The organism is Actinomyces acetigenes (assembly GCF_031296635.1).
Lineage (GTDB): Bacteria > Actinomycetota > Actinomycetes > Actinomycetales > Actinomycetaceae > Actinomyces > Actinomyces acetigenes.
Window position 1 is genome coordinate 57,672 of record NZ_JASPFC010000009.1, and the last position, 49,458, is coordinate 107,129.

A 49,458-nucleotide genomic window follows, 5' to 3' on the forward strand; every position below is an offset into this window, starting at 1 on the left:
GCCAACATCGTCGCAGGCGCCGACCCTGCGAGCACCATGACAGGGGTCGGCAAGACCATCCAGGCGTCGATCAACGGTTCATAACCCGTCGCCTGCGCCGAGGCGGAACGCTTCTCCACACACCCGGTTATTCCTCATCCTGCTTTCCCACTTCTGGAAAGGACCCGCAGATAATGACGTCCGCATCCACCACCCCGAGGGAAAAGACCACGACCATCAGAGGTCTTGTCGGTCGCATTATGGTGCTCTCCCTCACGCTGGTCGCAGCGATCTACCTCGTCCCGCTTCTTATCGCCTACCGGATGTGGTTGTGGCTGGCAGTCGTCGTCATCGCCACGGGGGCCATGTTCCTGCTGTACTCGACCAGGCGATTCGTACCCGCCAAGTACCTCTTCCCCGGAACGTTCTTCCTCACCGTCTTCCTCATCATCCCCATCTTGCTGACCATTCAGACCTCCTTCACCAATTTCGGAGACGGGTATCGCGGAACCAAGGAGGAGGCCATCACCTCCATCACCAACAACTCCATGGTCCGCACGGAGGACTCCCCTACCTATGGCTTGTCGGTTGCGACCGACGGCGACGTCAACAAAGGGCCCTTCTCACTGTTCCTTGTCAATCCGCAGACCAAGGAGGTGCTGCGAGGAAGTGACGGGAAGAAGCTGGAGAAGGTCGATGCCAGCACCGTGACCGTTGACAACGGCGTGGTGACCAAGGCGGAGGGATACACGATCCTTTCCCCCAGGCAGATCAACACCGCCTACGAGGACATCAGCACCATGTCGGTTCCCTTCACGGACAAGACCACGGTCAAGGTTCAGGGCGTCAGGACCGCGTTCGAGGGAACCAAACGGATGGTCTACAACGAGTCCTCCGACACCATCACCAACACCGTCACCGGGGACGTCTACTCGATCAAGAAGGTGGGACTGTCTGAGCACTTCGTCAACGCCAAGGGCGAGCGCCTGGCCCAGTCCTGGAAACAGAACGTGGGACTGGCCAACTACTCGCGGCTCTTCACTGAGGGCAACCTGGCCTCCCAGTTCCTCAAGGCCTTCGCGTGGACCATCGTCTTCGCCCTGGGATCGGTGCTTCTCACCTTCGGCCTCGGCTTCTTCCTGGCGCTGACCCTCAATGATGATCGCATCAAGGGGAAGAAGCTCTACCGCTCCTTCCTCCTGCTGCCTTACGCCGTCCCCGGCTTCATCTCGCTGCTCGTGTGGTCGAACTTCTACAACCAGGACTTCGGCCTCATCAACCGGATGCTGCACCTCAGTATCCCGTGGCTGTCCGACCCGACCATGGCCAAGGTCGCCGTCCTGCTGACCAACACGTGGATGGGCTTCCCCTACATGTTCATCGTGTGCACCGGCGCTCTGCAGTCCATCTCTGGCGATGTCAAGGAGGCGGCAAAGATGGACGGCGCCAGTGGCATGCAGGCCACATGGCGCATCATCACCCCGCTGCTCCTGGTCGCCGTCGCCCCCCTGCTGGTAAGTACCTTCGCCTTCAACTTCAACAACTTCAATGCCATCCAGCTGCTGACCGAGGGTGGACCTTTCCCGGCTGGGGAGTACACGCGAGGCGGAACCGACATCCTCATCTCCATGGTCTATCGCATTGCCTTCGGCCGTGCCGGCTCGGACTTCGGATTCGCCTCGGCCGTCTCCGTGGTCCTGTTCGCCGTCACCGGTGTCCTGGCCGCCTTGCAGTTCCGAGCCACCAAGAAGCTCGAAGACGTCAACTGACCAGCCGACCTCGGAAAGAACATCATCACCATGAGCACCTCATCGCAGTCCGTGCCCCAGTCCGCATCCAAGGGTTCCGAGGAGAGCGCCGTCGTCGAGAATCACATGCCGTTCTCACGCTGGTTCCGGGAGATCGGCTGGAGACACGTCGTCGGCGTCATCGCCCTGGTCTTCGGCGCCTTCCCCGTCCTCTACGTCATCTCCGCCTCACTCAACCCCCTGGGCACGGTGGCATCCACCGGTCTGATCCCCACCAAGGTGAGTCTGGTCAACTACCAGAACCTGCTGTCCGGGGTACGGGGCCCATTCCTGCGCTGGTACCTCAACACGATCATCATCTGCACCGTGGTGGCCACCGCCCAGGTCTTCCTGTCCCTGCTGGGGGCCTACGCCTTCTCCCGGTTCCGCTTCGCAGGGCGCCGTGGAGGCCTGCTGGCCCTGCTCCTGATCATGATGTTCCCCGCGATCCTCTCCATGATCGCCATCTACACGATGATCTCCGACATCGGCCAGGTAGTCCCCTTCCTTGGCCTCAACACCCTGGCCGGCTACAGCCTGGCGCTCATGGGCGGGGCACTGGGGCAGGTGTGGCTCATCAAGGGAACCTTCGACACGATTCCCCGCGAGCTCGATGAGGCCGCCATCATCGATGGCTGCACGCACTGGCAGGTCTTCCGCATCATCCTTCTGCCCACGCTCAAGCCGATCATCGCCACCACCTTCCTGCTGGCCTTCGTGGGCGTCATCAGCGAGTTCCTCCTGGGCTCGATCATTCTGACCGACGATTCTCAGAAGACGCTCGCAGTGGGGCTCTACGGCATGCTAGCCGGCGACCGCTCCAACAACCTGGGCATCTTCGCCGCCGGGGCGGTCCTCACCATGGCCCCGGTGATCGCCCTGTTCCAGTACTTGCAGCGCTACATCGTCGGAGGATCGATCTCGGGCGCGGTCAAGGGCTGATCATGGTCGGGTGCCTTCGCACGTCCCCCACCCCCGTCGGCCGTCGATTAGGGACTGTCAGCGCCACATGCCCGTCACGGATTCCCACGAACGGCACATGACCTGCGATGATGGTCAGTCGAGGGACGCGACGATCCAGTGTCGGTGCACGCGAATCAGCCCCTCCATCCTGACCGTTCTTCGTAGGATTCACTCATGCCGCAGAGACTCACTCTCACCAACATCGCCGACCAGGCGGGTGTCTCCACAGCGACTGTCTCGCGTGTACTCAATGGAAAGTCCAACGTGGCGGACTCGACCCGCCGGCAGGTGCTCGCAGCGCTCGACATCCTGGGCTATGAGCGTCCCGAGTCGGTGCACCAGACCTCCCGCGGTCTCATGGGGCTGATCGTGCCCGAGCTGAGCAACCCGATCTTTCCGCTGTTCGCCCAGCAGATCGAGCAGCTCCTGGCGCCCTCCGGGCACACTCCCCTGCTGTGCACCCAGACCCCCGGCGGTATCAGCGAGGACGAGTACATCGAGATGCTCGTGGACCGCGGTGTCGCCGGCATCATCTTCGTCTCCGGCCGTCACGCGGACACCACCGGCGACGTCACCCGCTACCAGCGCCTACGTGAGCGCGGCGTGCCGCTGGTGACGGTCAACGGCAACGCGCCGACCATCAAGGCCCCGGGCTTCGCCACCGATGACCGACGGGCGACCCGGATGGCAGTCGATCACCTCATCGCCCTGGGGCACCAGCGCATCGGTCTGGCCATGGGGCCGATGCGCATGGTGCCGGCTCAGCGCAAGCGCTCCGGCTACGAGGATGCCATGAGCGAGGGCCTGCCCGAGGAGCCGCTGCGGATCGTGGAGACGCTCTACACCTACGAGGGCGGCGTCAGCGCAGCCCTTCACCTGCTGGAGCAGGGCTGCACCGGCATCGTGTGCTCCTCGGACGTCATGGCCCTGGGCGTGGTTCACGGGGTGCGCCAGACAGGCAGGTCAGTACCTCACGACGTCTCCGTCATCGGCTACGACGACTCACCGCTCATCCCCATGACCGACCCGCCGCTGAGCACGGTGCGCCAGCCCCGTGGAGTCCATCTGCCGGGCGGCTGTCTCCACGCTCCTCGCACAGCTCAACGGGCAGCGGCCGGCCGACACCGAGATGCTCTTCGCCCCCGACCTCATCGTGCGCGACTCGACCGCCGCGGCCCCCATCGACTGAGCCGCCCGCCGCTCGCAGCGGCGCCCTGGCGCGAAACGTCCGGTCAGCGCGACCACGTGCGGGCCAGCCGGGTGCCGAGGTCCGTCAGCCGTGACTCCAGCCGGTGAGAGTCAGTCGCATCCCAGGGCTCGGTGGCATGAGCCTCCTGCAGCCCGTAGGCGGTGGTGACGCCGGCAGCGGCCAGCTCACCGCGGCTGACGGCGCAGCGCCCGCACACCACAATGCACGGCAGCGCCTGCGAGGCGCTCTGCTGGCCGACGACGCCCACGACGCCGTCGGCCAGAACGTCGTAGAGCTCTCCCCAGGCCGCGACGACCAGGTCCTGACCGCGGACGGCGTCGCTCAGAGCGAGGATCTCCGCCATGGCTCGCGCACCGGGCCGCACCCACGCACCCAGGGCCCGCAGCACCAGGGCGCTGCCCCCGCCCGCCCCGGTTCCCCAGGAAGACGCGCTCAGGCGAGCGTTCCCGGCGGAGTTCGGCGCGTGCTCGGAGGCGGAGGGCCCGACGTCGTTGAGCGCGGAGACGACAGGCAGGGACCTTCGTGGGCCGACGGCACCGGGATCGAGGTCCTGGGCCGCGCTGACGACTTCCATCGCGCGGGAGCAGGCGCGGCGGTCCAGTTCCTGTGCCAGCTCAGGGCTGATGGAGGTGATGCTCGTCAGGGCCGCCCCGGCACCGTTCATGCCTCCCAGGGCGATGTCGTCGGCCAGAACGAGTCCGAGGCTGCGGCGCGACAGCAGGTCCTTGGCCACTCGCAGGCCCCCGAGCGCGTCCATGACTCCCAGGCCCCCGTCGTGAACGGCGGAGCGCGACAACCCCACCAGGAGCGTGTCCAAGGGCCCGGTACGGCTCAGGGCGGCTCCGATCACTCCTCCCAGGCCGGAGGTACTCCCCTCCAGCGCCTCCTGGGCCGCCTCATCGGGATCGGCAGGAAGCGTCAGGAGCCGAGCGGCGTCCAGGAACCAGGTGCTTGCCTCGCCGCGGCGCCGGTTACCGGATGGTGTCGGCTTGGGAAGCAGACGCACCAGGTCGACCTCTCTGACCTGTCCGAGCGGTCCCCGCCCCTGAATGACCTCCCGAGAGGCGACCTGCTCAGGGGCGATCACCTGAGCCGAGCCTGGTCCGCCGTCCGCCACGGGCAGCAGGGTCAGGGAGTCGTGGGGGCGCACCTCCCGCCAGCCACGCGCCAGGCAGGAGGCAACGTGGCCCGGGGCAAGACCTGGTCCCGAGCCCGCCAGAGGCACTCCAGCGGGCTCGGGCCACAGCCCACCAGGGGCGAGAAGAACCTTCATGTGCTCGGTCTCCGGTGGCGGGCTCGGCGAGCACCGGTCGTCATGAGCTGATGGCGCCGCCCAGGCGGGCCAGGAGGAGGGCCTCGGCGACCACGATGTGCTCGAGCTCGCCCACGTGCATGGACTCGTTCTCGCTGTGGGCCCGGGTGTCGGGGTCCTCGATCCCGGTGACGAGCACCTGGGCGTCGGGGAAGGTCTCCTTGAGGGTGGCGATGAAGGGGATGGAGCCGCCCTGTCCGATGTTGACGGCCTCGGTATCCCAGGCCGTGGACAGGGCCCAGTGGGCAGCCTCGGAGGCGGGGGTGACCTCGGAGCCGTCGAAGGCGGGCCCGGCTTCACGGCCGGTGACGGTCAGACGGCCCCCGAAGGGCACGTGCTTCTCCAGGTGGGTGACCAGGGCCTCCTGGGCCGCGGCCGGGTCCTGCCCGGGTGCGATGCGCAGCGAGAGCCGGGCCGTGCACGATGGCGTCAGGACGTTGCCGGCCAGGTCCAGGGGCGTGACGTCCATGCCGATGAGCGTCAGGGAGGGCTTGGTCCACAGCCGGGCGGTGAGGTCACCGGTGCCGGACAGCTCAACACCGTCAAGGACTCCGGCGTCGGCACGGAAGTCGGCCTCCGGGTAGTCGGGGAAGTCGGCGTCGGCCTGGGACCGGCTGACCAGCCCGGCCACGGCGACGTCACCGGCCTCGTCGTGGCAGGAGGCGATCAGACGGCACATGGCGGTGGCGGCGTCCAGCACGGGGCCGCCGTACTGACCGGAGTGAAGCGCGTGGTCAAGCATGTCGAGGCGGACGTCGACCTGGATGACGCCGCGCAGCGTGGTGGTCAGGGACGGGGTGCCGACCTTCCAGTTGGAGGAGTCGGCCACGACGATGACGTCGGAGGCCAGCCGGTCGCGGTGGGTGGTCAGGAAGTTCTCGAAGGAGGGGCTGCCCACCTCCTCCTCACCCTCGATGAAGACCGTCACGGCGCAGGGCAGCTCGCCGTCGGCCAGGGAGGCCAGGATGCGCAGGGCGTGGGCGTGGGTGATGACGCCGGCCTTGTCGTCAGCGGTTCCGCGTCCGAACATCCGTTCCCCGCGCCGCTCGGCGGTGAAGGGGTCGGCCTGGTCCCAGCCGGTCGGGTCGCCGACGGGTTGGACGTCGTGGTGGGAGTAGAGCAGGACGTGCGGGCTGCCGTCGGGGCCGGCCTTGTGGGCCAGGACGGCGGGCCGGCCGGGGGTCCCGTCAGGGGCGGGCACCGAGAGGATCTCGGCATCCAGACCGCTGTCGCGCAGGAGCGCGGCCACTGCCTCGGCGGAGCGCTGGACCTGGGACTGGTCGTGGCTGGAGGCGGAGACCGAGGGGATCGCGACCAGGTCCGTCAGGTCGGAGACGATGGTGGGCATGGAGGTGTGCACGGCGGTGCGCACGGCATCAACGGTGATCATGGTTTTCAGGGTATCGCGCCGCTGCCGCTAGTCTGTGCACCGTGAGCCTGTTCAAGAAGCGCAGCCAGACCCCTGAGCCGGAGCCCGTGGCCGAGCCCTCCCCCAAGCCCGGTGGCAAGGGACGCCCCACGCCCCGGCGTAAGGACCAGCAGGCCAAGAACCTGCACCCGGTGGTCCCCAAGGATCGTGCGGCCGCCAAGCGGGAGGCGCGAGCGGCCCGTGAAGCCGCCTGGAAGCGTCAGAACGAGGCCATGGTCACCGGTGAGGAGAAGTACCTCCCGTCCCGGGAGAAGGGGCCGGTCAAGCGCTACATCCGTGACTACGTCGACGCGCGCTTCTGTCTGGGCGAGTACTTCATGCCCCTCGTCTTCGTTCTGCTCATCATCTCCTTCGGGTTCACCCGTATCCTGCCCCACTACCCGCTTATCAGCTTCTACACAGTGCTGGCGATGAACGGCTACCTGCTGGCGGCGATCGCCGACGCAGTCTGGTGCTGGGCGCGCCTGCGCCGCCGCCTGACCGCGAAGTTCGGCCAGGAGCGGGTTAAGGACGAGGGGACGATCCTCTTCTACGTCATGTCGCGCTGCTTCATGCTGCGGCGCTGGCGCCGTCCCGCCACCCTGGTCAAGCGGGGCCAGTACCCCTCCTGATCCGTTCCGGTCCGCTTTGGGACGGCCCCGGTCGCCTGGGGCTCAGGCAGTCGTTCGAGCGGCGGAGCCGGTGGCCAGGGCCCGGTTGATGCGCCCCGGCCAGGCGGGACCGTTGTAGATGAAGGCCGTGTAGGCCTGAAGCAGGTCCGCTCCTGCGTCGAGCATGAGCTCGGCGTCCATGACGGAGGAGATGCCGCCGACGCCAATGATCGTGGGCTCCTGCCCCAGCCCGCGGCGCAGACGGCGCACGACCTCCAGAGCGCGGGGAAGAAGAGGGGCACCGGACAGGCCGCCCTCCCCCAGGTCGTGGTCGATGGTCGTGTTGGTGGCCACCACCCCGTCGAGCCCCATGTCCAGGACCAGTTGCGCAACGGCGTCGATGTCCTCGTCAGCCAAGTCGGGGGCGATCTTGACCAGGAGCGGGACGTGCCGCCTGGCGGCGTGGTCGGCGGCCTCGCGCACCGCCTCGAGGATCGGGCGCAGCGTCTCAACGCTCTGCAGGCTGCGCAGCCCGGGGGTGTTGGGGCTGGAGACGTTGACGACGAGGTAGTCGACCCACCGGGCCACTGCTGCGGCCGAGTAGCGGTAGTCGTCCACCGCCTCGTTAAGCGGGGTCACCTTGGTCTTGCCGATGTTCGCACCGACGACGATGGAGCGTCCTCGCGGGGTGCGGCGCAGGGCCCGCAGGCGCTTGGCGGCCTCATCCGCCCCGGAGTTGTTGAAGCCCATGCGGTTGCGTACGGCGCGCATCTGCGGGTAGCGCCACATGCGGGGCTTGTCGTTGCCGCCCTGGGGGTGGGCGGTGAACGTGCCGACCTCGATGAAGCCGAAGCCGAGCATGTCCAGGCCCTCAACGGCCTGCCCCTCCTTGTCCATCCCCGCTGCGAGTCCCAGGATGCCGGGCACGGGACGGGCGAAGGGACCGCCCTGGTTGGCCGAGGGAACGGGGAAGGCCGGCCGGCGCCCCCACATCTGGCGCACCACGTCTCTGACGAGGGGAACCTTGCCGGTGACCTCGATCGCGTCCAGGCACACGTCGTGGATCAGCTCGGGGTCGATACGGGTGAGCACGGTCTTGTACATCAGGTCGTAGAGCACGGCATCAGGCTACCCCGACCGGGTCTTCCAGGGCCCGTGCAGGCTCCCGCCATTATTCTCCTCGGTGTTCCCGCTTCGCACCGGTGACGGTGTCACGGTAGCGTGGGCGTCGTCCGAGCCTCATTGCAGGCGTGTTCTCAGAGGTGGCAAGTGTCCTTCAACCGCGATATCCAGCTCGACCCCAACCGGGTCCAGACCCGTTCCGGCGCAGGCCGGGGCGCCATGATCGGTGGCGGCTCGATCCTGACCGTCATCGCCGTCGTCCTCATCTCCCAGCTCACGGGAGTGGACCTGACCTCCATGCTGGGGACGCAGCAGCAGACTGGGACGACAACGTCGACGGCCTCATCGATCGACACCTCCGTGTGCACCAGCGGGGACAGCGCCAACAAGTACACCCAGTGCCGCATGGTGGCCACCGCCGAGTCCCTCGACGCGGTGTGGACCGAGCAGCTGCCCGCCCAGGCGGGGCTCAAGTACGCCAAGCCCGAGTTCGTCCTGTGGGACGGCACCCAGATCTCCTCGGCCTGCGGCAACGCATCCTCGGCGGTGGGTCCCTTCTACTGCTCAGGGGACCGGACGGTCTACCTGGACATGAGCTTCTTCTCCGAGATGGAGCGCTCCCTGGGGGCCACTGACACGCCCTTGGCGGAGGAGTACATCGTGGCCCATGAGTTCGGCCACCATATCCAGCACCTGACCGGGCAGATGGCCAAGGCCGACCGCTCAGGTAGCGGTGCGACCTCCGACTCGGTACGGCTGGAGCTCCAGGCGGACTGCTACGCGGGGATCTGGGTCAATCACGCCTCCTCCACCCCGGACCCGGACACCGGCAAGCCCTTCCTCAACCGCCCCAGTAGTGAGGAGATCAAGGGTGCGCTGGGTGCGGCCGAGGCCGTGGGCGACGACCACATCCAGGAGCGGGCCAGGGGGCACGTCGACTCCGACACGTGGACCCACGGTTCCTCCGAGCAGCGCGTGCGCTGGTTCACCACCGGAATGAACTCCGGCTCGATGCAGGCCTGCAACACCTTCGCCGTCGACGCCTCCCAGCTCTGAGACCAACGCGGCGACGCCGTTCGTCGCCCTGGCTCGTCCTGCCTTCCCGCCGATCCTCTCGGCCTGATGGGGCCCGCCGCCTTCTGCGCGGCGGGCCCCGTTTGCGTGTGACGTGGCGTCGCACCCGACAGTGGGCTCATGACACCCCCGTCACCAGCGACATCGCCGGTACGAGTCTTCAGGAGGACACCATGACCGGGAGGGCACTCATCATTGTTGAGTCCTGCTTCGGCAACACCCGGGCCGTCGCCGAGGCCGTCGCCACCGGACTGATTGAGGGCGGCGTCGAGGCCCAGGTCGACGACGTCAATGGGGCTCCGGGCGCCCTGCCGGCAGACCTCGATCTGCTCATCCTGGGAGCTCCCACTCACAACCGGGGCCTGCCGACCGCGGCCACGCGGGCCAAGGCACGTGCGCAGGCGGGACCGGGCAAGGTCTCCCCGGGGGTCGGCGAGTGGCTGAGGACTGCCACGGTCCCGGTCTCCACCGATGTCGTCGCCTTCGACACGGTCATCTCCAAGGGCTGGCTCAGCGGTTCAGCGGCCAAGGCGATCGCCAAGGCGCTGCAGCGTCAACAGGGGAGGCGCACGGCGTTGGTCAGGAGCTTCGTGGTCGCGGCGAGCAAGGGCCCGCTGGCCGCCGGCCAGGAGAGCGACGCCCGCAGCTGGGGACGTGAGCTCGCGGTCTCGGTGGGCAGCAGATAGCGGCGGATCTCTCCGCGACACCTGCACGGACGAATACCTGAATGGTTCAGTAGTAGCGCCACTGCCGCATGTCTTGGTTGTAGACCTCGACGATCCGCGGATGCAGGAGGGTGGAGGGCTCCATGGCCTCGGTATGGGCTGGTTTGGTTCGCATGATGAACTTCAGGGTCTGCCGGTCCTGGTAGGTCAGGCCTTTTGGCAGCGGCTGGCTGATGAGGTTCTGCGGCGTCTTGGTGGACAGGATGAAGCCCCACTCCCCGAAGGAGGGGATGTTGGTGGAGAAGGGCAGGATCTGTCGATCCGGCTGAGCGGCTGCAACGGTGCTGGCCACTGTGGAGAAGGCGTGGGGCGAGAAGAAGGTGGAGGTGGCCTGGGTGACCATGACGCCCTCGGGTGCCAGGCGCGCCTCGATGTTCCGGTAGAACTCGGTGGAGTAGAGCTTGGCGAGCTTCTCGTTGGAGGGGTCGACCAGGTCAATGAGAACGACGTCGTAGGTCGCCTTGGAGTCTTGGACGTAGGTGAAGGCGTCGTCGTTGACGACCTTGACCCTGGGGTCGGACAGGGAGGCGTGGTTGAGGTCCTTGAGCAGGCGGTTGCTCCGCGCCAGCTCGGTGACGTCGGGGTCGATGTCCACAACGGTGATGTCCGTGACGCTGGGGTAGCGCAGGATCTCCCGGGCCAGCAGGCCGTCGCCGCCACCGAGGACGAGGACGTGGGCAGGATCCTTCACCGAGGTCATGGCACTGGCGGACAGGGTCTCGTGGTACCTGGCCTCGTCCAGGCTGGAGAACTGGAGCTGGCCGTTGAGGTACAGGCGCAGGTCGTCCTGATACTGGGTGAGGACGACCTTCTGGTAGGCGGTCTGCTGGTAGTAGACGATCGGGTCGTTGTAGGTCAGCGCCTCCACGCTGCGCTCGATGCGGTTGGCGGCTGCGAACATGGAGACCAGTGCCACGACGGCGGCGGTGGCCGCCCAGAGGATCTTGCGAGGTGTGCGCACCTGGAGCAGGACGAGCAGTGCGACCAGCACGTTGAGGGCCCCGACCAGGTAGGCCCCGCGCATGAGCCCGAGCTGCGGGAGGAGCACCAGGGGGAAGACCAGGGAGGCCACCAATGAGCCGAAGTAGTCGATGGCCATGACCTTGCCGAGCAGCTCACTGGTCGAGCGGCGTCCGAAGGCGGCGAAGGTCCGCACCAGCAGCGGGATCTCCAGGCCGATGAGGATGCCGATGGTCAGGCTGATGCCGCCGAAGACGACCCAGTGCAGTCGGGTGCGCCCGAAGGCCAGGTACAGCAGGAGGACGGAGTTGCCGCCGATGAGGCCCAGGAGCACCTCACTGACGCCGAAGACGACCGCCGGTGCGGTGTGGAAGCGGTTGACCAGCAGCGAGCCGATTCCCATGCCGAACAGGGTGATGCCGGTGGCGAGGCTGAAGCTGAGGACGGAGTCACCCAGGAGGTAGGAGGCGGCCGTGCCCAGGATGAGCTCGTAGATGAGTCCGCCGATCGCGGCAAGCAGAGCAGCAGTGAACAGGGCGACGTTCTCCCGTCGCCCGATTCGGCCGTGGGTCATGGTTCGCCGCTCAGCTCAGGATGGTGGCCGCGATGATGATCGCGATGGCCAGCGCCGTGCCGGCGAAGGCGACCCCCAGGCCGATGTTCTGGTCCTCGATGAGCTCGCGTCTGAGGTCGAGGCGGAAGATGCGGTTGACGAGCAGCGCGAACACCATGAGCAGGACCACTCCGAGTACCGCGTAGACGATGGTGCTCAGCAGTGACTGCCAGTTGAGGTCGACCGATGAGTGGTCGGCGATGGTCATGAGCGACATGTCTTCTCCTTCGTGTGTGACCGTCGAGGGGTTGGGTGAGTGGGCTCCAGGTTATTTTCCGACGCCGCCGCCCCCGCCGCCGTAGACCGAGCGGTTCTGGAAGGAGACGCCGCCTCCTGAGGGGATGAAGCCCCCATCGTCATCAATCAGCTCGGCAAGCACCAGCGCAACGAACATCAGGACGATCCAGAACACGGGGGCCCACTCGCTTCCGCTCGTCCCGGAGATCGCCGCGGGGAACCACCGCCAGAGCCTTCGCACGAAACTGGGTATCCACCACGGTCGGGACACTGGCCTACCGAAGACCTTGTACTGCTGCGAGGAGGACAGGAGGGTTTGGCTATAGACCTCACGGGTTTGGAGGCGATGCGCATCGACCACCATGGTGGAGATCGATCCCTGCGCATCCACCACGCGGAGCTCGGCACACGTCGTCGTGGTAAGAGCGCCATTCGGATGACTGATGGCCCCGGTCTCGTAGTCGATCTCAGCGCGGCGCACGTCCTTGACCTCAACGGTGCACGGCCGGCCACGGACTCTCAGCTTCCGGGTCCAACCAACCTCGAGCGTGAGCGGATCGATCGTCGGCTTAACAGGAACCGGCTCGTGAAGAACAACCTTGTTGGTATCTCGGCGGATCTCCAGCCAGAACTCTTGACCATCGTCGTCGATCAGGCGCCACTGCTCCCACCGGATGAAGCGCCGGCTTCCCTGATCCCGTCGTTTCAGGACAACTCGTCCCATGACGGTGTAGGAGCGGCTCCTCTTCCTCAGGGAACCCCGAAGTGTCTCACCGACTCTCAGATCGCCTCTGATACTCACAGCGTGATCCCCGAGCTGGTTACCTGCTGGGCCCGCAGGCGCCTGCGTACCATCTCCCCCACGGCCTCGATCTGCGCGGAGGACAGCGTACGGCAGCTGGTGAGCGTCACGTAGCCGGTTCCGGACTCGGGCCAGGTGTGGGCGGCGATATGAGACTCGGACAGAATGATGACGGCGCTCAGCCCTTGGGGCTCGAAGCGGTGGTGAGCGCTGGAGACGGCCGTCAGTCCCGCCGTCCGGGCGGCGGTCAGGAGAATCGACTCCATGGTGGACAGATCGTTGAGCGCATGCGGCTCGCCGCCACTGATCTTATAGCTGACAGAACACAGGCTCACCACACTCACGCGAGCACGGTAGCAACGAGGCAGGCAGCCGACAAACGGGGTGAGGTCCCCATCCTCACTCCCCCACCGTCGACAACATATTGAGGGCAGGCCGTCACCGATGGGGCGGGCCTACTTGCCGACTCCGCCTCCGCCGCCCCCGTAGACCGGGCGGTGACGATAGCTCCGCGAGGAGCCCGAGTGCGAGGTGCTGGTGGGATCGGCGTCGCCACTGGAGCGGCTGGGGTTGGAGCACGCGGAGAACAGTCCGCCAACGAGCACGATACTGACGAAGGCGGCGACGACCACGCATCCGATGTTCCGGCCAGTTCTTCCGGCAGCGGATCGGCGGTTGTACAGGACCCGTCCGAAGAGCTGCTTCTGCTGAGCAGTGGACAAGGAGGTCTTGCGGTAGGCCAGGAGGTCACGAAAACGGTGACTGTCGATGGTCAGCCTGCTGGTCACACCGGCCGGGTCCGTCAACCGCACCTCGGCGTAGGTCATGGTCTCGCCGATGTTGAGTGGACACACCGGCGAACCGATGACGTTCTCGAGCGTTCCGGTGGTCACCTCCTCAACCATGCCCCGGTGCAGGACGCCGTCGATCGTCAGCTGCATCATCTGGCCGACGGTCAGGGCCCACGGCTCGATCTTCTCCTGGAGACGAACGGGTTCGTAGAAGAGGACCTCGCCGGGATCGTGATCGACCTCGACCCAGGTGTCGGCGTTGCTGGCTCCGACGAGCTGCCACTCCTCCCAGTAGTAGAAGCAGTGGTCCTGGGAGTCCCACTCCTTAAAGAGCAGGCAGCCTCTGACCGACAGGGCGCCTGCACTGCCCTGGAGCAGGTCACCGACCTGCAGGTTGCCTCGCGTGCCGTTCACCAGGACCCTCCCACCTGCTCAGGGCGAGACGGGGCGCCACTGCCGCCGTCGGTACCTGATCCGCCTGTCATCACGCGGGCACAGTAGCAACGCGGGCATGCCCCGGCAAACGGTTCGCGCTCCCCATGGTTCGTCCCTCACCAAGCGGATCCGAATAGTTCAGGGTTCGGGTGCCGTGTGAGACTGTTTCCATGCGCGTTGCTGAGATCGCCGAGCTGACCGGGACGACCGTGCGCACGGTGCGCTACTACCACTCGCTGGGGCTGCTTCCGGTTCCCGGTGAACGTGGCGGCTGGCGCGACTACGACCTGAGCCACGTCGCCCGGCTCTCCCGGATTCGTTGGCTGGTCCAGGCCGGCGTGTCCCTGGAGACCATCACACGCGTCCTCGACGAGCCCGAGATAACCGACGTCGAGCGGAGCGACGAAGCGCGCGCGGCGGCCGGCTCCGTGGTCGAGGACCTGGCCGGGGCCCTGGCCGCCGTCGAGGATCACCTGGCCGAGGTGACCAGACAGAGGGACATGCTCGCCGGTCTGCTGGAGCGAGCCAGGGCCGGTTCGACTGTCTCACCGATGTCCCCGCGCATGGCGGCCTTCTTCGACCGGCTCGAGCTGGCCGCTGCCGACGAGGCCACCCGCTGCGCCGTGCGCAAGGAGCGCGACCTGACCGACCTGGCCTGCTACCGCGGCCAGATGCCGCCGGAGGCGGAGTTCCTCTTCATGGACCCCGATCCTGACTACGACGCGGAGTCACTGGCCCTCTACGCCCAGGATCCGGCCGAGATGTCGGACGCACAGATCGAGCAGCGCGCCCAGGCCATGATCTCCCGGATGGAGGCCCGGCTGCCGCCTGAGCGCCTTGCAGCCCTGGCCAGCAGTGTCGACACCGAGTCGGTGCGGGGACTCTTCGGCCTCATCGGCGCCACCGGTTACCCCGATGCACGACTCACCCGGGCCTTGGAACGCGAGTTCCTCACCGCGATTGATCGCTGGCGCTCGAGCGAGTAAGCGCCCCTCGAGCACGTCCGGTTCGCTACGAGCCGATGGGACCGCGCCACCAGTTGAGGAGAGTAGCGTCGCAGGCATGAGCCAGCATCTTCCCTCGTCAGACAGCGTGATCCTCAAAGGCATCCGCGAGGAGCCCAGCGCCGAGGACGGAGTACGGGTCCTGGTGGACCGGCTCTGGCCCCGTGGCGTCTCCAAGGAGCGCGCCGCCCTCGACGAGTGGGCCAAGGACGCCACCCCCACGACCGAGCTGCGGCGGGCCTTCCACAGTGGGGACCTGCCCTGGCCCCAGTTCGTCGAGGCCTACCGGGACGAGCTCACCGAGAGGCCCGAGGCGGTCGCCGCCGTCGAGCAGCTGCGTCACGAGGCCCTCACAGGGCGGGTGACGCTCCTGTTCGCCGGTCACGACCACGTCCACTGCCACGCGCGCGTCCTGCGTGAGGCGATCCTCGGTGTCGAGGAGGACCTGACCTGACGGCGGCCTCGACGGGGCCTCAGACGTTGAAGCCCAGGGCGCGCAGCTGCTCGCGGCCCTCAGGGGTGATCTTGTCCGGCCCCCACGGCGGCAGCCACACCCACTGGATGCGGACCTTGTCGGCGATGAAGGACAGGGCCTGCTGAGCCTGCTCCTCGATGACGTCGGTGAGCGGACAGGCGGCGGTGGTCAGGGTCATGTCGAGCACGACGGTCCCGTCAGGCTCGATCGACACCCCGTAGAGCAGCCCGAGGTCGACGACGTTGATACCGAGCTCGGGGTCGATGACGTCTCGCAGGGCCTCCTCAACGGCGGCGACGTCGACTCCCTCGGTGCTGGCGACGGGGGTCGGCGGCTGCTGGGCGGCCATGGGGTTGTCGGCGGCTGCCGGCATCCCGCTGGGGCTGTCACTCATGGCTTCTTCCTTCTTTCTTCTTCCTCGCGGGTCGGACGGTGGCGACAGGACGATCGGGCTACTCGGGGTCGTTCGGCTCAACGGCGGGCAGGGCGACACCGGACTTGGCCAGGGCGTCCTTGAGGGCCATCCATCCCAGCAGGGCGCACTTGACGCGGTTGGGGTACTTCGAGACGCCCTCGAAGGCGGCCCCGTCCTCCAGGTCGTCCAGGACGGCGTCGTCGACGCCCTTGCCGCGCGAGTGCATGAGGGTATCGAAATCCGCCTCGAGGCGGGCCACGGTGGCCAGGTCGGCACCGTTGACGAGGTCGTGCATGACGGAGATGGAGGCCTGGGAGATGGAGCACCCGTCCCCCTCCCAGCCGACGGCCTCGATCTTGCCGTCCTTGACACGCACCCCCAGAGTCACGTCGTCACCACAGGTGGGGTTGACCTGGTGGCTGGTGGCATCCGGGGCCTCCAGGGCGCCGGAGCCGTGGCGCTCACGGGAGTGGTCGAGAATGACTTGCTGGTAGAGCTGGTCGAGTTCGTTCATGCTCACCTCTGGAAGTAGCGTCGGACGTCGGCGATGGCGGACAGGAAGCGGTCCACCTCCTCGGGCGTGGAGCAGGCCCCGAAGGACAGGCGCGAGGAGGCGTGGATGCCGAAGTGCTGGTGGATCGGCTGGGCGCAGTGGTGGCCGGTGCGCACGGCGACGCCGGCGGCGTCGAGAACCTGTCCGACGTCGTGAGGGTGGACTCCCTCAATGGAGAAGGCGACCACACCCAGGCGGTCGGTGGTGTCGGACGGACCGACCAGGCGCAGCCCGGGGACCTGGGTCAGACCCTCAAGCACCTGCCGGGTCAGGACCTGCTCGGTGGCGTGGAGCCGGTCCAGGCCGATCCTGGCCAGGTACTCCACGGCGGTGCGCCATCCCGCGGCCTGCGCCAGCGGCTGGCTACCGGCCTCGAAACGGGACGGGCCACTCATGAAGGTCGACGACTCCATGGTGACGATCTCGATCATGGAGCCGCCGGTGAGTACCGGCGGCATCGCCACCAGGAGCTCCTCGGTGGCCACGAGCGCACCGATGCCGGTGGGGCCGAGCATCTTGTGGCTGGAGAGCACCATGGCGTCCACGCCGGCGGTCTTCAGCGCGCCGAAGTCCAGCGGGAGGTGGGCGGCGGACTGGCAGGTGTCCAGGATGACGAGCGCACCGGCCTGCTGGGCGCGCGGGAGGATGAGGTCGAGCGGGCTGATCGCGCCGGTGACGTTGGAGGCGTGGGTCAGGGCCAGGACGCGGGTGCGCTCGGTGATGACGTCCAAGGTGGCGGCATCGATCCGCCCGTCCTCGGTCAGGTCCAGCCAACGCAGGGTGGCGCCGGTGCGGGCGCACAGCTCCTGCCAGGGCACCAGGTTGGCGTGGTGCTCAGCGCGGGTGACGACCACCTCGTCACCCTGTCCGATGATGAGGCGCCGCGCTGGGTCGTCGCCCGCGGAGGGGCCGCCACCGCGGGCGGCCGACCGGCCCAGGCTGGCGTGCCCGATGGCCAGGGCCACGAGGTTGATGGCCTCGGTGGCGTTCTTGGTGAAGACGAGCTCGCTGCCACGCGCTCCGACGAAGGCGGCGACGGCGTCGCGGGCGTCCTCGAAGGTGGCGGTGGCCTCGTCGGCGAGCTGGTAGGTCGAGCGCCCTGCCGCACCGTTGGAGGTGCGGTAGAAGTCGGCCTCCGTGGTGATGACGCCGGCGGGCTTCTGGCTCGTGGCCGCCCAGTCCAGGTAGGCCAGCACCTCGCCGTTGCGGGCGGGCCGGCCCAGGTAGGGGAAGTCGGCGCGGATCGCGGCGACCTCCTCCGCGTTGAGCGCGCCGGCAGAAGGCGCCCCGGTGAGCGGGGCCGTGGACTGGGTCATGACGTGCCTTTCCGATTCGGTGCGAGCGGTTCCGGGCATGGTCGCCGACGGCGGGGGGCTGAGGTCACGAGGAACCTTAGTTCCCCTTCCTTAGTGCCGGGGCCGGCGACGACGCCTGGATGCGCGGCGCGCCGTCGTCGGCCCTGGCACGGTGAGGGCTGTCAGGCGAGGTAGCGGTCGTAGCCCTCTTCCTCCAGGCGGTCGGCCAGGTCGGGGCCGCCGGCCTCAACCACGCGCCCGTCGACGAAGACGTGGACGTAGTCGGGCTTGATGTAGCGCAGGATGCGCGTGTAGTGGGTGATGAGGAGGAAACCGGCGTCGGACTCGTCATGGAGGCGGTTGACGCCCTCGGAGACGATGCGCAGGGCGTCGACGTCCAGGCCGGAGTCGGTCTCGTCCAGGACGGCGAAGCGGGGCCGGAGCAGCTCCATCTGGAGGATCTCGAAGCGCTTCTTCTCACCGCCGGAGAAGCCGGCGTTGACGTCGCGCTGGGAGAAGGCGGGGTCCATCCGCAGGTTCTTCATGGCCTGGTTGACCTCGCCGACCCACTGGCGCACCTTGGGGGCCTGGCCGTCGATGGAGGTCTTGGCCGTGCGCAGGAAGTTGGCCACGGTGACGCCGGGGACCTCGACGGGGTACTGCATGGCCAGGAAGAGGCCGGCGCGGGCGCGCTCGTCCACGCTCATCTCCAGCAGGTCGACGCCGTCGAGGAGGACCTCGCCGTCGGTGACCTCGTAGTCGGGGTGCCCGGCGATGGAGTAGGCCAGGGTGGACTTGCCCGAGCCGTTGGGACCCATGATGGCGTGGACCTGGTGGGAGTTGATGGTCAGGTCCACGCCCTTGAGGATGGGCTTGGGGCCGTCGTTGGTGGCGACCTGGACGTGGAGGTTCTTGATCTGCAGAGTGCTCATGCGACGTTTCTTTCAGCTGGTTCGTGGTCTGGTTGCGGGTGGGCGGACCGTCGTGCGGGTCCGGCCTGTCACTCGGCTGCCGGCTCGGCGGCGGGGTCCTGGTCAGTGCGGGCGGTGATGAGTCCGGTGAGCTCGAGCTCCTTCTCGATGGCGGCCATGAGGCGCTCCTCGACCTCATCGACACCGATCTCGGCGACGATCTCGTTGAAGAAGCCCAGGACGACGAGGCGGCGGGCCTCGGTCTCGGGGATGCCGCGGGCACGCAGGTAGAACAGCTGCTGGTCGTCGAAGCGGCCGGTGGCGCTGGCGTGGCCGGCCCCTTCGATGTTGCCGTTCTCGATCTCCAGGTTCGGCACGGAGTCGGCCTTGGCCCCCTCGGTGAGGACCAGGTTGCGGTTGAGCTCGTAGGTGTCCGTGCCGCGGGCCGCCTGCCCGATGAGGCAGTCCCCCACCCACACGGCGTGCGCGCCCTCGCCCTGGAGGGCGCCCTTGTAGGTGACGCGTGAGTAGCAGTGGGGCTCTGTGTGGGCCACGTAGGGGCGGTGCTCCTGGTGCTGGCCGGCATCGGTGAAGTAGACGCCGTAGGCGTCGATGTGGCCGCCCTCGCCGGAGAAGCCCAGGTCGGGGCAGATGCGCACGTCTCCGCCGAGGCTGACGACAACGTGCTTGAGGACGCCGCGGCCGCAGACCTTGACCCGGTGGTTGGAGGCGTGGACGGCCTCGTCTTCCCACCCCTGGACGGTCACCAGGGTGAGCTCGGCGCCGTCGGCGACCGTCACCTCGACGCCCTGGGTCAGGGCGGCGGTGCCGGTGTGGTCCAGGACGACGGTTCCCTTGGAGCCTGCTTCGGCGGCGATAAGAATGTGCTGGGCGGTGGGGCGGGCGAGCTGGGCGTCCTGGCCGACGATGTTCAGTCGGGCGGCCCGCTCCAGCTGGGCGCCGGGCTCCAGGGTCAGCATGGTGGCGGTCTCGGTGCCGTTCCAGGCGGTGATGCCGGTGCGGTCGACCGGGGCACCCACGGTGCCGATGCGGGCGTCGCTGCGCGCGACGGTCTCAAGGCTCGCGCCGTCGGGCAGGTCCGCTTCGATACGTACACCGGCATCGCCCTGGCCGGCGGTGGCCTCACGGATGGCGTCGAGGTCGAACAGCGGGGCGAAGCGCTTCATCGGCGTGAAGCGCCACTCCTCCTCGCGGCCTCGCGGCACCGGGATGTCGGCGGGGTCGAAGGAGGTGGGGCGGTCGGCGCGAGAGGAGACGTAGCGCGGACCGCCGTGGGAGTGGGCGCCGTCGAGCGTGGCGCTCGAGTGGTCGGTGGAGAGTTCAGGCATGTGGAGGTGCTCCTTGGCCGGCAGCAGGCCGGTGTGATGAGGTGTAGGTCGAAGGCTGAGTGGGCTGACGAGGGAGGATCCGCTGCGGTGGGTCAGCCCACCGAGTTCTCCATCTGCAGCTCGATGAGCCGGTTGAGCTCGAGGGCGTACTCCATGGGCAGCTCCCGGGCGATGGGCTCGACGAAGCCGCGCACGATCGTGGCCATGGCCTCGGTCTCGGTCAGCCCGCGCTGCATGAGGTAGAAGAGCTGGTCGGCGCTCACCTTGGAGACGGTGGCCTCGTGGCCCATCTCGACGTCGTCGGTGCGCACGTCGACGTAGGGGTAGGTGTCCGAGCGGGAGATCTCATCGACCAGGAGCGCGTCGCACAGCACGTTGGACTTGGAGTGCCGGGCGTTCTTCATGATCTGCACCAGTCCGCGGTAGGCGCTGCGGCCACCGTGGCGGGCGATCGACTTGGAGACGATGTGGCTGGAGGTGTGGGGCGCCATGTGGACCATCTTGGCGCCGGTGTCCTGGTGCTGGTCCGCGCCGGCGAAGGCGATGGACAGGGCCTCGCCACGGGCGTGGGGGCCCATGAGGAAGACGGCCGGGTACTTCATGTTCCGCTTGGAGCCGATGTTGCCGTCGATCCACTCCATGGTGGCGCCCTCCTCGCAGGTAGCGCGCTGGGTCACCAGGTTGTAGACGTTGTTGGACCAGTTCTGGATGGTCGTGTAGCGCACGCGGGCGTTCTTCTTGACCACGATCTCCACGATCGCCGAGTGCAGGGAGTCGGTGGAGTAGATGGGGGCGGTGCAGCCCTCGACGTAGTGGACGTAGGAGTCCTCGTCGGCGATGATGAGCGTGCGCTCGAACTGGCCCATGTTCTCCGTGTTGATACGGAAGTAGGCCTGGAGCGGGATCTCGACGTGGACGCCCTTGGGGACGTAGATGAAGGAGCCCCCGGACCACACGGCCGTGTTGAGGGCGGCGAACTTGTTGTCGCCGGCGGGCACCACGGTCCCGAAGTACTCCTTGACGAGCTCGGGGTACTCGCGCACGGCGGTGTCGGTGTCCACGAAGATGACGCCCTGCTCCTCCAGGTCGCCGCGGATCTGGTGGTAGACGACCTCCGACTCGTACTGGGCGGCCACGCCCGCCACCAGGCGCTCGCGCTCGGCCTCGGGGATGCCGATGCGGTCGTAGGTGTTCTTGATGTCCTCGGGAAGGTCGTCCCAGGAGTTGGCCGGCCGGTCCGTGGAGCGCACGTAGTACTTGACGGCATCCATGTCGAGCTGGGAGAGGTCCACGCCCCAGGTGGGCATGGGTTTGCGCTCGAAGGTGGAGTAGGCCTTGAGACGCTTGGCCAGCATCCACTCCGGCTCGCCCTTGATGGAGGAGATCTCGCGGACCACCTGCTCATCAAGGCCTCGTTTGGCCTTCTCACCGGCCTCGTCGGAGTCATGCCATCCGAAGTCGTAGCTCGTCGAGATCGAGTCGATGATCTCGTCGTCGGTGCTACGCGTGGTCTCGGTTGTCGGCAGTGTCATCGGGTTCCTTCCATTCGCTTGGTCTCAAGGCCTCGCGTCTTAGCCGCCGCCCGGACCGCGCGCTTGCGCAGCGCGGGCATGGCGATCGGAATGTGGGTGGTACAGACGTGCTCGCCTCCGGCCAGGGTGGCCAGACGCTGGACCGGGACGCCGACCAGCCGGGAGATGGCCTGGGTCTCGGCGTCGCACAGCTCGTGGAACTCCCCGGCCACGTCGCGTACCGGGCAGTTGCCTTGACACAGCTGGACGGCGAAGGACCCGTCTCCGACGTCGCGCACCGAGGCCGCGTAACCGTCAAGAGTCAGGGCGTCCGCCAGGGCGCGGGCCCGCTCCGAGGGGTCCTTGCCGGCCGCCTCGACGACGGTGGCGTAGCGGCGCTCGAGGTCACGGCCCCTGGCCGCAGCGAAGGAGTCGACAGCCTTGTCACCGGCCACCTGGGACAGGTAGCGCAGGGCGCGGTTGGCCAGGTCGGAGTAGCCCTCCGCGAAGGAGGTGCGGGCCTTGGACGTCAGGACGTAGTGCCGGGCCGGGCGACCGCGCCCACGCTTACCCGTCTGGGCCGGAGTGTGAACCTCGATCTGCTCAGCGTCCTCAAGGGCCGTGATGTGCCTGCGCACGGCGGCCGGCGTCAGGCTGAGGACCTTGGCGAGCTGCGCCGCCGACACCGGACCCTTCTCAGCGATGAGGTCAAGAACGCGCGCCCGGGTAGAGTCCTCGTCGCTCTGCGCCATGACTGTTCTCCTCCCCTAGTCGCTGACGACGTCTCACGGCCTGATCCCGTTGCGGCCGGTTCGACCACGTCCTTGTTTGCCAAGTCGGCCAAGCCGACCGAGCCGGACAGCCCTCAGACAGACCCCAGGGTCGACCTGCGAGGCGTCCCTGGCCGTCGTGCCACGAGTTTAACCAAGATCTTGCTTTCCGAATTCAACACTGGCAAGTTCACGACGGAGCGCCGCAGGGTGGGATTGAACACGTTACCCGATGAAAGGCGGATCTCACTTAGGGGCGCCTAACTAGTTGTCGGTCAGGACGTCCGGCCGCTCACATCGAGGACTGCGTTTTCCATCCAGAACGTACTTCTCCCGCAGACGACTGGGGTCAGATCCCAGTCGTCTGCGGGAAGGCGCAGTTCTCGACTGACAGGTACGTTCCCGACCGCAGCCGGCGCGGCCCGACGTTGGCGTGGAGGCCGCTTTGAGCAGCCTGATCCCGACAGAAACGCCCCGTCGCCTGCCTCGCCACCCGGCACAGGGCAGTGAGCTAGGGACGTGCCCAGTCCTGGGCTGGCACCCCGATCGCTCGTTGTCCAGGCAACCGACGACGTAACCCTCTAGTGCCCATCTCTCGGCAAAAGCTCGATGTCCTCCCATGGCAGCAGGTCCGGAGCCGCTCCGACGAACTCACCATGGACGATGTTCTCGAAGCCCGTGAAAACCCACGCTCCGTCGCGCAGCTGAAGCAGCTGACCGGCGTAGAGGTGCTCTGGGCGCACGTACCTGGCGCCATCAATGTCCCAAGGCCCCAGCGCCCCCTCCCCCTCGGCGACCCACACCCCGCCGGGGCCGGGTTCGGCCTTCATGTCGTCACCGCAGGAGAAGATGAGGAGATGGTGGCCGTCAACGCTTCTGCTCTGGGAAACCTCCAGCTGTCCGAAAACCGACGGGCTGGTCAGCGGCGGCCCGATCCGCCAGTGATCCAGGTCATCGGAGACGGCATGACCGATGACGCCGGCACGGTAGTTCTCGGCACCCCTTGCTCGTGCGGTGATGAGCATGTGCCACCTGCCGTCGTGCTCGAAGACGAAGGGGTCCCTCCAGTGCTCGGCACCGGAGGCGTCCGTCTCCTTCTTTTCGTACCACCTGGCATCCGCCTCCAGCGGCTCGCTGCAGGAGCGTCTGAAGATCACGCCGTCGTTGGAGTCGGCCCAGCCGATACGCTGCACCAGGCCGTCCTCCGCTCGAGAGATACCGGTGTAGAAGACCCTCAACGTGCCATCGGGTCTGATGATGGTGGAGCCGGTCCAGATGGCCTTGTCGTCGAAGGCCGGGCCGTCGGAGTGGACCAGGGCGTCGGGCAGCAGCCTCCAGCTGCGCGCGTCGTCGGAGACGGCGTGGCCCATGGAGGCGCGGAAGTGCCGCCGCTCCGGATCGTGCAGCGCGCGTGACGCCCTGAGGAAGAAGAGGTGGTAACGCTCACCATCGTCACAGATCCAGTGGTCCCACAGCCAGTGGTCGGAAAGCCGCAAAGACATGATTCGCTCACCCCTTTACCGCTGTGCCCGCCAGGGACGCCACGAAGGAGCGCTGGAACAGCACGAAGATGATGAGGACGGGCAGAGTGATGAGCGTGCCGTAGGCCATGATCTGACCCCAGACCGGGTTGAGTTGGAAGAAGTACTGCATACCGACGCTCGCGGGCCGCATCGACTCCTCCTGGATGACCATGAGCGGCCACAGGTAGGAGTTCCAGGCGGGCAGCATCGTGATGATGGCGACCGTGGCGAAGGTCGGACCGGACAGGGGCACGACGATCCGTGAGTAGATCGTCCACCAGGACGCGCCATCGACGCGGGCCGCCTCGTCGATCTCCTTCGGGATGTCACCGAAGTGCTGAGCGAACAGGAAGATGGACAGGGCGTTGGCGATAAAGGGCAGGATCTGCACCTGGTAGGTGTTGAGCATCCCCTGCTTAACGAGGAACCCGTCGACCACCCACTGCACTGAGGGCAGCTTGGCGACCCAGTACACGAGCGGCACGGCGATGGTCTCGAAGGGAACCATCAGGGTGGCCAGGACGAGTGAGAGCACGATGTTCTTACCCTTCCAGCGCATGCGGGAGATCGCGAATCCGATCATCGAGTTGACGATGAGACCGAGCACGACGATCGCAACCGTGACAACGAGCGAGTTCGTGATGAACCGCGCCGCAGGAACTCGCTCGAAGACGCCGGAGTAGTTGTTCAGTGACAGGTGCCCGGTCGGCAGGAACGCCTTGAGGGAGCCGAGGTCGGCGAAGATCTGCTGGTCGTCCTTGAAGGAGGAGAAGACCATGAAGAGCAGGGGGAAGACGGCGACGCACGAGGCGACGACGAGGCCGAGATAGGTCAGGACCCTGGATCGCCTCCTGGTGGCGGCACGACCACGGCGGCGCGGGTCCCCATGGGCGGAATGACGTGCGTCAACGGACGCGGTCGAGGCGGCGGTTGTCTCAGCGGCCATGTCAGTCCTTCTCCCTGGTGAGCCGGCGCTGGATGAGGCTGATGAGCAGGACGGCGATGAAGAAGATGAGCGAGATGGCGCTGCCGTATCCCATGTCCTGCTCGCGGTAGCCCTTGCGCACCGCGTGGTAGACGATCGTCGAGGTGGCGTCCTGGGGACCGCCGGAGGTCATGACGTCGACCTGGACGAACAGGCCCAGCGCGGCGATCGTGATGGTGACGAGGATGAAGACCATTGTCGAGTGCAGGCCCGGCCAGGTTATGTAGCGGAAGCGCTGCCATCCGTTGACGCCGTCGAGGTCGGCGGCCTCGTAGAGAACCGGGTCGATCATCTGCAGCCCGGAGAGCCAGATGATCATGTGGAAGCCGACTGCCTGCCAGATGGACAGCAGGATGATTGCCGGCATCGCGGTGCCGGGGTTGCTGAGCCACGCGACGGCGGTCCACCCGCCCCCGGTGACGGTGTTGAGCATCGAGTTGAACAGTCCGTTGTCCTGGTAGAAGAAGCTCCACAGGATGGAGACGACGACCATCGAGGTCACCACCGGCATGAAGATCATCGTGCGGAAGGCCGTGACGCCCTTGACCTTCTGGTTGACGAGGATCGCCAGCGCCAGGGCGAGACCGGACTGGCAGGGCACGACGATAAGCGCGAAGAAGGCCGTGTTCGTCAGGGACCGGATGAAAGTCGGGTCGTCGGTGAAGGCCCGGACGAAGTTCTCGATCCCAATGAACTGCGGCGGGTTGGGCGAGATGAGGCGGGTGTTGGTGAAGGACAGAATGAAGGTGAGCAGAATCGGGATGCCCATGAAGAGCAGGAGGAGCACAAGTGCCGGCGAGCTCATGAGCCACGCCGTCCGCGCCTCCCGGCGCAGCGCGGCGCTCCTGCCGCGACGCCTCGTGATGGTGGGGGCTGCCATGTCGGTTCCATTCCCGGCGGGACGCTCGCGCGCCCCGCCGGATCGATGCTGATGTGGAAAGGTGGTACGGCTACTGTCCGGCCGTACGATCAGGGGCCCAGTAAGCCACTCGGCTCACTTGGCCTTGTATCCGTCATTCGACTTGATGTCGGCATTGATGTCCTTGACCGCCTGGTCGAGGGTCGACTTGACATCGGAGCCGGAGACGATGTCACGGGCGGCCTTGTCGAAGATCGAGGAGATGACCTTGTAGCCGGGCGTCGCAGGGCGCAGGAGGGCGTACTTCTTGCCGATCTCGTAGACGGGCTCCAGCGGCTTGCCCTCGCCGTAGTACTTCGTCTTCGGGGTGGCGGACTCGATCGACGGGAAAGTGCCGATCGCGTCCGAGTACTGGACGAGGTACTTGTCCTGCATGAGGAACTCGATGAACTTGTTCGCAGCCGCGGCGTTCTTCGAGGAGGACGACACACCCCACTGCCAGGAGCCGCCTCCCACGTGCGCTCCCGCGCCGAAGTCGACGGGCGGGAGGATGAGGACATCGTCGGCCCCGAACATCTCCTGGGCCTTGAGGACCTTCCATCCTCCTGTGTACACCAGTGGCACCTTGCCCTGTAGGAAGTCCTGACCGTCCTTGGCCGGGGTCTGCGAGGCGTAGTTGGAGGTGAACAACGAGCGGAACCAGGTACCCCACTCGACGGCCTTGTCCGAGTTGAGGAAGCCTTCGGCGGTCCCGTAGGTCTTGCGGTCGATGAGGTCTCCGCCGAAGGACTGGAGCAAGGGGGCGTAGGCGTAGGGCCACCACTCGGCGGTGTCCCACACGGACATGTCGATGGCGTGCTCGAAGCCGTCGAGCTTGGAGAGCTTGTCGAGGGCGTCCATGAACTCGTCCTTCGTCCACGGCTTGTCGATCGTGGGGACGGCGACACCGGCCTGGTCGAAGGCGGACTTGCGGCCGAGGAAGCACAGCGAGGTGTCGTAAGGGCCGACGGAGTAGAGCTTGTCGTTCCAGACTCCCTTTGCCGAGTCGATGACCTTGTCCTGGAGATCCTGGGAGATCGTCAACGGCGAGAGGTACCCGGCCCAGGCCCAGTTCGGCATGATCGGGCCGTCGAGGTCAAGGATGTCGGGCAGGTTGCCGGAGACGGCCGCGGAGGCGATGGCGTCGTTGTAGGACTCCTGCGGGAAGGACTTCACCGTGACCTGGGTGTCGGGGTTGGCGGCGTTGAAGTCCTTGACCGCGCTGTTGACGACATCGAGCTCCTCCTTGTTGCCCCCGTTGTGGGTCCACAGCGTGATGCCGCCGGCGGCGGAGCCGGAGCCCTTGCCGGACTGGGAGGAGCAGGCGGCGAGCGTGGCCGCGGCGGCGGCGGCTCCACCGACGGCGAGGAACGAGCGACGGGTGGTCATCATGATGGCACTCCTTTGTGTGTCAGCGTGACTGCTGGGTTGGGGATCTTTCTCCACCCGTTGGGCGGAGAGCTGGTGGGTCGACTTCGTAGCGACGGGCCCGAGCCGCGGCTCAGAAGGCGGGCGGCGCCGTGGAGGCGCGCTGGATGAGGGGGCAGGGGAAACGAGTGACGTCCGGTAGCCCGGCGGCATGTCCCGCGGCGAGCTCACGGGTGAGCCACTCGGCCATCTCCCAGTGCGGCAGTCGCATTGTGGTCAGTCGGGGATCGAGGTTCGTGGAGATGAGGGCGAGGTCGTCGAAGCCGATGACGGAGAGGTCCGTGGGGATGGAGATCCCCAGGCGCGCCGCCTGTCGGAAGACACCAGCGGCGAGGGCGTCGTTGTAGCAGAAGACGGCGGTGGGGCGCTCGGACCGGTCAAGGAGCCGGCCGGCGACGGCGTCGACGCTGTCCGGATCAAGCTCACCGACGACGACGAGTGACTCGTCGACTGCGATCCCGGCCTCCCGGAGGCTGTCTCGGTAGGAGTCGGAGCGCTCGCGCACCGCAATGCTTCCGGTGTCGTCGTGCCCGAGGTAGCCGATGCGGCGGTGGCCCAGGCCGATGAGGTGGGCGACGGCGTCGTGGGCGCCTTGGCGCTCGTCAGGGACAACGCCGGGCACCCCGGGACGGTCGGCAACGCCGTTGAGTACGACGACGTCCTCGATCTGCTCGGGTACGGAGACGACGCGGTGGTACATGGAGGCGATGACCACCTGGTTCACTCGCCGGGCGACCATCTCGCGGACGGCCTCCTCCGCGGCGACACCATCGCGTCCTGCGTCGGTGAGGAGGACCGACCACCCGAGGTCCTGACTGGTGGACAGGACGGAGTCGATCATCGAGACGGCGTAGGGGGTGGACAGGACGCGCTCGCCGATGACCCCTATCGTCTGCGTCCGGCCGTTGCGCATGCCGCCGGCAATGGCGTCGCGGACGTAGCCGAGCTCGTCAGCGGCCACACGAACACGCTCAGCCTTGCGCTCACTCACGCGCCCCTCGAACTTGCCGGAGAGCACGAGGGAAGCCGCGGCCTTGGAGACGCCGGCAGCCGCAGCGACGTCGGCAAGGGTCGTCATCGTCCCTCTCCCCTTCCTGATGGGAGGTCCGGCCCCGGTGCCGGACACGAGAGAATCATGACCTCAACCACACTCACACGTCAACCGGTTAACCGCATTGAGTCGAGGCGATTAATCGGTTGATGCTCCGGGACGTCGTCCGGCGCACGGGTACCAGACTCTGTACTAGATGGCGAGAACAGATGCTCTTGCGACAGGCGGGCATGAGATCTTGAGCTGGTTGTGGCCGGGAACCTCCTCGACGCCGAGGAGCGCACGCACGCCCGCGGCACCCAGCTCGTAGTGCGGCAGTGCCACCGTAGACAGGGGCGGATGAAGATGCGCCGCAATAACCTCTTGATTGTCAAAACCTACGACCGAGACGTCATCCGGAACCGTCGCTCCCCGATCTCTCAGTGCGTCGTACAGGCCCATCGCGACACGGTCGTTATGACAGCACACGCCGGTGGCCCCAGAGGCGAGCACCCTCGACCCAGCATCGAAACCGCCCTCCTGATCCGGCTGTACGTCCCACACGAGAGCCGGGTCGACCCTGATCCCGGCAGCTTCCAGGGCGGCACGGTAGCCGGCGAGCCGGCCGATTCGCGCAGGCGAGTCGATCATCGTGTTGATGAAGGCGATGCGACGATGCCCCTGTGTCAGAAGCATCTGCGCGGCAGCCTTACCGCCCTCAAACTCATCCGGGACGACACTCGGCAAGTGACCGGCTTCGTCATAGCAATTGACTAGGACCGACTCCGTCTCATCCAGAGCCTCGGGAGGAACCACGCCTCTGTGGTACCAACGGGAATAGAGAATGCCGCGGACGTTGTACTGCAGCATCATCGACATCGCACGGCTCTCCGCCTCCGCGTTATTCTCCGTGTTGGCGACGAGAAGAATATGACCATGCCGCCACGCCTCCTCCTGGGCGCCGTGGACAATCTGACCGGCGAACGGGGTTGAGGCGATGGAGTCGGCGACGAGCCCGATGAAGGGGCTGCCGCCCTTGACCAAGGTCTTCGCCAGCACGTTCGGGCGATACCCCAGTCTCTCAACCGCGTCCAGGACCCGCCGCCTGGCTTCCGTGCCGATCCGTACACCCGGCTTGTCGTTGACGACGTGAGACACCGTCGTTACAGAAACCCCGGCCTCCTGCGCCACTTGCTTCATCGTGACACGAGAGTCACGCCCGCTCGCCAGATGCACTGGCTCACCCCTTCGTCGAACCGTTCTCAAGCCCGTATATCATAGCCTTACTCAGCACAAGGAACATGAGCAAGAGGGGAGTAACGGTCACGGCGACGGCGGCGAAGGTCGCCGTCCAGTCCGTCTTCCCCATGTTGCCGATGTAGTTCTGCAGTCCGAGCGGAATCGTCTTAAGGCCCTCAGTAAGGACGAATGTGTTGGCGAAAACGAACTCATTCCAGATGAAGATCGCGTTGACCATGACCACGGTGACGACCGTATTGAGAGACATGGGCAAGGTGATTCTGGTGAAGATCCTGTAGGGACCCGCACCATCGATCGAGGCTGCTTCGTAGATCGACTTAGGGATGTAGCTGAAGAACGAAACGAACAGGAACAGCGACATCGGGAGGGCGAATCCGGCCAGCGGGATGATGATCGCGATATGGGTATCCAGAAGGCCTATCTTCGAGTAGCCGACGAACAGTGGTACGAGAGCGATCTGCACGGGGACGACGATCCCCATGAGGAACAGTGAGCGAACAATTCCGGCCCCCCTGAAGCCTAGCACCTGAATGGCGTAGGCCCCCATCATTCCGCACACCACGATGAGAAGGCAAGCTCCGATCGTCACGATCGCGGAATTGAGAATGTATGTCAGAACGTCACCTTGCTCGAACGCCCTGAAAAAGTTCTCCAGAGTGAACGACGAGGGGATGCCGAACGGATTGTTCGCTGCGAAGTCCTCGGGCGAGCGAACTGATGTGAGGATCAGCCACATGAACGGGTAGACCTGGATGAGCAGGACTAGTCCGAGCAGCACCCTATGAATGATCTGCACCTTGCGCAAGCGCTTGCGCCGCCTGGGAGCCGGCATCTGCGGATCAGGGACGAACAGCGGCTTGGGAACGCTCGGTGTTGCGACAGGAACAGTCATGTCAGTCATTCCCCCTGCGAATGAGACCAAAGATGAAGGCGACGGCAACGAGACACTCGAGCACGATGAACACGGAGATAGCCGAGGCATACCCGTAGTTCGTGGAGACGAAGGCCGTCTTGTACATGTATGTCGTCACAAGTTCGGATGACTGCCCGGGCCCTCCATTCGTGAGCAGGTATGGGATATCGAACCCCCGCAGGCCGTAGGTGACGACCATGACCATGGTCGTGGCCCACACGGGCCGGATATGGGGAAAACGGATCTTGACGAAGACCTTCCAGGCGCTCGCGCCGTCGAGTTGCGCAGCTTCCTCCAGCTCACGCGGCACGGACAGCAGGGCTGCGTAGAAGATGATCGTGTAGAGGCCCAGGAACCGCCACCCCTCCGGGATGGACACTGCCGTGAGAACCGTATGAATATTAGACAGCCAGGGCCTTTCGATACCATCAAGACCAACCATTCCCAGAATGGTGTTGACCAACCCCTTGGGGTCGAAGGAATATATTCGCTGGAATAGAAGGGCGATCGCGGTGGTCGAGATAACGGCCGGCATGAGATAAAGAACCTTCAGAACCTCGCGTCCTCGGGTGATTGTCAGCAGGAGCAGCGCGACTCCGAGGCCGAGGCCCATCTGGATGACGACGCAGATCACCAGGTAGACGAGTTGATTGACGAAAGCCTTCCAGAACGTGGGATCAGCGGAAAACATCTTGATGTAGTTGTCAACACCGACAAACTGCATGTTCGTAATGCCGTCCCACTTGTAGAAGCTCAGAACGAGCGACTGCACGATGGGCAGAAGCACACCACCTCCAAACAAAAGAACGGGTGGCGTCAGGAACACGAGGACGGAGAGTCGAGACCTGTAGGGGAGCATTATGCCTTCTTGTCAGGAGCATCACGGATTGCGGGAGGAGACTGGGCCTAGCGGTGCTGCCTCCTCGGCGTGTTACTGGTTGAAGTACGCAGAGGCGTTCTCGGTGAGCGTGGAGTCCATGGTCGTCAGAAAGTCGTCAACGCTGACGTCGCCCTGGACGAGGAGCACCTGCTCCTGGACGAGTTTGGTATTCGTCGTCGGATCGAGCTGGGTGTCCCACGGCATGAGAGCCGTGCCGGAGACATTCGCAGCCTCGTCAATCGCCTGCTGGTAGATCGGCAGAGCATTGCCGGGGATGGTGGGAGGGGTGTTTGTCGGACCGAGGAGACCCGTGGTCGCATACTTCTCCGGGTACTTCTCCAGAGCGAACTTGAGGAAGTCATGGATGAGGGGATCATACGTCGAGGCATTGACCGCGACACCGATGCCCGACGGAGCGACGTACTCGTGCTCCGAGGTCACCGAGCCAGCAGTGGTCGGAAGCGTGAAATAGGCGATGTTCTTCTGCAGGTCCTCGGGCAGGTCAGTGGTCGCAAGACTAGGAAGCTCCCATGTACCCATGCAGTACATCGCCGCCTTCCCTGAGGTGAAGAGGTTCTGGGCATCGGTGTAGCCAACGGATGAGAATCCCTTCTGGAACGCACCGGCCTCGCCGAGGTCATGCAACCACTGCGCCATCTTCTTACCCGGCTCGTCGGCGAATGCCGCTTCACCCTTTTTGAGCTTCTTGATGTAGTCCTCACCCTCCATCCCGAAGGGGTAAAAAGCGACATAGCGTTCGAGTGGCCAACCGTCGAGTCCGTCCAGGGCGATGGGGGTGACGCCGCTGGCAGCCAGTTTCCGGCACAACTCGGGGAAATCGTCGAGGGAACGCGGAACCTCAGCACCTGCGGCCTCGAAGAGCGCCTTGTTGTACCAGAACACCTCGATTCCGTACTCGAGCGGAATCATGTACAGCGAGCCGTCGTCGAAACGCTGGTAGTCCAGCGCCGCCTTCCGGAAGCTGTCGGTGATACCTAAGTCGTTGAGCAGTGCGGCCACATCGACCATGCGATTCTGCTTCGCGAGCTTCTGAGCAAAGGGGGTCGCATCGGTGTCGAAGAGCTCGGGGAGCTTGTTGGCGGCGGCGAGGGTCTCATACTTCTGGATGTAGGAAGGCCGGTCGGGCGTCGTGATGAGGGTGAGCTTGAAGCCCTTGTGGTCCTTGGCGTACTCCTCAGCGATTTCCTGCATCGTGTTGATGACCGCACCGTTGGCTGCGCGCGACAACAGCCACGAGATCTCGCGAGGCTTGATTTCCCCCTCGGGGTTGATCTGGACGGGCTTCAACGAGGTTGCGCTCTTGCCACCGCACGCAACCAGAGCGGGTGACGCTGCTACAGCGAGAGCCAGGGCCAGGAACTGGGATCGCTTGATATTCATGGTCTCTTTCTCCTTTGAAAGGTCTGCGTCTCAAGAACGCGAGTAGGTGGTAAGTGAGTGGAGGGTGACGGCCCCGTCAAGGGCCGATACCCCGACACGGCCCGAGGGGTGGTCGTAGACGCTGGTCGACAGCATGACCGCACCGTCAACGCAGCACTGAAGAAGCTCATCGCGAATCAGGACATCAATATGGACCCGGCCGGCTGAGAGATCGGTCGGACGCTCGAGCTCAATGAAATGGGGAATGTCACCGGCGACGTGCCACTGCTCGACCCCGGGCGTCCGCCGAGGCCACCGATCGAGCACGGCACGGTTCTGACCGGGCTCGAGCCGGAACATGTAGCCGTTCTCACCTTCGGCGTCGGTGCGCAGCAGAAGGGAGATCTCCCGCGTCCCCTCCTGCCACGACAAATCCGCACTGATGCGGCAGCATTCCGGCAGCGGCGGTGTCAGCACCTGTGAGGAGTAGGAGGTCGGCACCGAGATCGATACGACGTCGTCAAGAGTCGTCTCCGTGATCGAGTAGGCATTGAGGACTTCATGGGGAAAGCGCATCAACAGCGTGCCGTCCTCGGCCTGGACCGCTTCAAGTGCAGCCATCGTGCCCGCCCACAGCCAAGGACCCGCGTCGGTCCTGCCGTCGCGCGAGGCGATCCAACCGAAGAATATCCTCCGCCCATGCCAGGAAACGGATTTCGCCGCATAGAATCCGCGCCCATCGAGGGAATCATGAGCCGGCGCCACCCACGGGCCTTCAGGGCTTCGCGACATCCGGTACCGGGTGACGAAGCGGTCGGTGAACTCCGAGTACACCAAGTACCACCAGTCACCGATCCGGAAAAGCTCGGGGCACTCCTGAGTGACGAAGCGGTGAGGATCCCACAGCGGGGCGACCGGGGTCCAGTGCGTGAGGTCATCGCTGATCAGCCTCGCCACGACCCCTCGGCGCCGGTCGGGACCCGACGAATGCCGCGCCGCGAGAATGAGGGACCAACCAGTATCCCCTGGAGTGCGGTACACCTGCGGGTCCCGCCAGTCGGCAGGGTCGTACCCGCTCGGGGCCCCGAAGGTGTCCTCAGGGTGCTTGACCCACCGTTTCATATCTACGCTGGTGGCGTGTGCGACGAGCTGGAGAGGCCTGCCATCGGCGGCCAACCGATCCGGGTTGCTCGCGGTGTAGAAGAGGTGGAACATCCCATCATCGCTCTGAACGATACTTCCGGTATAGGCATTGAAGTCCTCGGCATCAACGCCTCCGGACGGGAGTGCCTCACCGCAGTCCTCATAGTGGACGAGGTCATTCGTCACCACCAGCGACCAGGGCGTTCCCGGCTTGGGTAGCCGCCTGCGCTCGAGCAGGTAGTAGAGCCGGATCTCCTCCTGGTCGGTCCAGGGAATGACGTCTCCCACCCAATCGGGTTTCGGCCTAAAACAGGTGTCCTGAATCACGTCACTCCTTTGTGGTCAATCGTTTAACCACGAGGATAGAGCACACCTCGACCATGGTCAAGCGTTTGACCAAATCTTCGGGAGGACGTCCTTCTCCCCTGTCGGGCTGCTGCCCCCTGGGAGCCCGGTTAGAGACTCTCCGGGCTCCTGAGCCACGGGGCGTCGGCCGGCCGCAGCTCGGCCCAGCCGCGAGCGCGCGCCTGGGCCGTGGCCAGGACCCCCAGGACGGTGGAGGGGTTGTGCAGGCGGCCGCCCATGACGGCGTCGACGGCCTCGTCCAGACGGACCCAGGTGGGCACGAACTCGGCCTCCTCGTCCTCGCGGACGGTGCGCCGGTCCTCGGGCAGCAGGCTCAGGTCCTGGGCGAGGAAGATCCGGGCCCCCTCGGTGGTGAAGCCGGGCGAGGCGTAGAACTCGGCCAGCGTGTTCCAGATGGCCGCCTCGTAGTCGGTCTCCTCAGCGAGCTCGCGGGTGGCGGCCACGGCGGGCTCCTCCCCCGCCACGTCGAGCAGTCCCGCGGGGATCTCCCACAGGCAGGCGCGCACGGGATGGCGGTACTGGCGGACCATGAGGATCTCCGCGGCGCCGTCGGCCTGGGAGGATGCCTTGCCCTCGCGCAGGGCGACGACGGCGACGGCGTCGTGATGGACGACGACCTGACGGGCCACCGGCTCCTGACCGGGTCCGAGGCGCACCTGGTCGGCGTCGACGGCGAAGATCGGCCCGCTCCAGACCCGCTCGCTGGAGACCAGCTCCCGCCCCGACTCGCGTACGTCGACGAGCCTGCTCGTGTCGCTCACGACGTCGTCATTCTCGGCGGCCCTGCTGTCCGTTCTGTCCACGCTCGGCTCCTTCACTCGTTGTCCGCGTCATCGCTGCACGCATCGACGTAGTTGATGGTATCGCCGCTGTCGCTGCTGGCAGTGGTGAAGCACTCGGCCGGTTCATCACCCGGGACGACATGTTCCCCACGCCGGTGAGAGGCGTAGACCTCCCGACGACGATCCAGTCCTGCGCGCACAAGCGCGGCGAACAGCGGGTGGGCTCGGGTGGGACGGGAACGGAACTCAGGATGGGCCTGGGTGGCAACGTAATATGGGTGCTGGCTGCGGTCGAGCTCAACGAACTCAGTGAGGCGACCGTCCGGGGAGGTTCCGCTGACTCGTAGCCCTACCGAGGCCAGGCGCTCCCGGTAGTCGTTGTTGACCTCGAAGCGGTGGCGGTGGCGTTCACTGACCTCATTGGTTCCATACGTCTCAGCAACGATCGAGCCTTCCGCCAGAACCGCCGGGTAGGAGCCCAGGCGCATGGTGCCTCCGAGGTTGCCGTCACCGTGGAGGATCTGGCGCTGGGAGTCCATGGTGGCCACAACCGGATCAGGAGTCTCAGGCTCCATCTCAGCGGAGGAGGCCGCGCTCAGGCCCAGGAGGTTGCGAGCGGCCTCGATGACCATGCACTGCAGCCCCAGGCACAGCCCGAGGGTCGGGACGCGGTGCTCCCGGGCCCAGCGCAGAGCACCGACTTTGCCCTCGATCCCACGTACACCGAAACCTCCCGGTACGACGATCGCGTCGACGCCCGCGAGGGCCCGCTGGGCTCCCTCAGGGGTCTCGCAGACGTCAGAGGCCACCCAGCGGATGTCGACACGGGCGTGGTTGGCGAAGCCGCCGTGACGGATCGCCTCGGAGACGGACAGGTAGGCGTCGTGCAGGTCGACGTACTTGCCTACGAGCGCCACCTCAAGGCGGTGTTTGGGGGCGTGGACACGTTCAAGCAGGCTGTTCCACTCGGTCCAGTCGACGTCACGGAAGGTCAGGCCCAGCCGCTGGACGAGGTAGGCGTCCAGGCCCTCACGGTGGAGGGTTGGAGGAACCTCGTAGATGCTGGCGGCATCCTTGCACTCGACGACGGCGTCACGGTCGACGTCGCACATGAGTGCCACTTTGCCCTTAATCCCCTCGGGAAGGTGCCGGTCGGTGCGCAGGACGAGGGCGTCAGGCTGGATCCCGATGTTGCGCAGTGAGGCCACCGAGTGCTGGGTGGGCTTGGTTTTGAGCTCTCCAGCGGCGGGCAGGAAGGGAATGAGGGATACGTGGACGAAGGCGACGTTGTCGCGCCCCAGATCGGCGCGCACCTGTCTGGCGGCCTCGAGGAAGGGCTGGGACTCGATGTCTCCAACGGTGCCGCCGATCTCGGTGATGATGACGTCGGGGAGGTTGCCGTCGTCGTCGGGCTCGGCCTGAGCGCGCATGACACGCTTGATCTCGTCGGTGATGTGCGGGATGACCTGAACGGTGTCGCCGAGGTACTCTCCGCGCCGTTCCTTTGCGATGACGGTGGAGTAGACCTGTCCGGTGGTGGCGTTTGCCTTGCCGGAGAGGTTCACGTCGAGGAATCGCTCGTAGTGCCCGATGTCGAGGTCGGTTTCGGAGCCGTCGTCAGTGACGAAGACCTCGCCGTGCTGGAAGGGGTTCATCGTGCCGGGGTCGACGTTGATGTAGGGGTCCAGCTTCTGCATGACAACGCTGATGCCGCGGGCCCGTAGGAGCCGCCCGAGGCTAGCGGCAGTCAGTCCCTTGCCGAGGGAGGAGACGACGCCGCCGGTGACGAAGATGTGGCGCGGTACGGGGACCTGAGTGGGCTGAAGATGTGAGGCTGCGTTGATCACGGAGTTTCAAGGTAACAGGCCCGGCGAAACCTGCCCGACGCACGAGCGTCCTGCTGACGTCATCTGCGCTCAGTCCTGAGCCAGAGCTGCTTGACGCAACTGGACCGCGAGGTCCTCGAGCCCGGGAAGGCGCCCCACCGCCTCGTGAGCGCGCTCGGCGGCGCGGGAGCGGGCCTCGGGGTCGCTCAGGAGGGTTCCGAGCGCCTCGGCGATGGCCTGGGCCTGGGGAGCTACGAGGACGGCTCCTCCCCTGGCGGTCACGGCGGTGCCGCCGACGTCGGTGGCCACGATCGCGGTGCCTGAGCGCAGGGCCTCCTGGATGGTGAGGGGCTGGCCCTCCCACAGGCTGGTCTGGACGACGACGTCAGCGGCCTCCATGAGGGCCGGAGCATCGGTTCGCCGCCCCAGGAGGGTGACCGGGAGCTGCTCGGCGGCGATGCGCTCAGCGGCTTCCTCGCGGCCGGGGCCGTCCCCGGCGATGGCCCAGGTGAAGGCCACCAGCCGGCCGGCGTCGACCTCGCGGGAGAGGATCGCGGCGGCCTCGAGCAGCAGCGGCAGGCCCTTCTGGGGAGCCAGGCGGGCGACGGTCAGGAGGCGGGCGCCCTCCTGCGGCCAGGCCTCCTCCGGCGCAGCCGGGTCGGAGGGGTCCGGTTCGGTGGGCTGCTGTGGGGGCACTGCCGGAATGATGGCGAGTTCGACGCGTGGGGCGCCGAGCTCCCGGGCCCGTTCGGCCAGGTCGGGGCTGACCGCCAGGATGAGGTCAGCGCGTCGGGCGATGAGCCGCTCGAGCCTCTCCCCCACCAGGGTGGTCAGGCGTCCCCCGATGGTGAGGTTGTGGAGGGTGACGACCAGGCGGGTGCGTCCGCGGCGGCGTCGTCCCAGGGCCAGGGCGGCCAGGGCCCCGGCTCGCAGGCCGTGGGCGTGAACGACGTCGGCGCGCCGGCCCAGCCGACGCAGCCTGGCCACCGCCAGGAAGTCGTTGAGGCTGGGGCGGGGGCCGATCTCGAGTGCCTCGGCGCGAGCCGGCTCAACATCCAGTGTGTCAAGGACCGCGGCGGGCGCCTCGACGATGACGTCGTGGCCGTCGGCGGCCAGGAGCCGGGCGCAGTCGGCCAGGTGGGCCCGCACCCCTCCGGCGGCCGATCCGCACACCTGGAGGATCCTCCGGCGCCCGGCGTGTGTGCCCGGCACGGCACCGGGCTCGTTCGTGGCATCGACACCGCTCATGGTCTCTCCTTGTCATCCTTCGTTCTCACCGTCGCCCTCCCACCGCGTACCCATGCCAGGAGGCTGCGGTCGGCCAGGTGGATAGCCACCAGGACGAGGGCTGCGGCCGCAGCAGCACCGATCACGGCGGTGACAACGGCCAGGGGCAGGGAGGTGACGCGGGTGGTCGCCGCACGCACAGCCAGCCCGGCGGCGAGGGCCACGGGCAGCCCCGCGACGAGCGCCGTCAGGGTCGCGCGCAGCACCCGGCGCCCCATGACCCGGGCCAGAACGACCAGCAGGCTCACCCCCGCCACTGTCATCCCAATGGTCGTGCCCATTCCCAGGGCCACGAGGGTGGCGCGCCCGTCCCCGCCCGAGGGCGCCATGAGGCGCACGCAGGCGGCGCTGGCCACCGCCACGGTCAGCCAGCCGGCCGCGGTGGCGTGGGCGGCGGGCCGAGAGCGGTCGGCGGCGAACAGGACCCGGGTGACCTGGTAGATGAGGGCGTAGCCGATCAGTCCCGGGGCCAGGACGGCCAGCGCCTGGCCCATCCCGTCGACCTGCTTGAAGGAGAAGAATCGCTCGGCGGCGGCGCTGGCGGCCAGGAGCATGGCGGTTCCGGCCACGGCGACGGCGGTGACCAGGGCCGTTGAGGTCGCCACCAGGCGCGTGACGTCCTCCCCGCCAGTGCCGCCGGGCCTGCCCGGCGAAAGCCCGCGCGCCTCGAAGGCGGCGGTCAGACGGGGGTAGAGAACGGTGGCCACCGGGACGGCCAGCACCGCGTAGGGAAGGACGTAGACGGCCTGCGTGTACTGGTAGACCGCCGCGGTGCCGGTCTGCCCGCCCCAACGGGCCATGGCCAGAACCACCAGGACACTCACCTGCTGAGCCAGGATCGTCCACACCCCTGCCCCACCGAGCCGCAGCGCCCGCCGGGCCTGGGCGCCCCCCAGTCTCAGGGTGGGGCGCAGTCCCAGCCCCAGCCGGTGGACCGGCCACAGCAGCGGCAGGCTGAGCGCGGCCACCCCAAGGGTCGTGCCCCAGCCCAGTACCTGGAGGGCGAGGCTGGAAGCGGCTGCGTCCTCACCATCGGCCAGCACCCCGTAGAGCCCGTAGGTCGCCATGACCACAAGGCTGGAGAGCATCGGTGTCAGAGCCGGCCAGGTGAAGCGGTTGTGAGCCTGGAGCACCCCGGTGAGGACGACCGCCACTCCGTACATGGGCACCTGCAGGGCGAACATACGCAGGAAGGAGGCGACGAGCTGGTGCTGGAGCGCCGGGTCCACGCCCTGGGAGGTGGGGAACAGGGAGGCGATCGGTGCGGCCAGGACGATGAGCCCCAGGGACAGCGGGGTCAGGACCGCCAGGACCAGGCCCAGCAGCCCCGAGGCGGTGGCGGTGACCTCCTCGCGCCTGCCCGCGGCGATCGGTGCGGCCAGGAGCGGAACGACCGTGGCCGCCAGCACGCCGCCGACGACGACCTCGTAGAGGGTGTTGGGCAGCTGGTTGGCCGTGGTGTAGGCGCCCGCCACCGTGCCGGTGCCGACGGTGGCGGCCTGGACGAGCCAGCGCAGGAACCCCAGGACGCGGGAGACGAGGGTCAGGCCGGCGACGGACCCGGCCACGGAGAGCAGGCCGCCGCGGCGTTGCTGGTACGTCATCAGGGGCGGCGTCCCAGCCCGTCGAGTGCGGCCAGCACCGGGGTGTCGGCGATGACGCGGGAGAAGGAGACCTTCTCGCTGGCCAGGATGAGGCTCACCCCGCTCAGGGCGGCCCCGGCGCGCACTGCGGCGTGGGGGTGGCACGCCAGGGCGGTTCCCAGCAGGGCGCCGACGGCGTTGGCCCCGGTGTCCCCCAGCATCGTGTTCTCCAGGAGGTCCTCCGGCAGGGCCGTGAGGGTGACTCCCAGGGTGCCCGCGGCCAGCATCCGGGTGGGCTCACCGTCGCGTCCGGGGGTGGCCAGCAGCGGGGCGCTCACGATGCAGGCGGTCTTGAGCGCCCGTCCGGGGCGCAGGTCGAGCAGGTTGAGCAGGTTCGCCCAGGCCGCGATGACCACGGCGCTGGACGCGGCGTCGACGGCGCTGGACGCCAGCGGACGTGCGCCTGTGCCCGAGCTGCGGTGGCGGGCCAGGAGGACACCACCGACAAGCGCCCCTGAGCCGATGACGGCGATCTTGAGGGCTCCGGTGGTGACGCGCCCGTGGGCGAGGGCGGTGAGGTGGCCCTTGAGTCCCTTGGCGGGGGTGTCGCCGTCGTGGGCCCCGGCATCGAGGTCGTCGACCAGGCCGGCGCACCCGCCGGCCGCCGCCGCGAGGGTGGCGGCGAGCCCTACCCGTGAGGGCGAGGCCGTCCTGGCCCGCAGGAGTCTGCCGGCCTCGATCCCTGCCGTCACGGTGCCGGCTGCGGCCCCGACGCCCCCGCGCAGGCTCACGGTGCGGCCGTGAAAGTTGGTGCGCTCCAGTCCCTGAGCGATGGGCGCCAGACAGGCGGACCAGGACAGGGCGGTGCCCGCCGCCTTGAGGCCCACCCTCGCCAGTCCTCGGGCGCAGGAGCTTACTCGCGTGATCGTGCCAGCCATGATCTCAGCCTAAAGCAGTACGAGGACGGATCGCGGCGTCGCCACTCATGACGCGGCCGCAGCCCCTGAGTCGGCTGAGTCGCCTGAGAAACAGGGACTACTTGGTCACTGGCGGCATGACGGCCTCGGCTCCCTCGTCGAAGCCGTAGTGGCCGATGGTTCCCGCTCGAGTGGAGGCCAGGGCCAGGGGTGTGGAGACAAAGGCGGCGATCTGGCCGATGGAGTCGACGGTGGTCACCTTCGCCTTCTCGGAGCGGATGATGCCGACGACGCCGTCGTCACCGTCGGCTGAGCCGACGACAACTGTGGGCGCCCGGCCGGCTGTACCCTCCAGCGCCTTGGCCCAGGCCTTGGGGTCCTGACCCGGTGAGGCCTCGACCGTCGCGCCCTTGCCGGAGGAGGCCTGCGGGCGCGGCCCGACGACGACGATCATCTCCGCCGGAGCGGTGGGCGTGGAGTCCACGGTGACGAAGGGCGTGCCGGACTTGTCCACTGACAGCATGTCCATGAGGACTCGGGAGGAGTCGTCGTTGGAGGTGAGGGCCTTGGCCAGTGCCTCTCCCAGAATGCCGTTGGCGTCCTGGGAGTTGGCGCTGCCCAGGTGCCCTTGGACCTGTCCGGAGAAGGTGGAGCGGTAGCTCTCCCGGGACAGGTCCACCCAGGTGCTGGTCAGGCTCACTCGACCGGTGACGGTGGCACCTGCGCTCTTGAGCTGGGTGGTGATGGCGTCGGCGTCCTCGGCCTTGGCGTCGGGCAGAAGTACCATGGCCACGCTCTTGGAGGCCAGGGTCCCGGGCAGGAGGCTGCTGGCGGCCTGAGTGATGTAGGAGTCCCGCTCGTTGACGGCCGTCTCAGTCTGCTCGAGCTTGGCCTGGGTGGCGTTGCGGTTCTCACGCAGGGCGGTGACCTGGTCGTTGAGCGCGGTCCCCAGGGAGTTCTGCAGGGGGCCGGCTCCCAGGACGACCCCGACGGCGAGGGCCAGGAACACGGAGATGAGCGATACCAGGTGATAGCGGAAGTCGATCATGGTTGAAGACCTTGAGAATGACCGTGAGAGGGGCTGCCTCTCAGATGGGCGGGGGTCGTTAGACGGTGGGTGAGTTCGGGGCCAGGCCCAGCAGTGAGCGGAAGAAGTTGACGACGTCGTCCCACACGGCGCCGGACAGGCCCAGGAAGGTCTGTCCAGCGGGTGTGGACATCAGAGCGATGGCCAGGGCGAAGGTGCCCGCCAGGGCCAGGAACAGCAGCCACCACCCCGAGATGCGGGTGCGGTAGAGCTGGGAGACGCCCTTGGCGTCGATGAGGCGACCACCGACCTTGAGCCGGGTCAGGAAGGTCGAGGACATGCCGGCGCGCCCCTTGTCGAGGAACTCCAGCAGGGTAGCGTGCGTCCCCAGGGCCACGATGATCTCGGCGCCGGCCTCATCGGCCATGAGCATGGCGATGTCCTCACTGGTGCCGGTGGCGGCGAAGACATGATGCTCGACCCCGAGCTCCTCGACATGGGCCAGACCTGGGGCGCGTCCGTCGCGGTAGGCGTGGACGACGATCTCGGCGCCGCAGGTCAGTGCCTTGTCGGACACGGAGTCCATGTCGCCCACGATCAGGGTCGGTTTGAAGCCGGCGTCCAGGACGGCGTCGGCGCCTCCGTCGACCCCGATGATGACGGGCTTGTACTCGCGGATGTAGGGCTTGAGCGCCTGCAGGTCCTCCTTGTAGGAGTAGCCGCGCACGACCACCAGGACGTGCTTGCCGCCCATCTGCGTGGTCAGCGAGGGCATGCCGACGCCGTTGAGGAGCAGATCCCACTCCCCGCGCATGTACTCCATGGTGTTGGCGGCAAAGGCCTCCAGCTGGACAGACAGGCCCTTCTTGGCCTCCTCCATGGCCTCGGCAACGGTCTGCTTGGTCTGGACCTGGCCCTCGGCGACGACCTGCTCCTTACCCTCGACCCGCACCGAGCCGTCCTCGACGGTGATGCGCTGGCCGTCGTGCAGACGCATGATGTCGGGGCCCAGGTCGTCCACGAGGGGGATTCCCGCGTCCAGGAGGATTTCGGGGCCGAGGTTCGGGTAGCGCCCGGAGATGGACGGGGAGGCGTTGAGGACCGCTGAGGTACCGCACTCCACCAGAGCCTCGGCGGCCACCCGATCGAGGTCGGTGTGGTCGATGACGGCGATCTCCCCGGGTTGGAGACGCTTGGTGAGCTTCTTCGTGCGCGCGTCGACGCGCACGACACCGCTGGGATGCTCGGAGACGGACGCAGACTTCCTGCGGAAGGGATTCCTCACGGCTCGGATTGTCCCACGACTGCTTCCTGGAGAAGCTCAGCGGCGTGCCGGACCGCGGCCTGAGAGTCCTCGTGCCCGGAGAGCATCCTGGCCAGCTCTCGTTCTCTCTCCTGGCCTTCGACGACGAAGACCTGTGTGCGGGTGCGTCCCGGCTGGGACTTTCTCACATTCCTCGCGGGCGCCTCTGCGGGGTCGGGACGGGCTTCAGGCTCGGTCACTGTCTCCTTGCGCACCACGAGGTGGGTGTCGGCCCAGGCCGCCACCTGCGCCAGGTGGGTGACGACGATGACCTGGTGGTGTCGTGCCAGACGAGCCAGGCGCCTGCCGATCTCCCGGGCGGCCCGGCCTCCCACCCCGGCGTCGATCTCGTCGAAGACGAGCGTGCGGGTGTGGGTCGAGGGGCGCGCTAAGGCCGCGGCGTCGGCGAGCACCACCTCCAGGGCGAGCATGATGCGGGACAGCTCGCCTCCCGAGGCCCCCTTCCCCAGGGGCAGGGCGGGCGCGCCGGGGTGTGAGACGAGGGTGAGGGCGACGCTCTCCAGGCCGGTGGGACCGGGCTCATCGAGCCGGTCCAGCTCGACGACGAGCCGGGCACCCTTCATCTCCAGGCCCTCCAGCTCTGCGGTGACGGCCTGCTCAAGACGCTCGCCGAGCCGCCGACGCGCCTGGCTCAGCTCCGCGCCTGCACCGGCCAGCTCTTCGTCGGCGGCGGCCAGGCGCTCGGCCAGGACGGTGGCAGTGTCCTGGGGGCCGTCGAGCTCGGCCAGGCGCGCGGCCGCGCGCTCGCCCCAGGCCAGGAGGGCGTCGACGTCGTCGAGCTGCTCCTGAGGCCCGCCGATCTCCCGGCAGGCGCGGGCGAGCTCCCCGCGGCGGTCCTGGACCTGGGCGAGGCGAGCCGGGTCGGCGCTCAGCGCGGACAGGTACCCGCCCAGCTCGGCGGCGATATCGGCTGCGTCGATGCCCAGTCGCTGGGTGCGCGCGGACAGCTCGGCCAGGGCGGGGTCACGGTCGGACTCGGCGGCCAGGCTGCGGTGCGCGTAGGCGATGAGGGAGACGACGTCGGGCGCCTGCCCGGTGGAGGACTCCTCCCCACTGAGGGCGGTACGGGCCCCCGTGGCAGCCCTGCGCAGGTCCTCGGCGTGGTCGAGTCTCTCGGCCTCCGCCGTCAGCTCCCGGTCCTCACCGCTGCGGGGGTCGACCTCCTCCAGGGCCTCGAGCCAGGTGCGCAGCTGGGCCACCTCGACGGCCCGGGCGTGAGCCGATGCCTGCCACTCCTGGAGCTCCTGGTCGGCCTGTCGGCGCGCCTGGTAGGCCCGGGCGTAGCGCCGGCACAGCGCGGCGTGGTCCTGGCCGCCCAGGGAGTCCAGAGCAGCGCGTTGGGCCGCGGTCGAGCGCAGCCGCAGCTGGTCGGCCTGACCGTGGACGGAGACCAGCCGGCCCCCCACCTCGCTGAGGACCGAAGCCGGCACGGAGCGCCCTCCCAGGTAGGCGCGGGAACGTCCGGAGGCGGGAACCGTGCGAGAGGCCAGGAGGAGGTCGTCGTCGAGATCACCCCCGGCCTCGATGACGCGGGCCGCGACACGCGAGTCCGGGTCGACCAGGAAGGCGCCCTCGACCAGGCTGCGCTCGGCACCGGTGCGCACGATAGTGGTCTCAGCCCTCTGCCCCAGCAGCAGCCCCAGGGAGGTGAGCACCATCGTCTTGCCGGCGCCGGTCTCACCGGTCAGGGCGGTCAGGCCACGACTAAGGGGAAGGTCGGCCTCCTCGATGACACCGAGGTCCTCGATGTGCAAAGACTCGATCACGCCGTCCCTCCCGAGGAGCTCCGCCGGCGCTCGCCCTCGGCGCCCTTGCCGGAGGTGGTGAGAATCGGCTGGCGCAGCGCATCCTCCTCGGGCGAGTGGGCCTCATCGGCGCTGCTGGAGGCCCGCCATCCCTCCACGGGCAGGTCGAACTTGCGCACCAGGCGACTGGCGAAGGGGGCCTCGTTGAAACGTGCCAAGCGCACCGGACGCTCCGCCCGGGTGACGCGGATCCTGGCGCCGACCGGCACGTCCAGGCTGCGTCTTCCGTCGCACCAGATCTCGGCGCCTCCGAAGCCCACTCGCTGGATGACGACCTCCATGCAGGAGTTGGGCCCCAGGACCAGGGGGCGGGTGAACAGGGCGTGCGCAGCCACGGGCACCAGGAGGAGCGCCTCGACCTCCGGCCAGATGACGGGGCCTCCGCAGGAGAACGCGTAGGCGGTCGATCCGGTGGGGGTGGACATGATGAGGCCGTCGCAGCCGAAGGAGGAGACGGCCTGGCCGTCGACGCCGATGGCGACCTCGATCATGCGGGCGCGGTCTCGCTTCTCCAGGGCCGCCTCGTTGAGGGCCCAGTCGCGCGTGACCGTCCCGTCGGGACAGATGACCTCCACGTTCAAGGTGGTGCGGGTCTCGACCGTGTAGCGGCCGGCGACCAGATCCGCGACCACCTGCTCGATGCCGTCGGGGTCGGCCTCGGCCAGGAAGCCGACGTGGCCGGTGTTGATACCCACCAGGGGGATGTCGCGCTCGCGGGCGATCTCGAAGGCGCGCAGGATCGTGCCGTCACCGCCGAGCACCAGGACGAGGTCGACGTGGTCGGTGCAGTCCGGGCCGACCGGCTCGACTCCGTGGGCACGCAGCGCCGCCGAGGCCCGGGCCACGGCGGTGGCCGTCGGGGCACTGGGCCTGGGGACGGGGACGGGCTTGTCGTTGAGCTCGCGCTGCAGCAGCATGACGCGCGAGATTCTCCGGCCGTGCTGCTCCGCTCCCGGCTGCTGCGAGCTGTGGCGGAGGCCTGCGGAGTCGACAGAGTCGGCAGAGTCGGCCAAGTCGGCCGGGCGCGCCGCAGCACTGGTGTCTGAAGGGCTCAGCTTGCTCATGGGCGGGTCCTTGTCCTGCGTCGTCGTGGGCCGAGCGCCGCGGGGCCGGCGGCGACGGCGTCCTCGATGCTGGAGCGCAGCTCGTCCCCGCTCAGGTCCCCGGGGCACCCGGCGCGGGAGGCGTGCATGCTCAGGAAGTACTCAACGTTACCGGCTGGTCCCGGCAGGGGGGAGGCGGTCACGGCCTCGACTCCCACGCCCAGGGCGTGGGCCCGCTCAGCCACCGTCATGACGGTCTCCACATGGAGTACCGGGTCGCGCACCACTCCCCCGTGCCCGATCCGGTCCTTACCCACCTCGAACTGGGGCTTGACCATGAGCAGAAGGTCGGCGCCGTCGGCCGCGGCGCGCAGCAGCGGCTCGAGGACCAGGGTCAGGGAGATGAAGGACAGGTCACCCACGACCAGCTCCGGGGCGGGGGCGACGGCTTCGGGATCCAGCGTACGGATGTTGGTGCGGTCCAGGGCGGTGACGCGGGGGTCGGAGCGAAGCGACCAGGCCAGCTGGCCGTAGCCGACGTCAACGGCTACGACGTGCTCAGCACCGCGGCGCAGGAGGACGTCGGTGAAGCCGCCGGTCGAGGCGCCGGCGTCCAGGCAGCGGCGGCCCTCAACGCGGGGTGCCAGGCCGCGTCGCCCCAGCGCGTCCAGGGCACCGGCGAGCTTGTGGGCGCCGCGGGAGACGTAGTCGTCTCCGGAGGGCACCAGGATCTCGATGGCCTGGGCCGGGTTGACCTGCCGGGCGGGCTTGGTGACGACCTCGCCGTCGAGGGTGACATGACCGTCAGTGATGAGGGTGGCGGCGTGAGTGCGGGAGCGGGCCAGCCCCCGGCGCACGAGTTCTGAGTCGATGCGGATGAGCCGGGCCATATCAGCCTTCCGCCTTGTGCAGGACGGCGGCGAGGTCCTCGTGGATGGCGGCCAGGGCGGCTGCGCGCTCCTCCAAGGGCATCTGAGCGATCTGGGCGAGCTCGTCGGCGTGGTCGTGAAGCCCTTGCGCCGCCGTCAGGGCGACGTCGGCTCGCGGGGGCGAGGGCACCGGCGGCCGAGGAGCAGGTCGGTGCGCGGAGTCCGCCGTCGCCGGGCTCTCCTCCCCGACGTCGGTTCTCGACTCGTTGCCGCTCATTCCTGACTCCCATCGATATCGTTTCGACATCGTTCGCGCTGCCGCTGCGCGCTGCTCTTCTCCCCCGGTAGGAGCCTCACCGGCCCCGGCCGGTATCTCAGGGCTCGATCACCTCGATCTCGGGCACCTCCAGCTCTGCGGCCTCACCCCGGCGGACCTGGGCGTCAGCCCAGTCCCAGGCGGCCACGGCCAGCGCCCGGTAGGAGTCCAGGTCAATACGCGCAGCGCTGCCGTCCGGGCAGGACACGGCGCCGGCGTCCTGGAGCTCGAGCCCGGAGCCGAGGACTCGGGCTCTACGATTGCCGACCCGCCACCACACCTGGCCGTCGAGCTCAACTCGCACGGGCTCGGGGTGGGGCTCGGTCAGGCCCCGCAGGTCGGTGTGAAGGAAGCTGGGACGCTCGGTGGCCGGCGCACAGATGACGTCTCGCGCGTCGGAGACACCGGTGAGGACGTGCAGCCCGGGGATCCCGGCGGCCCGGGCCCCGACGTGGTCGGTGTTGAGACGGTCGCCGACGGCCAGGGGCCTGGTCCCACCGGCCCGCTTGAGGGCGCGCGTGTAGATCCCGGGGAAGGGCTTGCCCCCGGCCAGGGGCTCCTTGCCCGAGGCATGGACGATGGCGGCCACGAGGCTGCCGTTGCCCAGGGCGAAACCCCGCTCAGTGGGCAGGGTCGCATCGAGGTTGGTGGCCACGTGGAGGGCCCCGGCATTGATGGCGTAGACGCCTTCGGACAGCAGCGCCCAGTCAACCGCCGGGTCCCAGCCCTGGACGACAGCGACCGGCTCGTCCTGCGCGCTGCTGGTCACCTGGAAGCCCTCGTCGAGGAGGGCCTGGCGGACGCCGTCGCCGCCGACGACGAGCACCATGGAACCCGGTTCGACGTGCTCGGTGAGCATGGCGGCCGCGTCCATGGCGGCGCTGAAGACCTCCGATGCCTCGGCGGTGATGTCGTTGTCTGCCAGCTTGTCCACGACCGTCTGAGGGGCCCGTGAGGCGTTGTTGGTGACGAAGGACAGGTGCATTCCGGCCTGGCGGGCGGCGTTGACGTTGTCGGCGGCGTGGGGCACTCGGGCCTGGCCTGCGAAGCAGACGCCGTCGAGGTCCAGCAGGGCGACGTCGTAGGCGACGCACAGGGGCTGCTCGCTGCCGATCAGGGTGGCGGGGACGGCGGTATCAGTGGCCTGGGGCACGGTCATCGGGGCTCCTCAGAGGCGTTGGTGGAAGGCGCAGGCGTGTCCTGCGCGTCCTGGAGCAGCTCGGCCATCTCGGCCTCGACGCGCTCGGAGAAGGACTGCGACCACTGAGCGTCCTCATCCTGGCTCATAGGCTCGTCATGCTCATCGAGGTCTGCTGAGGCCTTGTCCTGGGCGGCTTCATCCGAGGCCCGCGAAGCCTCGGCCGCCTCGCTCACTGCCTCGTCGTCCGTGTCGCCATCAGAATCGGTGGCGCTCTGCGTGCCGGAGCGCTCCGGACTGTCCTCCTCCTGGGCCTCGGAGTCGTAGTCGTCCTCGATGTCGAAGACCTCGACCTCGTCCTCCTCCACCGGCTCAGGGCCGATACGGTCACGGATGGCCTCGGCCTCCTGGTGCCGGCCGAGCTCCTCGAGCCGGTCGGCGCGCACGGAGTGCAGGCGTCGGAGGGTCTCACTGTCGGAGGGCCGTGCCCTGATGGCGTCCTCGATGATGATCAGACCGAGATCCGTCTGGCCCATGTCGTGGCGGAGGCTGGAGACGACCATGGCCAGCTCGGCCCGCTCGATCTCGTCGAGCTGGCGTGGATCGGCCGCTTGAGCGGCTTGGAGGGCCTTGTCGAGATGACCCAGTGCCCTCTCGCAGTCGACCTCGATGGCCCGGTGGAGGTCAAGACCGGACAGGCGCCTGGCGGCGCGAATCTCTCGGAGCGCCTCGCTGTAGTGGCCGGCGAGGTATGCGGCGATCCCGGCCGTCTCCCGGACGACGGCAACGCGGCCCGCGTGAGAGGCGGCGTAGCGCGCGTGCTCGTAGGCGGCCTGAGGATCCTCGTTGAGGAGGCGCTGAACCATCACCAGGTGCCGAGCGACGTTTTCAGCGTTGGCGCGGCCCAGGGCGCGCAGCTCGCCCCGTGCACCGCGCTCGAGGTCTCCGGGCTGAACCTCGTCCGGAACCTTGGGCTCGGGAACGCGCTGACGCTGCGGCGGACGACCACGCCGGTCGTCTCGTCTGTCCCGCGAGTCCTTCCGCCCGGAGCGGTCGTTGAAACGACCTGGCCGCCTACCGTTGCGGTCACCGCGCCTGTCGCCGCTGTCCCCGTCGCGACTCCGTTCGTCGCGCCAGTCGTCCCGGCCCCCGTGATCCCTGCGGTGAGAGTGGCCATCCTCTTCTGCGAAACGGCGACGCGCCCCGAAGCCGTGACGCTCACTACCGTGGCGACGCCGACCTGCATCGCCGTGGTCCGAGCCGTGCTGACGGTCCTGATACGCCATGGTCCTTCTTTCACTCCGGGACTGCCGTCAGTTCCCCCGCTGTCCTTGAATACCTGGGAGGAGCCTACCTGGCCGGAGGCACTCAGGCGTAACAGGAACCAGCAGCACGTCGCGTGGCGGTCGCTGGTCGGTGTCCT

The 49,458-nt window shown here is 67.5% G+C and carries 46 protein-coding genes and 1 pseudogene (1 of these 47 cut by a window edge); 9 read left to right on the forward strand and 38 right to left on the reverse strand.

Annotation, left to right across the window (positions count from 1 at the left end):
- The 4 genes and pseudogenes from RIV14_RS05260 to RIV14_RS05275 all read left to right on the forward strand — a co-directional run.
- A protein-coding gene (locus tag RIV14_RS05260; protein ID WP_081381881.1) for a sugar ABC transporter substrate-binding protein crosses the window boundary here: on the forward strand, positions 1–84 show its 3' portion. It extends 1,203 nt beyond the left edge of the window; only the last 84 of its 1,287 coding nucleotides appear in the window; its start codon lies beyond the left edge, outside the window; it ends in the stop codon at positions 82–84.
- Between the two features lie 89 nt (positions 85–173).
- Positions 174–1,748 carry an ABC transporter permease subunit gene (locus tag RIV14_RS05265; RefSeq protein WP_075373168.1) on the forward strand — a complete coding sequence of 525 codons (1,575 nt, stop codon included), beginning with the start codon at positions 174–176 and terminating at the stop codon, positions 1,746–1,748.
- 30 nt (positions 1,749–1,778) lie between these two features.
- A complete protein-coding gene (locus RIV14_RS05270) occupies positions 1,779–2,708 on the forward strand; it encodes a sugar ABC transporter permease (RefSeq protein ID WP_081379538.1) in 930 nt (309 codons plus the stop codon).
- 195 nt (positions 2,709–2,903) lie between these two features.
- A pseudogene (locus RIV14_RS05275) lies at positions 2,904–3,918 on the forward strand (LacI family DNA-binding transcriptional regulator).
- A gap of 43 nt (positions 3,919–3,961) precedes the next feature.
- Here RIV14_RS05275 and RIV14_RS05280 read toward each other — a convergent pair.
- The gene (locus RIV14_RS05280; protein ID WP_075373170.1) at positions 3,962–5,212 is read right to left on the reverse strand and encodes a glycerate kinase; all 1,251 of its coding nucleotides are present in this window, start codon (positions 5,210–5,212) and stop codon (positions 3,962–3,964) included.
- Between the two features lie 40 nt (positions 5,213–5,252).
- Positions 5,253–6,641: a dipeptidase gene (locus RIV14_RS05285; RefSeq protein ID WP_075373171.1), complete on the reverse strand. Its 1,389-nt coding sequence runs from the start codon at positions 6,639–6,641 to the stop codon at positions 5,253–5,255.
- A 41-nt stretch (positions 6,642–6,682) separates the two neighbouring features.
- On the opposite strand from RIV14_RS05285, the gene RIV14_RS05290 reads away from it, so the two are divergent.
- Positions 6,683–7,291 (forward strand): DUF3043 domain-containing protein, encoded by a 609-nt coding sequence (locus tag RIV14_RS05290; protein ID WP_075373172.1) that lies wholly within the window; start codon positions 6,683–6,685, stop codon positions 7,289–7,291.
- A gap of 42 nt (positions 7,292–7,333) precedes the next feature.
- Here the strand turns inward: RIV14_RS05290 and RIV14_RS05295 are convergent, their stop codons facing one another.
- A complete protein-coding gene (locus tag RIV14_RS05295) occupies positions 7,334–8,389 on the reverse strand; it encodes a quinone-dependent dihydroorotate dehydrogenase (RefSeq protein ID WP_075373173.1) in 1,056 nt (351 codons plus the stop codon).
- A gap of 150 nt (positions 8,390–8,539) precedes the next feature.
- Between RIV14_RS05295 and ypfJ the strand changes: the two genes are divergently transcribed.
- Together ypfJ and RIV14_RS05305 are read left to right on the forward strand one after the other, a co-directional pair.
- Positions 8,540–9,448, forward strand: a complete 909-nt coding sequence (gene ypfJ / locus RIV14_RS05300) for a KPN_02809 family neutral zinc metallopeptidase (protein ID WP_075370984.1) — start codon at positions 8,540–8,542, stop codon at positions 9,446–9,448.
- Between the two features lie 191 nt (positions 9,449–9,639).
- Positions 9,640–10,152, forward strand: a complete 513-nt coding sequence (locus tag RIV14_RS05305; RefSeq protein ID WP_075373174.1) for a flavodoxin family protein — start codon at positions 9,640–9,642, stop codon at positions 10,150–10,152.
- 46 nt (positions 10,153–10,198) lie between these two features.
- On the opposite strand, the gene RIV14_RS05310 is transcribed toward RIV14_RS05305, so the two are convergent.
- The 5 genes from RIV14_RS05310 to RIV14_RS05330 form a co-directional block, all read right to left on the reverse strand.
- Positions 10,199–11,725 (reverse strand): polyamine aminopropyltransferase, encoded by a 1,527-nt coding sequence (locus RIV14_RS05310; protein WP_075373175.1) that lies wholly within the window; start codon positions 11,723–11,725, stop codon positions 10,199–10,201.
- Positions 11,726–11,735: 10 nt separating this feature from the next.
- A complete protein-coding gene (locus RIV14_RS05315) occupies positions 11,736–11,981 on the reverse strand; it encodes a DUF350 domain-containing protein (protein WP_075373176.1) in 246 nt (81 codons plus the stop codon).
- 51 nt (positions 11,982–12,032) lie between these two features.
- Positions 12,033–12,725, reverse strand: a complete 693-nt coding sequence (locus RIV14_RS05320; RefSeq protein ID WP_256695015.1) for a hypothetical protein — start codon at positions 12,723–12,725, stop codon at positions 12,033–12,035.
- Between the two features lie 74 nt (positions 12,726–12,799).
- Positions 12,800–13,147, reverse strand: a complete 348-nt coding sequence (locus RIV14_RS05325; protein ID WP_075373178.1) for an S-adenosylmethionine decarboxylase family protein — start codon at positions 13,145–13,147, stop codon at positions 12,800–12,802.
- Between the two features lie 111 nt (positions 13,148–13,258).
- Positions 13,259–14,008, reverse strand: a complete 750-nt coding sequence (locus RIV14_RS05330) for a hypothetical protein (protein WP_075370988.1) — start codon at positions 14,006–14,008, stop codon at positions 13,259–13,261.
- Positions 14,009–14,199: 191 nt separating this feature from the next.
- On the opposite strand from RIV14_RS05330, the gene RIV14_RS05335 reads away from it, so the two are divergent.
- Entirely contained in the window at positions 14,200–15,015 is an 816-nt protein-coding gene (locus tag RIV14_RS05335) for a MerR family transcriptional regulator (protein ID WP_075373179.1), read from the forward strand.
- Between the two features lie 76 nt (positions 15,016–15,091).
- On the forward strand, positions 15,092–15,487 hold the full coding sequence (locus RIV14_RS05340; protein WP_075373180.1) for a DUF488 domain-containing protein: 396 nt from the start codon (positions 15,092–15,094) through the stop codon (positions 15,485–15,487).
- A 19-nt stretch (positions 15,488–15,506) separates the two neighbouring features.
- Here the strand turns inward: RIV14_RS05340 and RIV14_RS05345 are convergent, their stop codons facing one another.
- From RIV14_RS05345 to RIV14_RS05490, 30 genes are all read right to left on the reverse strand, one after another.
- Positions 15,507–15,902: a metal-sulfur cluster assembly factor gene (locus RIV14_RS05345; RefSeq protein ID WP_075373181.1), complete on the reverse strand. Its 396-nt coding sequence runs from the start codon at positions 15,900–15,902 to the stop codon at positions 15,507–15,509.
- A 58-nt stretch (positions 15,903–15,960) separates the two neighbouring features.
- Positions 15,961–16,437, reverse strand: coding sequence for a Fe-S cluster assembly sulfur transfer protein SufU (sufU, locus tag RIV14_RS05350; RefSeq protein ID WP_075373182.1), 477 nt, complete (start codon positions 16,435–16,437; stop codon positions 15,961–15,963).
- Positions 16,438–16,439: 2 nt separating this feature from the next.
- Positions 16,440–17,792 carry a SufS family cysteine desulfurase gene (locus RIV14_RS05355; RefSeq protein WP_075373183.1) on the reverse strand — a complete coding sequence of 451 codons (1,353 nt, stop codon included), beginning with the start codon at positions 17,790–17,792 and terminating at the stop codon, positions 16,440–16,442.
- Positions 17,793–17,953: 161 nt separating this feature from the next.
- A complete protein-coding gene (gene sufC, locus RIV14_RS05360; protein WP_075373184.1) occupies positions 17,954–18,703 on the reverse strand; it encodes a Fe-S cluster assembly ATPase SufC in 750 nt (249 codons plus the stop codon).
- Positions 18,704–18,771: 68 nt separating this feature from the next.
- Complete coding sequence (sufD, locus tag RIV14_RS05365) at positions 18,772–20,031, reverse strand: Fe-S cluster assembly protein SufD (protein WP_075373185.1); 1,260 nt, start codon at positions 20,029–20,031, stop codon at positions 18,772–18,774.
- 92 nt (positions 20,032–20,123) lie between these two features.
- Positions 20,124–21,563 carry a Fe-S cluster assembly protein SufB gene (sufB, locus tag RIV14_RS05370; protein WP_075373186.1) on the reverse strand — a complete coding sequence of 480 codons (1,440 nt, stop codon included), beginning with the start codon at positions 21,561–21,563 and terminating at the stop codon, positions 20,124–20,126.
- Positions 21,560–22,294 carry a helix-turn-helix transcriptional regulator gene (locus RIV14_RS05375; RefSeq protein ID WP_075370996.1) on the reverse strand — a complete coding sequence of 245 codons (735 nt, stop codon included), beginning with the start codon at positions 22,292–22,294 and terminating at the stop codon, positions 21,560–21,562. The genes sufB and RIV14_RS05375 overlap by 4 nt, the downstream gene beginning before the upstream one ends.
- Positions 22,295–22,893: 599 nt before the next feature.
- Positions 22,894–23,814, reverse strand: coding sequence for a glycoside hydrolase family protein (locus tag RIV14_RS05380; RefSeq protein ID WP_075373187.1), 921 nt, complete (start codon positions 23,812–23,814; stop codon positions 22,894–22,896).
- 7 nt (positions 23,815–23,821) lie between these two features.
- A complete protein-coding gene (locus RIV14_RS05385; RefSeq protein ID WP_075373188.1) occupies positions 23,822–24,781 on the reverse strand; it encodes a carbohydrate ABC transporter permease in 960 nt (319 codons plus the stop codon).
- A 1-nt stretch (position 24,782) separates the two neighbouring features.
- Complete coding sequence (locus RIV14_RS05390; RefSeq protein ID WP_075373189.1) at positions 24,783–25,700, reverse strand: carbohydrate ABC transporter permease; 918 nt, start codon at positions 25,698–25,700, stop codon at positions 24,783–24,785.
- Positions 25,701–25,814: 114 nt separating this feature from the next.
- Positions 25,815–27,110 carry an extracellular solute-binding protein gene (locus RIV14_RS05395; protein WP_081381883.1) on the reverse strand — a complete coding sequence of 432 codons (1,296 nt, stop codon included), beginning with the start codon at positions 27,108–27,110 and terminating at the stop codon, positions 25,815–25,817.
- Positions 27,111–27,219: 109 nt separating this feature from the next.
- Positions 27,220–28,224 carry a LacI family DNA-binding transcriptional regulator gene (locus tag RIV14_RS05400; protein ID WP_075373190.1) on the reverse strand — a complete coding sequence of 335 codons (1,005 nt, stop codon included), beginning with the start codon at positions 28,222–28,224 and terminating at the stop codon, positions 27,220–27,222.
- A 165-nt stretch (positions 28,225–28,389) separates the two neighbouring features.
- Positions 28,390–29,376: a LacI family DNA-binding transcriptional regulator gene (locus RIV14_RS05405; RefSeq protein WP_075373213.1), complete on the reverse strand. Its 987-nt coding sequence runs from the start codon at positions 29,374–29,376 to the stop codon at positions 28,390–28,392.
- Between the two features lie 40 nt (positions 29,377–29,416).
- Positions 29,417–30,328, reverse strand: a complete 912-nt coding sequence (locus RIV14_RS05410; protein ID WP_075373191.1) for a carbohydrate ABC transporter permease — start codon at positions 30,326–30,328, stop codon at positions 29,417–29,419.
- 1 nt (position 30,329) lies between these two features.
- Positions 30,330–31,208 carry a carbohydrate ABC transporter permease gene (locus RIV14_RS05415; protein ID WP_075373192.1) on the reverse strand — a complete coding sequence of 293 codons (879 nt, stop codon included), beginning with the start codon at positions 31,206–31,208 and terminating at the stop codon, positions 30,330–30,332.
- 72 nt (positions 31,209–31,280) lie between these two features.
- The gene (locus RIV14_RS05420) at positions 31,281–32,630 is read right to left on the reverse strand and encodes an ABC transporter substrate-binding protein (protein WP_075373193.1); all 1,350 of its coding nucleotides are present in this window, start codon (positions 32,628–32,630) and stop codon (positions 31,281–31,283) included.
- Positions 32,631–32,660: 30 nt separating this feature from the next.
- Complete coding sequence (locus RIV14_RS05425) at positions 32,661–34,079, reverse strand: glycoside hydrolase family protein (protein ID WP_075373194.1); 1,419 nt, start codon at positions 34,077–34,079, stop codon at positions 32,661–32,663.
- Positions 34,080–34,207: 128 nt separating this feature from the next.
- Positions 34,208–34,879, reverse strand: coding sequence for an NUDIX domain-containing protein (locus RIV14_RS05430; protein ID WP_143224240.1), 672 nt, complete (start codon positions 34,877–34,879; stop codon positions 34,208–34,210).
- 53 nt (positions 34,880–34,932) lie between these two features.
- Positions 34,933–36,747: a CTP synthase gene (gene pyrG / locus RIV14_RS05435; RefSeq protein ID WP_075373196.1), complete on the reverse strand. Its 1,815-nt coding sequence runs from the start codon at positions 36,745–36,747 to the stop codon at positions 34,933–34,935.
- 69 nt (positions 36,748–36,816) lie between these two features.
- A complete protein-coding gene (locus RIV14_RS05440; protein ID WP_075373197.1) occupies positions 36,817–37,974 on the reverse strand; it encodes a glycosyltransferase family 4 protein in 1,158 nt (385 codons plus the stop codon).
- A complete protein-coding gene (murJ, locus tag RIV14_RS05445; protein ID WP_075373198.1) occupies positions 37,971–39,617 on the reverse strand; it encodes a murein biosynthesis integral membrane protein MurJ in 1,647 nt (548 codons plus the stop codon). The genes RIV14_RS05440 and murJ overlap by 4 nt, the downstream gene beginning before the upstream one ends.
- Positions 39,617–40,534 (reverse strand): hypothetical protein, encoded by a 918-nt coding sequence (locus RIV14_RS05450; RefSeq protein ID WP_075373199.1) that lies wholly within the window; start codon positions 40,532–40,534, stop codon positions 39,617–39,619. The genes murJ and RIV14_RS05450 overlap by 1 nt, the downstream gene beginning before the upstream one ends.
- Before the next feature lie 97 nt (positions 40,535–40,631).
- Positions 40,632–41,561 carry a copper transporter gene (locus tag RIV14_RS05455; RefSeq protein WP_075373200.1) on the reverse strand — a complete coding sequence of 310 codons (930 nt, stop codon included), beginning with the start codon at positions 41,559–41,561 and terminating at the stop codon, positions 40,632–40,634.
- A 58-nt stretch (positions 41,562–41,619) separates the two neighbouring features.
- A complete protein-coding gene (gene steA, locus RIV14_RS05460) occupies positions 41,620–42,825 on the reverse strand; it encodes a putative cytokinetic ring protein SteA (RefSeq protein ID WP_075373201.1) in 1,206 nt (401 codons plus the stop codon).
- A complete protein-coding gene (recN, locus tag RIV14_RS05465) occupies positions 42,822–44,630 on the reverse strand; it encodes a DNA repair protein RecN (RefSeq protein ID WP_075373202.1) in 1,809 nt (602 codons plus the stop codon). Before recN ends, steA begins: the two co-directional genes overlap by 4 nt.
- Entirely contained in the window at positions 44,627–45,586 is a 960-nt protein-coding gene (locus tag RIV14_RS05470) for an NAD kinase (protein WP_075373214.1), read from the reverse strand. The genes recN and RIV14_RS05470 overlap by 4 nt, the downstream gene beginning before the upstream one ends.
- A 143-nt stretch (positions 45,587–45,729) precedes the next feature.
- Positions 45,730–46,602, reverse strand: a complete 873-nt coding sequence (locus RIV14_RS05475; protein WP_075373203.1) for a TlyA family RNA methyltransferase — start codon at positions 46,600–46,602, stop codon at positions 45,730–45,732.
- Position 46,603: 1 nt separating this feature from the next.
- Positions 46,604–46,858: a hypothetical protein gene (locus RIV14_RS05480; protein ID WP_070658646.1), complete on the reverse strand. Its 255-nt coding sequence runs from the start codon at positions 46,856–46,858 to the stop codon at positions 46,604–46,606.
- 97 nt (positions 46,859–46,955) lie between these two features.
- Entirely contained in the window at positions 46,956–48,056 is a 1,101-nt protein-coding gene (locus tag RIV14_RS05485; RefSeq protein WP_075373204.1) for an HAD-IIA family hydrolase, read from the reverse strand.
- On the reverse strand, positions 48,053–48,901 hold the full coding sequence (locus tag RIV14_RS05490; protein WP_075373205.1) for a tetratricopeptide repeat protein: 849 nt from the start codon (positions 48,899–48,901) through the stop codon (positions 48,053–48,055). Before RIV14_RS05490 ends, RIV14_RS05485 begins: the two co-directional genes overlap by 4 nt.
- Positions 48,902–49,458 lie beyond the last annotated feature (557 nt).

Excerpts from the sequence above, each read along its gene's own strand:
- RIV14_RS05265 (WP_075373168.1), top strand. The coding sequence starts at position 174 with ATGACGTCCGCATCCACCACCCCGAGGGAAAAGACCACGACCATCAGA.
- RIV14_RS05270 (WP_081379538.1), top strand. The coding sequence starts at position 1,779 with ATGAGCACCTCATCGCAGTCCGTGCCCCAGTCCGCATCCAAGGGTTCC.
- RIV14_RS05280 (WP_075373170.1), bottom strand. The coding sequence starts at position 5,212 with ATGAAGGTTCTTCTCGCCCCTGGTGGGCTGTGGCCCGAGCCCGCTGGA.
- RIV14_RS05285 (WP_075373171.1), bottom strand. The coding sequence starts at position 6,641 with ATGATCACCGTTGATGCCGTGCGCACCGCCGTGCACACCTCCATGCCC.
- RIV14_RS05305 (WP_075373174.1), top strand. The coding sequence starts at position 9,640 with ATGACCGGGAGGGCACTCATCATTGTTGAGTCCTGCTTCGGCAACACC.
- RIV14_RS05310 (WP_075373175.1), bottom strand. The coding sequence starts at position 11,725 with ATGACCCACGGCCGAATCGGGCGACGGGAGAACGTCGCCCTGTTCACT.
- RIV14_RS05315 (WP_075373176.1), bottom strand. The coding sequence starts at position 11,981 with ATGTCGCTCATGACCATCGCCGACCACTCATCGGTCGACCTCAACTGG.
- RIV14_RS05320 (WP_256695015.1), bottom strand. The coding sequence starts at position 12,725 with ATGGGACGAGTTGTCCTGAAACGACGGGATCAGGGAAGCCGGCGCTTC.
- RIV14_RS05335 (WP_075373179.1), top strand. The coding sequence starts at position 14,200 with ATGCGCGTTGCTGAGATCGCCGAGCTGACCGGGACGACCGTGCGCACG.
- RIV14_RS05340 (WP_075373180.1), top strand. The coding sequence starts at position 15,092 with ATGAGCCAGCATCTTCCCTCGTCAGACAGCGTGATCCTCAAAGGCATC.
- RIV14_RS05345 (WP_075373181.1), bottom strand. The coding sequence starts at position 15,902 with ATGAGTGACAGCCCCAGCGGGATGCCGGCAGCCGCCGACAACCCCATG.
- sufU (WP_075373182.1), bottom strand. The coding sequence starts at position 16,437 with ATGAACGAACTCGACCAGCTCTACCAGCAAGTCATTCTCGACCACTCC.
- RIV14_RS05355 (WP_075373183.1), bottom strand. The coding sequence starts at position 17,792 with ATGACCCAGTCCACGGCCCCGCTCACCGGGGCGCCTTCTGCCGGCGCG.
- sufC (WP_075373184.1), bottom strand. The coding sequence starts at position 18,703 with ATGAGCACTCTGCAGATCAAGAACCTCCACGTCCAGGTCGCCACCAAC.
- sufD (WP_075373185.1), bottom strand. The coding sequence starts at position 20,031 with ATGCCTGAACTCTCCACCGACCACTCGAGCGCCACGCTCGACGGCGCC.
- sufB (WP_075373186.1), bottom strand. The coding sequence starts at position 21,563 with ATGACACTGCCGACAACCGAGACCACGCGTAGCACCGACGACGAGATC.
- RIV14_RS05375 (WP_075370996.1), bottom strand. The coding sequence starts at position 22,294 with ATGGCGCAGAGCGACGAGGACTCTACCCGGGCGCGCGTTCTTGACCTC.
- RIV14_RS05380 (WP_075373187.1), bottom strand. The coding sequence starts at position 23,814 with ATGTCTTTGCGGCTTTCCGACCACTGGCTGTGGGACCACTGGATCTGT.
- RIV14_RS05385 (WP_075373188.1), bottom strand. The coding sequence starts at position 24,781 with ATGGCCGCTGAGACAACCGCCGCCTCGACCGCGTCCGTTGACGCACGT.
- RIV14_RS05390 (WP_075373189.1), bottom strand. The coding sequence starts at position 25,700 with ATGGCAGCCCCCACCATCACGAGGCGTCGCGGCAGGAGCGCCGCGCTG.
- RIV14_RS05395 (WP_081381883.1), bottom strand. The coding sequence starts at position 27,110 with ATGATGACCACCCGTCGCTCGTTCCTCGCCGTCGGTGGAGCCGCCGCC.
- RIV14_RS05400 (WP_075373190.1), bottom strand. The coding sequence starts at position 28,224 with ATGACGACCCTTGCCGACGTCGCTGCGGCTGCCGGCGTCTCCAAGGCC.
- RIV14_RS05405 (WP_075373213.1), bottom strand. The coding sequence starts at position 29,376 with ATGAAGCAAGTGGCGCAGGAGGCCGGGGTTTCTGTAACGACGGTGTCT.
- RIV14_RS05410 (WP_075373191.1), bottom strand. The coding sequence starts at position 30,328 with ATGACTGTTCCTGTCGCAACACCGAGCGTTCCCAAGCCGCTGTTCGTC.
- RIV14_RS05415 (WP_075373192.1), bottom strand. The coding sequence starts at position 31,208 with ATGCTCCCCTACAGGTCTCGACTCTCCGTCCTCGTGTTCCTGACGCCA.
- RIV14_RS05420 (WP_075373193.1), bottom strand. The coding sequence starts at position 32,630 with ATGAATATCAAGCGATCCCAGTTCCTGGCCCTGGCTCTCGCTGTAGCA.
- RIV14_RS05440 (WP_075373197.1), bottom strand. The coding sequence starts at position 37,974 with ATGAGCGGTGTCGATGCCACGAACGAGCCCGGTGCCGTGCCGGGCACA.
- murJ (WP_075373198.1), bottom strand. The coding sequence starts at position 39,617 with ATGACGTACCAGCAACGCCGCGGCGGCCTGCTCTCCGTGGCCGGGTCC.
- RIV14_RS05450 (WP_075373199.1), bottom strand. The coding sequence starts at position 40,534 with ATGGCTGGCACGATCACGCGAGTAAGCTCCTGCGCCCGAGGACTGGCG.
- RIV14_RS05455 (WP_075373200.1), bottom strand. The coding sequence starts at position 41,561 with ATGATCGACTTCCGCTATCACCTGGTATCGCTCATCTCCGTGTTCCTG.
- RIV14_RS05470 (WP_075373214.1), bottom strand. The coding sequence starts at position 45,586 with ATGCTGCTGCAGCGCGAGCTCAACGACAAGCCCGTCCCCGTCCCCAGG.
- RIV14_RS05475 (WP_075373203.1), bottom strand. The coding sequence starts at position 46,602 with ATGGCCCGGCTCATCCGCATCGACTCAGAACTCGTGCGCCGGGGGCTG.
- RIV14_RS05480 (WP_070658646.1), bottom strand. The coding sequence starts at position 46,858 with ATGAGCGGCAACGAGTCGAGAACCGACGTCGGGGAGGAGAGCCCGGCG.
- RIV14_RS05485 (WP_075373204.1), bottom strand. The coding sequence starts at position 48,056 with ATGACCGTGCCCCAGGCCACTGATACCGCCGTCCCCGCCACCCTGATC.
- RIV14_RS05490 (WP_075373205.1), bottom strand. The coding sequence starts at position 48,901 with ATGGTTCAGCGCCTCCTCAACGAGGATCCTCAGGCCGCCTACGAGCAC.